Below are 46,826 nucleotides of genomic sequence, written 5' to 3'. Positions count from 1 at the left end.
CCCCCTTAGCTCAGTTGGTTAGAGCGACGGACTGTTAATCCGCAGGTCCCCCGTTCGAGTCGGGGAGGGGGAGCCAATCATAAGAATTTCATAGACATTTCAGTAATTTTCCACTACTCTTCTGCTTTATAACTAAAACATAATATCTATTATAATGTGTTGCTATTAGTTGAATGATCAAGGACCTGATTCCTTTCCTTTTGAACTATTAAAAGATTGATAACATGGCTGGCTTTAAAAAACTTATTTTTATACAAATCCTGTCTTGGCTTGTATGTGTTGCGGCTGGAAGCTACTTCATATCTGTAAGCTTTAATAATGCAGTAAGTGAAGCACAAACTTCAGCGCAAACCAGTGTAACACGTTACATTAACAGCTTAACAAGTGATGAGCTTTCGCCTGAAAGTATAAAAAAAGCGATTGGCGATGGTAAAACATTTTCAAACTTTATACTAAGAGATTACCAAGGGGCTGAGGTATTTTCAGTTAACTCCCCTACCCAGCTACCCATGTTTGCTGAATTTATTCAATCTAGCTTTAATTCGGTTCGCCCACAGTTTGCCGTTAACGACGCTGCAGATATAAAAGTAGAATTTACCCTCAACATTGAACGTTTAGCGCAGCAGCTACAAACCTCGTTATTTATAGTTATATTTATTTCTGCTTTTTTAGTGATTATTCCTATCATATTAATGAAGTCTATATTTCATAGCTTAAATAAAAATATCAGCATGACCGTTGCCGATGTAATAGACATTTATATTAACCAAAATCAAATTGGTGACGACTTAGACACCGCACTTGATGCAAGTAAAATGAAAAAGCTAGGTAAAGATTTAATCCCGAGCTTTAATCGCCTTTCGCATTTTTTAAAAAATAAAAATGATGATATTCAAAACGCTGCCCTAAGTATCAAGCAAGAAGCCTATAAAGATGTAATTACCGAATTAGGTAACCGTAATATGTTTGTTGAATATTACGAAAAACACATCGAAAACAGTGAGCGCAGTACGTTTGGTTCGTTAGCGCTTGTACGCTGTAGTGAGCTGCAAACTATAAATCAAAGCCGTGGCTACCAAAAAGGTGATGACTACGTTAAAGGTGTGGCGGATATAATTAAGCATATAAGCGGCACTTACACCGGCAGCCAAGTATTTAGGCTAAATAGCTCAGACTTTGCCGTTGTACTTCCTAATACCCCACTTAAAGAAGCAGAGCGTTTTGGTGAAAACCTGCAATCGCGCTTTACTCAATATCAACAAAATCAAGAGCTCAGCTCTGTGGCTAACACAGGTATTGTGGGCTACGAAAAAGGCAAACCGCTGGGTGAGCTATTATCGGTTGTCGATAACGCAATGAGCATGGCGCAATCTAAGCAAGTAAATGCATGGCATGTGCAGCGCGAAACCGATTTAGTTAATAATGTAAGTGCTGGGTTTGGTAACCAAAACTGGCGTAAAGTGATTAACGAAGTAATTGAATCAAAACGTGTTCACTTAGTAATGCAAAATATTATGCCGCTGGGTAAAAGCATTAAGGCGTATGCAGAGATACAAGTGCGCTTTAAAACCGAAGATAACCAAGTGCTTCCTACGGCCTCGTTTTTAGCCATGGCTGAAAAACTCGATATGGCCATAGAAATTGACCGCTTAATTATTGACTCATCACTTGAAAAAATTAAAAGCCGTAACCTCTCTGAAAAGTTTTTTGGCCTGAATGTGACCGCCTCAAGTGCACATAACGATCAATTTGTTATTTGGTTAGAGCGCCGCTTATTAAAAGATACGCATATAGCCTCTAAATTAGTATTTGAAGTAAGTGAGTTTGGCCTACAGCAAAATATTAAAGCCAGTAAACGCTTTATTGATATGGTGCATCGCGTAGGTGCCCGCGTAACGGTTGAACGCTTTGGTGTTGGACTAACGTCGTTTAAGTTTTTCCGTGATTTAAAACCAGACTTTATTAAAATGGATGCAAGTTACACCCGCGGCCTAGAAGATGATAAAAACAATCAATACTTTATGCGCCTAATGGTTGATTTAGCCCACCGCATTGGTGTGAGTGTGTTTGCTGAGGGCGTTGAAAGCCAAGAAGAAAAACACATAGTAGAAACGCTTTGCCTAGACGGCGTACAAGGTTATTACATAGAAAAACCTAAAGATATTTAGCACCTCTCCTTAATTAAAGTAAAAAAGAGCACATGTGCTCTTTTTTGCGTTTAACTGTTTAATTTTTCGCTTACTTTAAAATCACATAAATTTTACAGCTTTGTGATCGCTTAATTATTTTACTGTGTTTATTTAACTGATAACGACTCGCATATGTTGTTTATCGGGGCAGAAAAAAGGATAATACAAAGGATTTTAATAGCGCGAGGCACACATGACAGAATATGTCTTGTTATTGATTGGAACCGTTCTAGTTAATAACTTTGTATTAGTACAATTTTTAGGCTTATGTCCATTTATGGGTGTATCAGGCAAGCTTGATACCGCTATTGGTATGTCTTTAGCAACCACGTTTGTGCTTACTCTTGCCTCTGTTACAAGCTATTTAGTTAATCAATATATTTTAGCGCCGCTAGATATCGAATTTTTACGCACCATGAGCTTTATTTTAGTGATTGCCGTTGTGGTGCAATTTACCGAAATGGTTGTGCGTAAAACTAGCCCGACTTTATACCGTTTACTGGGTATATTTTTACCGCTGATCACTACTAACTGTGCGGTATTAGGTGTTGCGCTTCTTAACATAAAAGAAGATCACACATTTTTACAATCGGCCGTGTATGGTTTTGGCGCAGCCGTTGGCTTTTCATTAGTACTTGTATTATTTGCAGCGCTGCGCGAACGCCTTGCTGCTGCAGATGTTCCTACCCCGTTTAAAGGCGCCTCAATAGCCATGATCACCGCCGGCTTAATGTCGATGGCGTTTATGGGATTTACCGGATTAGTGAAGTTTTAATATGACCTTAATGTATGCCTTGATAGCGCTTGGCTCGCTAGCGCTTGTTTTTGGACTTATTTTAGGCTTTGCAGCTATTCGCTTTCGTGTAGAAGGCGACCCAATTGTTGAGCAAATAGATACCATTTTACCGCAAACCCAGTGTGGCCAGTGTGGCTATCCGGGCTGTCGCCCCTACGCTGAGGCAATTGCCAACGGGGATGAAATTAATAAATGCCCACCTGGTGGTGAAGCAACGGTTAAAAAGCTAGCCGATTTAATGGGCGTAGAGCCTAAACCGCTTGCCGGTGGCGAACAAGCAGAGCCGATAAAAACAGTGGCCTATATTCGCGAAGACGAGTGCATAGGCTGTACTAAGTGTATTCAGGCATGCCCTGTGGATGCCATTGTTGGTGCTACACGCCAAATGCACACTGTACTAATAGAAGAATGTACTGGCTGCGATTTATGTGTAGAGCCCTGCCCTGTAGATTGCATTGATATGCTGCCTGTAGCCGAAACAAAACAAAACTGGAAATGGCAACTTGATGCTATTCCTGTCACGCAAATAGATTAGAGGTTTGAGTGGAAAAGTTACTTGAACAAATTAAAAAAGGCACTGTTTGGGCATTCCCGGGCGGCGTGCATCCACCACAACAAAAAACACTCTCTAACAGTGCGCGTATTGCTAGGCTTCCTCTACCTGATAAGTTAGTTGTACCAATTAAACAGCACATTGGTGCTAACGGTAAATTAATTGTAGAAAAAGGCCAACAGGTATTAAAAGGCCAAGCACTTACCGTGCCCGTTGCAAATTGGTCTGTGCCTGTACATGCGCCCAGCTCTGGCACCATAACAGATATTACCTCTATGCCTTCGGCGCATCCATCGGCTTTACCTGAGCTAAGTATTATTATTGAGCCTGATGGCAAAGATCAATGGTGCGAACTAACCCCAACACCTAACCCAAGTGAGCTTAGCCACGATGAATTAGTCGATATAATTCATCAAGCAGGTATAAGTGGTATGGGTGGAGCAGGCTTTCCTACTTATGTAAAAGCCGATATAAAACAACCTATTGAGTTTTTAATTGTTAATGCTGTTGAGTGCGAACCATACATAACAGCCGACGATGTGTTAATGCGTGAACATGCCAAGCAAGTAGTGCAAGGCATTGAGCTAATGCAACAAATTTTAAACCCGACACTGTGTATTGTTGGCATTGAAGATAATAAGCCCGAAGCCATAGCGGCTATGAAAAGTGCCGCAGAGCACAACGCCAATATTGTTATTCAAACGGTGCCTACTGTTTATCCATCGGGTGGCGAAAAACAATTAATTAAATTACTTACAAACCGTGAAGTACCCAGTGGCGGTATTCCTGCCGATATTGGTATTTTAGTGCACAACACAGGAACTTTGTTTGCTGTGCAACAAGCGGTGTACGAAGGTAAACCGCTTATAGAGCGCGTTGTTACAGTAACAGGTAACACCATTCATAATGCAGGTAATGTATGGGCATTATTAGGCACCGAAGTTAAGCACCTGCTTGATTGCCAAGGTTTTTCACCCGTACCCCAGCAGCGCGTTGTTATGGGCGGGCCGATGATGGGCTTTACCTTACCGACTGTGCGTATTGGGGTAATTAAAACCACCAACTGTATTTTAGCCCCCGATCATAAAGAGCTCGCAGAGCCTGGGCCTGAAAAAGCCTGTATACGTTGTAGTGCCTGTGCAGATGCCTGCCCTGCTTCGTTATTACCACAGCAATTACAATGGTTTGCAAAATCAAAAGAATACGACAAATTACAAGAGCACAACTTATTTGATTGTATTGAATGTGGCGCGTGTGCGTATGTATGCCCAAGCGAAATTCCATTGGTGCAGTATTACCGCGTAGCAAAAGTAGAAATAAAAGAGCAGCAAGCCGAAAAAATTAAAGCCGATAGAGCAAAAGAGCGTTTTGACGCCCGTAAAGAGCGCCTAGAGCGCGAGCAACAAGAACGTCAAAACCGCCATAAACGTAAACCAACGGCAAAAACATCAGATGAAAAACAAAAAGTAGCGGATGCCCTTGCCCGCGTTAAGAGCAAATCATCGGATGGCGATGAAAAATCTGCTGTAGCCGCTGCAATTGCCCGCGCCAAAGCAAAAAAACAGCAAGGTGAAGAGCTAGAGCCAGACAACAGTGAAGTAGCTAAAGAGCGTGCACTTCGTAAAGAAAAAGCACGTAAATATAAAGAACAAAAAGCTGCCGAGGGCGAGTCATCACCAGCACCTGATGATAAAAAGTCAGCCGTAGCTGCTGCTATTGCCCGCGCCAAAGCGAAAAAAGCGGCGCAAGCTGAGCAAAGCGCTGATCCACAAAGCGATGAAGCCCCCGCTGATGATAAAAAAGCAGCGGTAGCTGCTGCTATTGCTCGCGCTAAAGCGAAAAAAGCGGCGCAAGCTGAGCAAAGCGCTGAGCCACAAAACGATGAAGCAACCGCCCCAGCTGATGATAAAAAAGCAGCGGTAGCTGCTGCTATTGCTCGTGCTAAAGCTAAAAAAGCGGCGAAAGCTGAGCAAAGTGCAGAGCCACAAAGCGATGAAGCGCCCGCCCCAGCTGATGACAAAAAAGCAGCAGTAGCTGCTGCTATTGCGCGTGCTAAAGCTAAAAAAGCGGCGCAAGCTGAGCAAGAAGCAGAGCCACAAAGCGATGAAGCCCCCGCGCCCGCAGATGATAAAAAAGCAGCGGTAGCTGCTGCTATCGCGCGTGCTAAAGCTAAAAAAGCCGCTAAAGCGGCTGCGCAAGCCCAGCAATCAGATGAAGCAAGTGCTGCTGAGCAAACAGGTGAAGTTGAGCCTGAAAACTCACAAACACGCTCTCCTGCTGATGACAAAAAAGCGGCCGTAGCTGCTGCTATTGCCCGCGCTAAAGCAAAAAAAGCCGCTAAAGAAGCAGAGCAACCAGAAGCAAGTGAACACAGCACACCTGAACAAAGCAATGAGCCACAAACCAGCAGCGGTTCAGACTCTGAGCAAACGGCCTCTGAGCAAACTGCAGCAGAGAAGAAAAAAGCCGCCGTGGCCGCCGCAATAGCGCGCGCCAAAGCTAAAAAGTTACAAAAAGAAGGAAATGATCAGTCATGAAATTAACCATGGCCAGTTCGCCGCACAACCATAGCCATAAGTCGTTAACGCGATTAATGCTAACCGTAATTGCTGCGTGTATTCCTGGGCTAATAGCGCAAATGGTATTTTTTGGGACTGGCGTACTTATTCAGTTAGTACTGGCACTTGTTGCTGTAAGCGTATTTGAAGCAGCCATTATGTTAATGCGTAAACGCCCTGTTTGGCCTGCATTGAGTGATGGTAGTGCTTGGCTTACTGGTGTGCTGTTAGCACTGAGTATTCCGCCGCTGGCGCCTTGGTGGGTCATTATTATTGGCTGTTTATTTGCCATTGTGATTGTAAAGCAACTTTATGGTGGGCTTGGCTTTAACTTATTTAACCCAGCAATGGCCGCATACGTACTACTTTTAGTCTCGTTTCCGGTGCAAATGACCGCTTGGTTACCCGTTACCGATTTACTTAACGCCCCAATTGGCTTTATTGACCAATTACGCCTTATATTTACCGATTTTACCGCTCTGGGCTTTAGTGTCGATCAAGTCCGTGCCGGCGTTGATGGCCTCACCATGGCCACCCCGCTTGATACAGTTAAAACCGATGTAGCACATGGTCTAACCGTTAGCGAAAGTATGCAAAAACCGATTTTTTCTCAATGGGCTGGGCTTGGTTGGCTATGGGTTAACCTAGGCTTTTTAGCCGGTGGTTTATACCTTTTAAAAGCTAACATTATAAACTGGCATATTCCAGTAAGCTTTATAGGCTCACTAGCGCTGTGCAGTGCCATTGGCTATATTGCCGCGCCGGGTACCGAGCCGGGTATGGTATTTCACCTATTAAGTGGCGCAACCATGATGGGCGCATTTTTTATCGCCACCGATCCTGTTTCGGCTGCAACTACCAATAAAGGGCGCTTAATTTATGGCGCGTTAATTGGCTTGTTGGTGTATTTAATTCGCACCTTTGGTGGCTTCCCTGATGCGGTAGCCTTTAGTGTATTATTAATTAATATTGCTGTACCGCTGATTGATTACTACACCCAACCACGCACTTATGGCCACGGAGCAGTAAAATGATTATTTCATCAATGGCTAAAAATGGCGCGATATTAACCGCCTTTGCACTGATAACAACAGGCTTAGTTGCCTCAATTGATGCCTTTACCGCCGATAAGATTGCCGAGCAAGAACGCTTGCAACTAACCTCACAATTACAAGAGGTATTAAACCCAAGCAGCTACGATAATCAGCTCAATACAAATTGCGTAATTATGAGCGATGAACAACTGGGTCCTTACCCCGAGCAAGTTATTTACCGCGCTTATAAAAATCAGCAACCTGTTGCACTTGTAATAAGACACATAACACCTAGTGGTTACAGTGGCGATATTAACTTATTAACCGCCGTACTTGCTGATGGCACTATTGCCGGCGTTCGCACTACTAAGCACGAAGAGACGCCCGGCTTAGGCGATAAAGTAGAAGTTAAAAAGTCGCTGTGGATCACTACATTTAACGATTTAACGGTTCAAAGTGAAGACGATGCCCGTTGGGCGGTAAAAAAGGATGGTGGCCAGTTTGACCAATTTACCGGCGCAACAATTACCCCTCGCGCCGTGGTAGGCTCGGTAAAAAATGCCGTATTATTTGCAAAAACTAACTTTGACGCCATTTTTAAACAGCCTAATGCTTGCCAAGAGGTAACACAATGAGTGAGTTAAAAACCTTATACAAAGAAGGCGTATGGGCTAATAACCCCGCGCTAGTGCAGCTACTCGGTTTATGCCCGCTTTTAGCTGTTACATCAACTGTAACCAACGCGCTCGGCCTAGGGTTAGCCACTTTATTAGTTTTAGTAGGCTCTAATATTACTGTTTCAGTTGTGCGTAATTGGGTGCCTAAAGACATTCGTATTCCGGTATTTGTAATGATTATTGCAGGCTTTGTGACCATAGTTCAGCTACTTATGAATGCGTACACCTTTGGCTTGTATCAATCATTAGGCATATTTATTCCACTAATAGTAACTAACTGCGCCATTATTGGCCGTGCAGAGGCATATGCCTCTAAAAACCCTGTCCACCTGTCCGCATTCGACGGCCTAATGATGGGCTTAGGTTTTATGGCCGTACTGTTAGTACTAGGTGCAATGCGCGAACTGATAGGCCAAGGTACATTATTTGATGGAGCCGATTTGCTTCTAGGGCCATGGGCACAAAGCCTACGCTTGGAAATATTTAGTTTCGATAGCCAGTTTTTACTCGCTATTTTACCACCCGGCGCCTTTTTAGGGCTTGGGCTGCTAATAGCAGCAAAAAATGTTATTGACGCACAAATAAAATCAAAACAAGTAACGCCGCCAGAAGCCGAAAAAGGCCCTCGCGCACGTGTTACTAGCTTAACTTAAGGGGAAAACGCATTAACGCTATTAGCTAATGCGTTTTAAGTTGCATGAATAAAGAAAAACGTCACCAAATACTCTCGCGCTTGCGCGAACAAAACCCGCACCCAGAAACCGAGCTTGAATACTCAAGCCCATTTGAGCTACTAGTAGCTGTTACGCTCTCTGCACAAGCCACCGATGTTGGTGTGAATAAAGCGACACGTAAATTATTTCCGGTTGCTAATACACCACAAGCCATATTAGATATTGGCCACGATGCGCTTCGCGATTATATAAAAACCATTGGCTTATTTAATTCAAAAGCCGCAAACGTGTACAAAATGTGCCAAATATTGGTTGACCAACATAACGGCATTGTTCCCGAGAACCGCGAAGCCCTCGAAGCCCTACCCGGTGTTGGCCGAAAAACCGCAAATGTAGTGCTCAACACAGCCTTCGGCTGGCCGACCATTGCCGTAGACACGCATATTTTTCGTGTTTCAAACCGCACCAAATTTGCTATGGGCAAAGATGTAGTCGCTGTAGAACAAAAGCTTGAAAAGGTTGTCCCTAAAGAATTTAAAGTAGACGTACACCACTGGTTAATACTACACGGACGCTACACCTGCGTAGCACGTAAACCTAAATGTGGCAGCTGTATTATTGAAGACTTGTGCGAGTTTAAGGATAAGACGGAATAGCTTTAATGCGCTTTGGGCAAGAAGCAGTCATTATCATCAGCAATTACTAATGACTTCAAATAGGCATTAGCTGACATCAGTTTTTTGGTTGATAAAATCAGCTAAATTCTCTAATAATGTATTCAGTATCACTAGGGCACTACAATAGACTTTTAGTACGCTTTATTTTAAGTAGCATTTCGAGATACACAATGTTCATCGTGTGTTCGCTTTCATTTTCGGTTTTAAACACCTATAAAGAACTAACACACCAAATAATTTAATTCTGTTGTAAAATCTCAACCATTTTCTGAGCGACAAGTGATGAGGATAGGTGATTTTGTCCTGTGACTATGCGCCCGTCGACTTCAACATGTGGTGTATTTCTGGCTGAATAGAAAAATTGACCTCCTCTGCTTTCAATGGTTTTTTGAATTAAGAATGGAAACTCTTTGAAGTAAGCGCGTGACTGATTTTCATAAGAATCAGGATAGCCTGATATCCGCTTGCCTGCCACTAGGTATTTACCCTCTTTCGTTTTTAAGTTAACAATCCCTGCGGTTCCATGGCAAACAGACGATACGATCCCTTGTTGCTCTTCATAAATAGTCATGGCGATTTTTTGTATGGCAACATTATCAGCAACCCCATACATCGCATTGCCTCCACCAACATAGTGAACGGCTAGGTAATTAGCTGGGTCAATCTGACTTGGCTGCTTAGTATTTTTGATCGCATACATAAAATCAGGTTCGTATAGATATTGCTTATGTATTTCCTCTGATGTATTTATATAGGCGAGTGGAATAGCTCCACCCTCTGGGCTAACAAAATCGACAGTGTAACCAGCCTTTTTAAAAGTGTCGTACGCTTTAACAATTTCTGAGAAACTAACACCCGTTGGTAATTTTGAATCGCCGTGAAAATGAGCATTGGAAACAATAAAAAGTATTCTTTTACCACTCTGTTCAGACGTTTCACTTGTCGCAGCCTTACTTACCACCTTCCAATTACCCGATATTTTTTTTAATAGGAATAAGTCAACATAACGTATAGATTTTTCGGGTATCAAAATTTCAACCTTAGCGGTAGCAATGTCACCTTCGAAATCAATGGATAGTATCTCTCCTATTCTGCCATTAAATTGTCTCTTATCTTTAAACCATGAAGCATATTTATTTGGGCTAACAGGCCATATTTCTTGGCCTTTTTTACTGAGTAATAATCGAGCCTCTTTTGCAAAAGCCCGCTTGATTAAGTCAGGTTCATTGTACGATGTCCCTGTAATATAGTTTTGTAATGTCTGTGTGATTTGAGCCTCATTATCTATTTGAAGTTTTGCTGTCAAATCAAAACTCAATAAGGTGATCAAAAGTAAGAGTGAATATTTCATTGTTTTTCTCCGTAAAGTAACTGTTTATTAGATTAAGGAAAAAACCAGAGAAAACATTAGCGTAGAATAATTCCGTAGTACGAAATTATAATTCCGAAGAGGTTATAAGGCTTTAAACTGCTTTCGGTATTGTGCAGGTGTTATATTTTCAAATTGTTTAAATGATGAATAAAAAGTAGATTGAGAGTTGTAACCGCAAGCTTCTGAAATTAACTCAATCGTCATGTATGAGTTTTCAACCAACAGCCTTTTCGCTTCTTCGATACGAAGCTCATTAACATACAGGGCAAAAGATTTATTCAAGTTATCGTTTAACAATTGCGATAACTGAGGCACAGATAATTGCAGTTTTTTCGCTAATATAGGTAAGGTTAAATTGGCATTTTTGTAAAGCTGTTCATTAATCATTAGCTCATTTAAACGTGTTATCAGCTGACTTGCTAATTCATGTGCAATTTTTTTATTAGCATAAGTCTGCTCTGAAGGTTTTCCCCCTTTATTAGATATATACCAAAGTGAGAGCGAAACATACAAAATAACTGAAAAAGACAAAGCTCCAGCGATATAAGAAGTATAAGACGCTGTAAAATATGCCAGCCAAATAAAAATCGTGCCGGCAAATACGTTGATACATAACAGTTCTTCTTTTGACAATCGAGTGTTGTCGCCAGCTAAAACAAATAGTTTGGGAAATAATTGAATAGCCGCAGCCATCATATATAAGCCCCAAGTTATATTGATTACTCTATATAACGATCCCCATAGTTCAACATTAGACTGATAAGGATACAAAACGCCAACACCAAAGATCAAACTAATAAGTAAAGCAAGATGTAACTTCCAATTAAACCTAAGCTTTTCTATATTAGCGGTTTGACTGACGACATAAAAATAAAGCAGTGGACCAATCAAAAAGCATGCAGACAACCCCAGTTGCAAAAACTGCTTGCCTAGCGTTGGATCAAAGTAAAACCAAATTGATTTAGAAATGCGTAAGCTAATAACTAACATGAGCAACGCTAGTAAACGGCGTTGAATTGACGCGGGATTAGAAAAAAGTAAATAGGCAGTCAACAACAGTCCATTAAAGGCACCTAACGCACTGAAGAAAAAAAGTAACTGACTATTCATTTCACGGTATGTTTATTAGTGGCTATATTGAAAGTAGTCTACGTTGCATAAAGAGGGATGTCTATATTCATAACCTTTTGCAAATTGATTTTAATATTTACCTACCTGCTTTTAACAGTGCTACGAACGGCTTAGACTTAAAGCTGCCTTTTTTAAATTCAGTAGTCAATCTCCTCTAATGACAAAAAACAGAAACCACTCTATGAACTCCCAATATCTACCATCCTTATATTTCGGCTGGCCGACAATTGCCGTAGACACGCATATTTTTCGTGTTTCAAACCGCACCAAATTTGCTATGGGTAAAGATGTAGTCGCTGTAGAACAAAAGCTTGAAAAGGTTGTCCCTAAAGAATTTAAAGTAGACGTACACCACTGGTTAATACTACACGGACGCTACACCTGCGTAGCACGCAAGCCTAAATGCGGCAGCTGTATTATTGAAGACTTGTGTGAGTTTAAAGACAAGACTGAATAGTTCTTCTGCTGTTCGTGAAATTCACATGTGAAGTTTTGACATAGAATCAAAACTTCAAACTGCACAGTAAGGTGGACTATTTAGTTCTAAAAGTTGCGCTTTAACCATTTAGAAATGCCAGTTGATTAAATAACTATTTCAAATTTTTTATAATAGCCATTCCAGTTTTTCTCATCAGCCCAGCTGCCTCAGGAAAACTACTGTTGGTCACAATCGATACAGCGATATTACGATCTGGAAAAATAATCATCCAATTTTGTGTGCCTTCCAATCCACCATGGTGAATGTAATAACATCCTAAGTTTTCATCCTCTGCAGCAATCCATGAATAAGCGATATGATCAGTACCACCTACATGAAACAGCCTTCTATGTGATTCTTTAATGGCTTTATTTTCTTCTTTTAGTTGCAACTTCATATATTTTACAATATCTGACATAGTAGTTTTTATATAACCACTGCCCCCCCATAGTATTTCAGGAGTAAGATGGGCTTTTGCTACCTCCCCTATCTCATTATAACCATATGCAACGTCCTTAAGCTGTTCTTGAGCAAGGTTCACTTTCGTATCTTTCATATTAGCTTCTGTTGACAATACTTGCTGTAATAAATTATCAAATGGCATTTGGTAAACAGTTTCTAAGATATATGATAAAAGCTCTATTCCCGCGCTTGAGTAATGGTATTTACCTTTGTTTTCTGAAGGGTTTACATTATTTAATGCCTTTAAAAACGATGTTTTGGATAATGTTTCAGCCCTTAAACCTAAATCTACATAACCTCTTGGTAATCCTGAACTATGAGTCAAAAGCTGTCGAACGGTCACAGGATTTTTTTCAGTACTTAATTTGTCTAGTTTATTATTAATATACTTATTGATGTTATCGTTCAAAGATAGCTTTCCATCTTTCACAGCATAAGCGGTAATCAACCCTGTCATGGTTTTACTTACAGACCCTATTTCATAAATTGTGTTATCTGTCGGGGTGTTTTTTTTATGCCTTGTGAGTTCACCAAAATGTAAAATAACTGAATCCGTTTCCGTAACGACCCCTATAGATGTAGAAACAAAACGAGAGTCCTGCAAGAGTTGATTAGCGTGCATTGTTATAATGTTTGAAATGTCTTTATTGGAGATTATATCGCTATTTTTAGCTTGCACCTGCCCAAAAAAAGTAAGAAATAAAATGAAAGCTAACGTAATTTTTTTATACATAAAACACCTATTATTTGATTCGCATTAATGTTTTTTATCAAAGCAGTTTTGATTTGATAATAGGGATATTAGTAAGGTTCAAGATTGATTTCGACCGACTATAAAAGTCGAACGTCTTATATTTAAAGGGTTGCGCTAGAAGAGATAAATTTAATCGTTTAAGCGTTCTTTCCTATATTGGGATGGAGTCACTGCAAAATGCTTTTTAAAAGCAGTGTTAAAAGACGATTTTGAATTAAAACCAACTTCTAACAATATCTCTAAAATCGCTTTTTGTTTATTGCTTTTTAAAGAAAGGATATTAGCAGCTTCATTAACTCGATAACTATTTATGAAATCGAAAAAGTGTTGCCCAAGGTGGTGATTGAGTACGATTGAAATTTTTAAGGCCGGTATATTTAATTGCTTTGCCAACGTGTCAATGTTTAGTGATGGATTCAGGTAAGGTTTATTTAGCGACATATGGCACTTAATTGTGGATAACACTCTTTGTGCTTCATTAACATCAACAACGTCACTTGGGTTCTGTGGAGGTTTTTTCGGTTCAAATGATTTAACCTTTGAGCTAATACCTTGAAATATGGAAGGGTTATGAAGTGCTTGCCATAATATCCAACAAACAAAAAATAGTGTGACTACCATCATTAGAGTAGTTAATAAGTTCAATAGTCCTTGTAGCTCGGTAAATTTAATAATATTACGCACCACAACAATGGTGAAATCAATTAAAAAAACCATCATAAAATTGTTTAGCCACTGCTTATTGAGTATTTCAATATCTGAATAGTTATTTAAAACAGTCAATTTATAGCGGTTTAACTTCTTAAAAATCAATGCAAGATAAATGAACATTTGTAAGTAGAGCACTACATGAACAAACAACACTTCAAACAAGGGTTCATGGTTGTTATAAAAGGCCATTTTTGCAATGTCATCTCCAAGATGGAAGCGCGGGATAAAGATTAAACATACAGTAATAAACGGGATAGCATGCAGAAGGTCTTTAGCTTTAAGTTTTAAATCACTATAAACAATTGATTTTACGTAAAAATAAAGTATTGGCGCTGTCAGAACCGAAAAGTTAGCACGAAACATATCTAAATTTAAATGCGCACCATAAAAACTAGTGAAAATAAAATTACTGATATCAAATGCAGTGACGGATAAAAACACAGCTAAAATTCTATTACTTAATTGATTACCGGAATGAATATTGAGCAGAAATACCGCAACTAATAAGTGGGTGAAAAAAACTAGTAATGCAATACTCTCGGTCATTTTAGTTATTTTAGTTATTTTAGTTAGTTGGTGAACCATACATCATAAATGACAACCAGGCTATGTTTCAAACTAAGTAATATCAGAGCTATAAATAGAGAGTAAAAATAGGCAGGGTTATGCGCTCACTCAATTTAATTAACAAGTTTGCTACTTTAGAAAACAATCAAATTTGCCTTATAAAGTTAATACTAAAACATACTATTTAAGAAATTTCGCTCTAAAATGAACACACCATCTAGTTTACTTATAATTTGGCTGGCCGACCATTGCCGTAGACACGCATATTTTTCGTGTTTCAAACCGCACCAAATTTGCGATGGGCACAGATGTAGTCGCCGTTGAGCAAAGCTTGAAAAGGTCGTCCCTAAAGAATTTAAAGTAGACGTACACCACTGGTTAATACTACACGGGCGCTACACTTGCGTTGCCCGTAAACCTAAATGCGGCAGCTGTGTATACCAATCGACTTAAGTATTTAGTCATTCTAGCGAGCTAAATAAAGCGCTTACGGCGTTATAAACTTCTCAAGTAGAACAACTACATGTAAAAATTTATGCCTTGTAACCGCTCTATTTATCTGTCGCTATAAGTGACGAATAACTTAACACGATTGGTATTATTGAAGACGTGTGTGAGTTTAAAGAAAAAACAGAATAACCTCGAATAACTCTATTTTAGGTATTTTGAAAGTAAGACAGCTAATTAATTAGCTGTCTTTCGAGTCTATATTATTTATAAATTGCGCCATATTTACTAAACGCTCACCGACAATAAATGCAGTGGTGCTTTTAACCCAAGGAGTTGCGATATTTGTGTAGTTTAGTTTAGCTAATACGCAGCTTGTAATTATTAAAAGTAGTAGCGATGACACGCTGTAAAACCAAACCATGTGTTGATCTAGGTGTGCATACAAGTCAATTTCAAATAGCACATCAAAGCCAATAAAAACATAAGCCATATAAAAAGGTGCAGACATAAGCAACAACTTAGTTAGTTGTAATTTATGTGAGCAAAGGCGGTAAACGTCTTTTTGAAGTTGGCTAATTGGCTTTGCATAATCAATGTTAGCAATATGCACTATTTGGCCAATATTACCTGCAAGGCCAGCAATGGAAAATACACTCAGTATCAACGCAGATATTGAAGGCGCTGAAACACTAAAGTTATTTGCAATATACTGCCCTAATAAAAAAATAATAAAAAAGAAGGCTGCGCTTTCAATAATACGTGCCCACTTCATAGCATTAAGCTCTTTCATTTGTTTATTCACTTTTGTTTCGCTCAGCAGTGATTGGTTTATTGTAATTGCCGATTCGTTAACACTATTTTGCTGCTGCCATGTGTTTTTAATGTTATCTAAATTCATTTTAAGCCCCCTGTTTTTCAAATTGATTTTTTAGTGTTTCTTTAATGCGGCCAATTCGCGTAGCGACGTTGGTTTTACTTATGCCTAAACTCGTCGCTATGCTTTGATGGGGTTCGCCTTCTAAATACAGCAATACTATGGCTTTATTTAACTTATCGAGCTTTGCTATAAACTCATAAAGCTGCTTAACCTCTTCGCTTTTATCATTGTGCGCTGATAGGTCGGCTATGTGCACAATGCACTGCTCACTTTCATTGGCTTTATCTTCTCGTTTACTGTCTTTGCGGTAATATGAAATCGCCACATTCAGTGCTATTCGGTACATCCACGTAGAAAACTTATAGTCTTTGTCATAATTATCATAAGCAAGCCACATGGTGGTGAGTATTTCTTGCGCTAGGTCTTGCCTGTCGTGTTGGTTTTGACAGTACGAGTTAACAATTTTATAAATAATGCCTTTATGCTGCTCCATTGTTTGAGCAAACAGTGCTTTTTTATTGATGTTCATTTACGCATAAATCCATCATTTAAATTAATCTCATCACGTAGTTGGCTCATCGCAGTTTTATTGTGTTTAAGTGCTAATGCATCTGTTTTAAAAGCAACAGGTGCGCCGTTATGGCTAATGCAACACAGTCTGTACACATATTTTAGCTGCACGATGATACTCACATAACCTTCTTATCTAGTTATTCGCAGTATCGCTAAAATAATCACAATTATTATTAAAATAAATTATAAACAAAAACTACGAAGTGATTCTTAATTACCTTCATTATCAACATCAATTAACTTTGTTATCTTCTCTTTCGTCAACTCAAGACAATGTAGATTAATTCGGAAGAAATGTATCTTCCTATACTGTGGAGAATATTATGTTTAAGAATTTTGGTTGGATCGTTGAGGCAAAACTTAAAGAAGGCGAATTAGAGAACTTTAAAGCGGTGATGAATTCGCAAGTTAACCGCGCATTGACTGAAGAAGGTACGCTTAATTACCAATACTATTTGTCTGATGATGGCGATGTTTTAGTTTACGAGCGATTTGCTGATGCACACGCTTCACACGAACACATTGAAAACTGGGATGCACATGCTGAACGCTGGATAGCCGCTGCTGAGCCAACTCGTATGCTTCATCTTGGCGATTTACCTGATGATGTACGAGAGCGTCACGCTGCGCTATCACCAACATGGCTAAAACCATTAGGTGGCTTTGCTCGAGAAGTAGATGAAACAAGCATGATTAACACTGACAATGGCACAACCTTCGAAAATTTTGGTTGGATTGTTGAAGCTAAACTAAACGAAGGCCAACTTGAAGCATTCAAGGCGGTAATGAATTCGCAAGTAGAAAGAGCTAAAACAGAGCCTGGCACTTTAAACTATCAATACTACCTATCTGATGAAGGTGACGTATTGGTTTATGAGCGCTTTCGTGATTTAGAGTCATCCTTCACTCATATTGAAAATTGGAACGACCATGCCGAGCAGTGGATTAAAGCAGCAACCCCAACACGTATGGTCCATCTAGGTGACTTACCTCAAGAGTTACGAGATATGCATGCTGCACTTTCGCCACTATTACTAAAACCATTGGGTGGTTTTGCTAAATAACTAGTAGCTCCAAATGCCGGTTTTTATATCGATTATGATTACCGGCCATGTTTTAAACATCCATTGCTATTTAAAGGGATACTATGAAAAGTTTAAATAAATACACAAAAATAGTAAGTTTACTGCTTATTTCAGGTGCTCTTTTTGCCTGTACGCAAACGCCACCTGCACAACAAACTTATTCACTACAAAATTTACCTGCGCATTTTAATTCTCCTGCCAGCTTTGCACTTGATGCTAATAACAATATTTTATTTACTTCACCAAATTTACATAATCAAACACTTATCGAAAAAGGGGTCATACAAAATGCCCAAGCGCCAACGATTGGCCTAATTGGTGAAAACGATCGCGTATCAGTATGGTATACATTTAAGCCCCGCGATCTTGAACCAACCAGCGGAGTAGTTACGCCTATGGGTATTGCTATGGGGCCAGATGGCAACATTTACGTAGTCGATATGCAATTATGGTTTGGTGGCGAATCGCGTTTATTACGCGTTAATGTACAAAACGGCAAAGCAACCACTGTTGATGTTGTTGCTAAAGGGTTTTCTTTTCCTAATGCCATAGCGTGGCACGGTAACGACTTATTCATCTCAGATACAGTGCTTGCAACTGAAGAAGGCAGCTCGACCAACAGCGGTGTGTACAAAGTAAGTTTAGAGGAATTAGACCCAAAAAATCCATTACAGATCGCTGCGTATAAAGGAAAAGATAATTTTGACGCACATTTATTTGAAGTCTTTTACTCAGATGGAAGCCTAGGTTTTGGTGCCAATGGTTTAGCTGTTGATGAGCTTGGTAACTTATATACCGGTATTATGGAAGAAGGGACGGTGTATAAAACCACCATTAGTAAAAATGGCACTAAACAATCAACCACGCTATTTATGAAGGCTTGATTGCAAGTGACGGTATTCAGTGGAGTGAAGACTCTCAAGCTTTATATATTACTGACTTATTTGACAATGCTGCTTATAGTATTGATGTAAATGGTAAAACAACTTTACTGACAAAAAATAAAGACAGCGACGGTACAAATAATGAGTTAGACGGACCTGGAGAAGCGATTGTTAGAGGCAACACCGTGTATATTACAAATTTTGATGCAGTGTTTGATGCACCAAACATGGCCAACACGCAAGCTGACGCACCGTTTACTATATCAACAGTGTCTTTAAAATAATGATGCACTCAAAACGGTCAGCGCTCACTGACCGTTTTGACTCTCCAATACTTTATCCCAATAAGGCGGGCTGCCATAGCTGGCTGAAAAAAAGTCGATAAATGCCCGCACCTTTGGGGCCACTAATTTTGAAGACGGGTAAACCGCCCATATAGAAGCATGAGACTCTAACGGGTAATCCCTTAGAATTTGTACTAATTGACCTGCTTTTAATTGCTCATAGGCAATCCAAGTAGAGCACATGATTATCCCCATGCCATTAATACCCGCATTGCGCACCGCCTCTCCATTATCTGAGGCAAAGCTCCCTTTGGTTTTAACCGTCTTTGACCCACTAGGCGTTTTAAAATGCCAATGCTCATTGCCTATTAAATTAATACAGTTATGTTGTAAAAGCGCTTCGGGATTGGTAGGTATACCATGCTTGTTAAGGTAATCTGGTGATGCACATATAATTCTGTTGTCAGTTGCGAGCTTCCTTGCGACTAATGTAGAGTCTTTAAGCTCTGCGTTACGAATAGCAATGTCAAACCCACCTTCAACCATATCTACTATTGTATCGCTAAGACGAAGCTCTACGGTTAAATCAGGGTAAAGATCCATAAACTTATTTAGCGCAGGAATGAGATGAATATGACCAAAAGAAACAGGGGCTGTTATTCTCAATTTGCCTGCTATTTTTGCTCTTTCGCTTTTTACAGACGTTAGTGCGATATCAGCAGTAACAAGCACATCCTTCGCGTGGGGCAGAAACTCTTTCCCTTCATCAGTAAGCGATACTTTTCGTGTAGTTCTGTGTATTAGCCGAACTCCAATACTCTCTTCTAATTTATTAAGGTGAGCACTTGCTACAGCCGATGACAAGCCAAGTTCAGCTCCAGCTTTTGATATATTATTAGTTGCAGCTACTCTGACAAATAAGTTTAGGTAATCGAGGTTCATCATTATTTAGTTCATAGGTAAAAGTAAACGACAGATTAGTTTCACTTTACCGCTCCTTTAAAAAACACAGAAACTAAAATTACTTTTAGTTTCTAAAATTAACAACCTTGATACTAGCTGCGTACTTTTAAATACCACCAAATTAATGGCGCGAGTATTACTAATTCAATACCCACATTCAGCCACTGTTTTGCTACCGAGCCATCTAACATAATGCCAATAAGCCTTGCAATTAATAGTCCTACGAGTAACGATGACAGTGTTGCCGCTATGCTAGCTTGCCAAGGTACAAGCTGATGATGAAATTGCAGCAATAAGCCAAAACCAATAAATAACCCCCACCAAATTCTGCGCTCTACGGCCTTAAAAATATCATTAGGAACTGGCTTATTGCTTATCAGCTCAGGGTTGGCAGCTAACACTATGCCAAAAATAATTAATACCGCACCAACAACCCTAAAAATGACTATATTATCCATGATCAATCCCTCAGGCTGGTTGTTTGATCAACTGTTTGAGCAATCGATTGCTCAACAAGCTCCTGAGGTAACTCCTTTGCTTGGCTCCACTGCTTTGGCGATTGCCCATACATACGTTTAAATTCTCGGCTAAATTGTGATGAGCTAACATAGCCTACCGACATGGCCGCCGAACTTACGTTCATACCCGCTGCGATTTTCATCGCAGCGGTATTTAAGCGCATAGATTTAACAAATTGAATCGGCGACATACTGGTCGCATCCTTAAATTTTCGATGCAAAACTGCCCTACTTACGCCAATTTTTGCTGCCATATCGTCTATGGTTATGCTCTCATCTAATCGAGATGCCAAATAATCAATTGAGCGTGCTATGTCGTTTCCTACGCCAAAGGCTTGGTGCACACTACTACCTGCCTGTCCGTTTAATATGGCGTAATATAATTCTCGCAGTCGCCCTTCACCTAAAACCGCAATATCTACAGGGTTGCCTACAAGTTGCAGCAATCGTAGTAATGAATCGGTAAATGAGTCATCCCATGCTGCGAGTGTAAGCCCTTGCGTTTTGGGGCCTGATGCGTGTTTTTTTACACCTTGTGCAGCCATGGTAATAGATAATTCGGTCATCACTTTTGTATCTAGCGATACAATAACGCCTAGCAAGGGGTTCTCAGGTGAAGCCGTGGGTGTACCCGCTTCTACCGGCATAGACATAGGGCAGCACATATAATTATTTTCATCGTATATAAAATGCTTACCATCGAGTATGGCTTCTTTAGCGCCACTGACTATAGCAACAATACACGGCTCGTATACCGCAGGTGCACAGCGCATAGCATGCGTTACTTTAAACAACTGAACACCTTTAATACCCGTTTCTATTAGCCCTTGGGTATAATTTTCATCGTTGTTTACATCGTTAAAAGACAGGCTATTTTGTATAAGTTGCTTAATGTGGTGTTTGCTCATTCACCCATACCTTTTAAATATAGAATAAATCCAATCTAGCACCGTAAATACACATTCTCAATGCAGCGATACAAATAGGCATATTTTAAAGAGGATATCGCCTAGTTACACCTGGTGGCGAGAGTTATATTACCTAACAAGCACTTTAGAGCAATATGCATAGCCCTGTACTGCATATTTATACTTAACTATTGATAGGAATTTAACTAATGAGCGCAACTAACCCATTTGGCCCTTCTGGCTGGACTCCCGACCAACTCAGTTCTTTAGTTGGTAAATGCTATCTAATAACGGGAGCAAATACAGGCGCAGGCTTTGAAGCAACCCGACTATTACTCGCTAAAGGCGCAAAAGTAGTTATGCTCAATCGTAACCCTTTAAAATCAGATGAAGCTATTGCTAAGTTAAAACAGGAGTTTGGCAATAGTACCGATGTGAGCTTTATAAAAATGGACCTAGCAGAGCTTGCATCAGTACGCCATGCAGCCAACGAGGTATTACAAGCTGTGCCACACATAGATGCACTTATTTGTAACGGCGCTATTGCGCAGGTCGCGACTCAGCAATTTACTAAAGACGGCTTTGAAAGTCAGTTAGGGGTTAACCACTATGGGCACTTTTTACTGTGTGGTTTGCTATTTAATAAAATAGAGCAATCTAGCGGGCGTATTGTTGTAGTGGCCAGTGAAGGCTACAAAATGGGGCTTAAAACGATTCAATTTGATGACATGAATTGGAATAAAAACTACCACCCAAATAAAACCTACTGCCACAGTAAGCTTGCACAAATGATGTTTGCTTATGAGCTGCAAAATAAAATAGCCGCCGCCAATAAAAATGTGCAGGTGTTTGTGTGTCACCCAGGTGCAGCTAATACCTCTCTTATTGGCGGTAATGTTAACTTTGCAACCCGATTTACCTGGTCATTAATAGTAAAAATGGGCTTAGCACAATCGGCAGAGCAAGGTGCATACCCTGAGGTTATGTGTGCCACCGAGCATAACCTAAAACAACGTGCGTATTATGGCCCATCAGGAAGATGGAATTGGAGCGGCCCCGTAGGAATATGCAAACTTGAGCCGTTTGCTTTAGATCAGCCTGTGCTAAGCAAATTATGGGTGGTTACTGAGCAGCACACTGCTTTTAAATGGACAATATAATTGCTAATAGCGAACGTGTGTAGGGTGTAAAAGTAATGAAAAAACCATTAGTAATCGGCCTAATATTTTTACTTTTCCTAACCGGTTGTAAAAGTACCAATAACCTCCCTGTGCAGTATAAACCTAATGATGAGCTGGTAGTACTTGCCCATGGGTTAGGCAGAAGCGATTGGGCAATGCGATATTTTGCCCAGCAGCTTAAACGTGCACATTATAAGGTATGCAGCCTAAATTACGCCTCTTTAGGGCAAAGTGTTGAGGCTGTGTTTACGCAAACAACCACACAAATTAATGCCTGTATTGCTAACGCGAGTAAAGTACATTTTGTAGGGCACTCCCTAGGTGGCTTAGTTATTAGAGCCTACTTGCAAAATAACCCTCGGGTATTTAATGGTAATACACTTGGAAATGTCGTGTTAATTGGCACGCCTAACAAAGGCAGTGAATTAGCTAATCATTTAAATGGTTCATGGCTAATGCATATAGCCGGCGGTGTAAGCCAATCTTTAATTACAGGCAGTAAGAGTTTGGGCAACACCATAAATGAGCTGGACATTGATTTAGGCGTAATAGCCGGTACTAAAGCATCCACCCTGACACAGCATTATTTTAAAGGTAAAAACGATGGCTTGGTGTCTGTAGCATCAACCAAACTGAGGGCGTGTTGATTTTTGCGGATTGAAATTTGTTCAATCTAGGGGCGATTAAATCGCGGCGCGAGGTTTGTAACCTAGTGGGCTCGATAACTGCTCCTGCGTTATTCTAATGACTTACATCCATGTAAGAATAAGTAAAAACCAAGTAAAGCTTCCGCGTCCTGCTCACGCCCCTTACCTACATCCATGTAGGCAACAAAGAGTTTATCGCCCCTAGGAGAACCCAAAGGGCAGCGCATGTTTGGCATTTATGCAGCGTTATCGCCTATTTATGGGGAATAACCACACTTCACAGGCTCTGCCTTGCCTAAAAACCAAACACACGGGAATGCGCTACAACCAACAAGTAATACAACACACACTTTATTTTTTGCAAACAGGTGCATTTTTACCCCCAACACAAAGAACCACGGCCCTTTATTAACCCCCTAACTGCGGCTAATTTTAGGTAAAAAAAAAGCAAGCCATGTGGCTTGCTTTTGAGTGCCCGTTCAAAGGCTACACACTCTCAACATACTTTTTAAAAACGGTAACTTGCACCCAGTGTAATACGACGGTCAGTTAAACCTTGGAAACACAATAGTGCGCTTTCGTTTACACATGATTGGCTAATTTCAGATTCAGTAATATTTACTGCCTCTAAACCAATATTAAGTTGCTCGTTCACATCGTAGCTAATACTTGCATTAAGCTGGCCACGGTCTTCCTGTACCACTGGGAAACCCCAAGGGAAGCTAGACGTACTACCAAAGTCATTTGAACGATACCCTTCACGCCACGTGTAACGCATACGTGCTGATAGGCCAAATTTTTCGTAGTACAGCGTAAAGTTATACGCGTTTTCAGAAAGGTTAAGTAAGCCTTGAATTTCACTTACTTCAATACCTGGCGTACCGGTGGTTGCTGCAAATACATTACTTGCTCTTGAGGTTGCTGAATTTTCGGTTTCACCACCTGAGAACTCTTGAATTGTATAGTTAGCTAGCACACCAAAACCAGATGCCCACCCTAGGTCTTTTTCAAAGCCTGATAGGTCATATTGAAAGGCAAACTCAATCCCTTTTTGGGTAGTTTCACCACTATCGTTTACTTTTGTTTCTGTACCAACACATACGCCACGGCCATTCTCAGGGCCAAATACGTTTATATCTGCAATGGGGTTAAATATACCGCCGCCTTCACATGGATCTGTTAAGTCGCGATACCCTGTTACAGGGTCTTCAACTGGCGAGGTTAACTGATTTACGTGTAAGTCTTTACGTGTTTTATGAAAAATACCTACGCTAAATACACTTGCCTCTGCAAAATACCACTCTGCCGATAAATCGTAAGACAGTACTTCTTCAGGTTTCAGTGCTGGGTTACCAAATTCAACTTCGTCATTTGGACTTGTGCTGTAAGTAATAGATGTTGATAGGTCGTTATAATCAGGGCGACGAATATCTTTACCAACACCAAAGCGTACAAGTACATCTTCTGATACATCAGCCACAAGGTTTAAACGAGGTAAAATAAAGTCATAGTCTGATTCATTGGTAATACGCGTTACCAGTTCATTACCACTACCATCTTGAGTAACTGAGTTACCCGTAGACTCTACGTCTGTTTGAATGTAACGCACACCAATGTTACCGCGCACCATTTCGTACTCAAAGTTAGCTTGTGCATATAGCGCATGGGTGGTTTCTTCTATATCAAAAAAACCTGCAGAACTTGAAGTAGGTGCATTTAATGTTTTGCTTGAACCGTGCGCAGTCATCGCTGCTTGTAATGTGGCAAGTACCGCATCAGGGTCTGAGGCCACAAGCTCTGGATCAATAAGTAAAAAGTCGCCTATGTATAACGAGCGGCCATCAGCTTCGTTAAAGTTATCTGGGCCTGCCACTAATAAGTCGGCAAATAAATCACCCGACGGGCTATCAGCCATGGTTCTTAAACCAATGCTTGAGGTAATTTCGTTTTGTTTGCTTTGTGATTTACTGTAGCGGTAACCAAAATCAATAGAGGTTACAATTGAGTCTGTGTAATAGGTTGAATCAATACGGAACGCATCTTCAGAGTTTTCAACGGTATCTTGACCAATATTTACATCACGTAGCACTACATTTGCAGGGTCTAGTAGTTGTTCAACCGTTGGCGCGTACTCTGCCCCCTCTGCAATACCAAATGCCAATGCGCCACCTGATAAGTCATACTCAAACGGCACACTATTATCATTACCGCCACCAGCATCTAACGGCACATTAGGGTTAATAAAGTTAAGCGTTGTATTAAAGCTAGGCGTAGTTGTATCTGAAGATGATGATGCAATTTCAGCACTAACAAACCACTTATCGCCTTGCCATTCGCCACCGAGTCTAAAAATATTACTGTCGGTAACACGCGAGTTTGTATCACTTGAAAAACGAAGGTTAGGATCGTCATCATCGTTTTCTAAATTAACCGGAATGACACCGCGTAAGGCCGCTTGAATAGACCCAAGGTTGGTACCGCCAAGTGAGCCTAAGTTTACGGTTTCAAATTCATCAGGAACCGAAATATCATTAAGCGCACTTACACCAGAGGCCTGTACACGAGAACTTTCTTGGCGACGTTCTTGATCGTTAACCACAGCATCAAAATAAAACTTTGTGTTGTCGTTTGGCGCCCATTCAATGGTACCTACAAAGTTTTTAGTTTCGTATTCGTAGTTATCGTAATCTTGTACAAAAAATTGAATCGGTAAAAAGTCAAAAGACTGAGCGCTGGCTACACCACTATCTGCAGTGATAATGTTATCTCTATCAGCACGTGGGCGAAACGCCGTTACATCTTGCTCTGCGTAGCTGCCGCTCACTAACACACCAAATTTACCGTAATCACCTTCCCAGTTATCAGCAAAAGTTCCCGAAAAACGTGGTTGCAAACCGCTATCAGTGCTTAAGCTACTGTGCTCACCTTGCACTCTAATAGTGGCTAGCTGCTCACCTAAATGCAGTGGGCGAATCGTTTTAAGGTTAATAGTACCGCCTACAGAGCCCTCTATTGTTTTCGCTTCAGGCGACTTTATTACCTCTAAACTTGAAATAATTGACGCTGATACATCTTCAAAGCTAATACCACTTCGACCAGAGCCTGAGCCCACCGTTGATACACCGTTAATTTCGGTACGGTTAGCATCGGTACCACGAATTTGTACACCTGTGCCTACACCCGCTTGACGTGTAATTTGAATACCCGTTACGTTTTCTAATACTTCAGCGAGGTTTTGATCGGGTAATTTACCAATATCTTCTGACTGAATAATTTCAACTAGGCTATCTGCAGAGCGTTTTTCAGCAAGTGCATTAGTAAGTGATTGACGAATGCCAGATACTTCGATGATCTCTACATCATCTTCTGCAATTGGCTTGGCTTCCTGTGCGTGTGTGGACATAGAAAGGTTTAATGCTGTGGCAGATATAACTGCTAGCGTAATTTTTGATAACTTGTGATTCATAGTTTTTCCTGTGTGTGTCAGTGCTATGTGTAACTCGCTATATATTTTTTATTAAACGCCTTACCATTTATCTAAATGGTTAACTTAATATTTACAGCAAAAGCACCAAAGGTCAACCTATTGGTAAACCATTTTTGTAAAAAAAGCAAAAACCGTCATTACCAATAAAAGCCAATTCGGCATGACAAAAATACTTTTGTTACTGACCATAATATAACCACTTGTATTTAATGTGCTTTTAAATCTAAATTAAGGTTAAATAACACACAAAAATAGATTAAAACCTCCTCAACCTGACTGATATATTTTTTTTATATATACAGCGTTATTTTAATATTTAGCCGTTTTTACCGAATTAATTGGTCAACCAAGATAAAGATAGTAGACTTTTGGCTAACTAATTCGCTGCCAATAACGCAGCGTTACTAACACTGAGTTTAGTAATGCTGCGCTTTAGGTAAAAAGGTTTAACCAAGATTTAGTTAAGAGAGTACGCCGCAATTCAAAAAGCTTAGGGTTAATAGCCCACACGCACATACAAAAAAACCCAATTAGCGGCATACGCTAATTGGGTTTTAAAGTGGGGATCACTGGTTATTGTGTTATAGCTTAAAGCTCATTCCTAAGAATAAACGTGGGCCGTAATCGTTTACTTCACCTAGGTTATCTTCCACAAAGAAGTCTTGTGACTTAGGTGCGCTAAACAAGTTAATGGCTTCAGCTTTAACTCTAAAGTGCTCGTTAATTTTATACGATGCACGCATTTCCCATACACCTACGGCATCAACATAACGTAAGCGGGTACCATTACTGGTATATGGTTGGAAGTATTCACTACGGTATTTATAAATAATGGCCGTATCAAAGTCACCAATTTGGTAATACAGTTGGCTGCTAAATACATGCTCTGAGAACCCCGGCACCGAACCAGGTTCAATAATACCGGCAGTTAATTGAGTAGTATTGCCATCTAGGTCGGTAACGTATGTATCGCCATATAAGCTATCTTCAAACTCAAAGTCAGTATCTGCAAAGTTATAGCCAAATTTTACACCAATACCATTATCCCAACGGTACGAGAACGATGCTTCTAAACCCAGTATATCGCTATCATTATCGGTTGTTACTGAATTTGTCACTGGTAGTGATACTGTTTCACCGCCAACCACATAGTCTTCAATCACAGTTTGTTGCTGGAAGCCACCTTGGAACTGTTTGTAGTATAGGCTTAGCGCTAAAATAGAATCTTCATTAGGGTACCATTCAAAGGCTAAGTCGTAGTTCCATGACATTAATGGTTGAGTATCAGGGTTACCTGAACCATCTACGGTTAATAAGTCAGAAAGCGATAGCGCAACAGATTGATCGTCTGTTACAAAGTCGCGATCATAGCCTAAATCAGATGGGTCAGCACGTGACATACCACGGTAAATACCCGCACGTAGTAAAATATCTTCACTGTAATCAACTACTAAGTTAAAGCTTGGTAAATATTTAGTATAACCACCGCCGCTTTCGGTTCTTTCTAGTGAATCCCCTACATCGAGGGTTACAGCGCCTGTAGTTTCATCTACATCTACAGTGTAATTTGTTCTAAAGCCTACCGAGGTTACATCAGTATCAACTATACGTAGGCCGAAGTTACCACGAATAAACTTACCAAATACTTCGGTGTCGTAGTTTGCCATTAAGTACACTGAGGTGGTTTTTTCAGTAACATCTATGGTACCGGCATTTTCGTACTCAACATCAGGGTAACCAAATTCACCTGTATAGTCAGCGTCTGTAGCCGCTACAGCTTGAGAGAAACACACGTTATCGTAGGTCGCCCACGAAGAACCTGTTCCAGAGCTTATTACATTACCGCTACTATCTACATTTGTTACTAAGTTGCCATCCGATACGCTAGATAAAAAATCAGATTCTGGGAAGTCAATTTGACAGCCTTGAAGTATCTCTAATGCTGAGTCATCGCCTATCGTGTACTCAGTACGAGACCCATTACCTTGGCTACCACCAAACTGTATAAAGCTTAGCTCTGAGGCTCTAATACCCCCTTCAATACTGGTAAATATATCGCCCTCTAACGCGTAGTCAAAATCAATACGCGCCGATTTAACTACGTTTTCGCGAACATTTTCACGGTCTAAACGTGTACGTAAGCTATCTGTAAAGTTAGAAATATCAGTTACATCAAAGTCCGTTAAGGTGAAGTGAGGAATTTCATCGCCCATATCCCAGCTAAACAAATTACGGTCTGCGGTTCTACCACGGTTAGAAATTTGTAGCTCTTCACGCTCAGTTTTTGAATACGCTAAATCAAGATTTACAGTAAGGCGGTCGGTTACCGTGTGCTCAATATTAATACCATAACCTTGGTAGTTTTCTTCACGTGAGAATTGCTCGCCCGCCGATTCAATACGTTCTTCACCTTCCCAATGTAAAATTCCGCCTACATCGTTAGTTACAAGCGTTGGGCCTGTTAGACCAGGTGTTGCGCGTTTTTGTAAAAAAATTAAATCGTGGCGTGCTTCTCTTTGTGTTCTGTCAGAGATTTGTGCATCAAAGTTAACATCCCACTCAGACGACGGCTGGTATTGCATTGCAATAAATACAGCATCACGCTCATCTGAGGTTTCATTTTGACGATAGCTGCGGCTACTACCTGTCCATGCGTATGGAGTGCCATCGCTTTCGGCTTTGCCTGTTTCTGGGTCGATGTTTGTTTGATAACCTTGATTGTTACTACCACTTACTTGGTCTTCACAATCACCTGCGCTGCTTCTGTAAAAGCCTTCATTCGTATTAGTTGGGTCATTTAAACATGCCCAAAGTGAAGAGCCCGATGGGCTTGAGCTTCTGTACTCGGCCTCTGGTTGGCTAATATCTTGACGCTGCACACCAAAAGACACACCTACTGCTTGGCCATCGGCAAACTCAAACTGGTCAACATAACTAAACGTACCACGATAGCCTGTATCACTTTGCAGTGAGTTTTCTACATTACTTTCATCTGGGTTATAATTTAGTTTAACTTCGCCTTGTACGCGTTGCTTGCCGTAATCTAGCGGGGCAATCGTTTCAAGTGCAATCACACCGGCTACGCCACCTTCAATCATTGAAGCATCTTGGGTTTTGTAAATAGCGACCTTTTTTACAAGCTCTGATGGAAACTGTGAAAAGTTAACCGAGCGGTCACCACTACCATTGGTAGCTTCACGGCCATTAATATGGGTTGCGCTTAAAAATGGGCCTAAACCACGAATGGTGATTTCGGTAGCGCCCCCGTTTTCACGGTGAGATGCGGCACCGGTAATCGACTCAAGCGCTTCACCAATTGACAGCGCGGGTAAATCACCAATATCTTCTGCAGATAAACCATCGACAACCGTTGTTGCCTCACGCTTAATTGCAATTTGATCTTGTATGGTTCTACGAGTACCTGTAACGCTGATGATTTCTACATCTTGCTCTACTTCAGTCACTTTTTCTTGGGCTTCTTGCTGAGCAAAAGCATTAAATGACAATGAGCCTGCCATACCTGCAAGTAAACTTGCTCTAATTAACTTAGCAGCAGGTGAAAGTGCAAAATGATTACAAACAGAGCTGTTTGTAAAATGTTGACGTCTTCGATCCATTTTTAACGACATGCCGCGTTCTCCTTTATCATTGTGTGTGTTGTGCGTAGTTTGCTATTTTTATAAGTATTAATAATGTGCAGTGTGGGCTTATTCATCTTGTGCCACCCACGTAGAGCCTGCACCTACATCAGTGCTTTGGATGTAGTATAAGTTTCTTGCACCTGCTAAGGCTTGTGCTCCATTTGAGTCAGTCTCAAGCAGCGTACTTGTAGCAGTGACAAACTCTGGGATTTCTTTACCATTTGCTTCTGGGTTTTGGTCAATAGCGCCATCGGTGTCGTATTCACCATTGCCATTTAAGTTTCTAATATCAACCCATAGGTCGCTCGCATCGCCCGACTCATAACTGTCACTAAAGCCAAAGCTGTTAGAGAACAGTGATTCAGTATGGTTAATTAGGTCACAGTCGTATTCAAAAGAGTGATCGCTCGACAGCTCGTTAGGGTAAAAGAAACCATAAACAAGCGCGCTGCTTTCAATGGTGTCTTCATCAGTTTGATCGCCCACCCCATTAGCATTTAAATTACCGTTGAAGTTAATTTCAAACGCATTTTTAGTTAAACCATACAGTACAGGGGCATTTTCTGCGGTAAGCTCATCACAATCTCCAACAGGTGCCTTTGAACCTATTTCTGTACTAAATAAAAATGGTTGCTGTGAGTTAAGTACCGTATTGTTAGTAACATTAAGGGTAAAGTCGCCTGCGCCATCAAGCACAGCTTGGTTACCTCCATTTGGCACCCCGCCATCAGCTTGTGAAAATGGGTTAGCGGTAAATACAATACCACCGGCTTCTTTATTACCTGAGCGAATACCAGCGATGTAGTTATTGCTTACAGTGTGACCTAAAGGCGTAACTAGCACGCCAGCAGGACGATCGCTTGAACTTGCAATATCAGTGGTACGAATAATAATGTTGTCTGATACCGTATTAAATCCACCATCTTCAAGCGAAATACCGCCATTAGGATTTAAAATGGTATTGCCTTTAATCGTCGCGCCAGAGGTTTGTACGCGCATTAAACGTCGGCCTGTAACAAAGTTTTCTACTCGGTTATATTGAATAGTAAAGTTTGCATCATCAGCAGAGCCTGTACCTGTTGTACTACCTGCGTTAATTAAGTGCAGGCTAGAATTACCAAAATTTGGGTTGCTGCTGGTACCTGTGAAAAGGTTATATTGAATAACGTGGTTAGTGCTCGATGAAGACATTTTGATCACCGAACCATTTTCTGCTTTATCGCGGTTGGCAAAGGTATTACGCTCAACCATTGCGGCGTCGCCTTTAAGCATTAACCAATGGTAGGTAGAATTATTTAACGTCTCTGCTTCACCATCGATAGTATTTTGTGTAAATGTGAAGTTGTCACCCTCAGAATAAATAACGGCATCTTCTTCGGTTTCACAAAAGCCACCCGATTTAGTATCAATATTTTTAAATGTAAGCCCTTCAATACCCGCGCCATCAACCCCACTGGCTACATGAATACAAAGCTCGCCACTAATTACCGGGCTTTGTCCTTCAACAGCTTTAAGTGTTGCTGCGCTGGTTAGCATAATGGCATCAAGATCGGCATATACACCGGTATTTAAACCAAGCACATCGCCATCACCGAGCCCTGCATTAATAGCACCTAATAGCGCATCCGCATCGCTTATCACTTGCGTGTACACTACTGTATCGGCGGCGCCCGTAATTGTGCTTGAAAAGCCATCGTTATCGGTATAGCTCGCAGTGACCGATATAATCGCGCCAGCTTGATTAGTTGGCGTAAATGTTTTGCTGTTGGTATCTGCAATTGCAACGCCATCAGCAAGCCAAGTGTAAGTAACGTTTTGCTCATCTACCCCGTTGTTATCGCTAATTTCAGCGGTTAATTCGCTAGTCACTAAATAAGGCGTAGCCCCTGAGATGGTGATACTACCCGCTTCATCTACAGCCTCTGCAGAAACAGCAATGGTTGCCTCAGAAAGGTTGTCTTCGGTAAAACCGTGATCGTCCGTGTAGGTAACCTGTACGGTAATAAATTGCCCTAATAATGACTCATCTACAACGTAAGTGCTTTGCGTGGCACCACTAATTGCAACCTCATCAGCAAACCACTGGTAAGTAATTGTGCCGCTTGCGCCATCTTCATCTGTTATTTCGGCTGTAAGTGTATTACCCACCGTAGGTGTGCCAACAATAGCCACCGACCCTTCTGAATTTGCACGCTCTACTGGCGCTGTGGCATTTGATGTAGCTGACTCTGCAAAGCCTCTGTTATCTTCAAATGCTGCATTTACGGTTATAACTTTACCTAGTTGCGATTCGGTAATAGTGTAGGTTGCTAGGGTTTCATCGGCAATTTCAACATCATCTGCAAACCATGTATATGCTACAAGCGCCGGATCAAAACCATTTTCATCCGCTACATTAGCACTTAGTTCATTACCTATAATTGCATCACCGTTAATTTCTACCGTGGCCGCAAAAGGAATAGCTGACACTTCATCGGTGGGCTCACTTAAATGTGACTCATTAACACCGCTGTCATCTGTATAAAGTGCTTGTGCTGTAATTGCAAAACCAATTTGCTCATCTGTTAATGTAAAAGTTGCGTCATTAGCGCCACTTATAACTTGTCCGTCGGCGTACCAGTAGTAGCTTACTTCGCCAGAAATACCATCGGCATCATTCACGCTGGTCGACAATGTTTCGCCCGTTAACGCTGTGCCTGATAGAGCAATAGAGCCCAATGTGTTGTTATTATTATTTGAATCCGTGTCACAACCTATAATGGCAGCTGCAACAGCACATAATGCAAAATGTTTTAATTTCATCATGGCTCTATTCTCCTTAATTGTGTGGTTTAGTATTTAGCAGGTGTTATGTGTGATTTACCAAATACCCAGTGTGTTATTACCAAATTATTTTGTTTTTACGCTTCATTGTTAACCAACTTGGTAATATAAGCATAATAAAAACACTTTTACCACTATATTCGTTCAAAATTCATCATATCTTATTAACTGAAAGTTAACTTACGTCTATATCTAATAACGCAGCGTTATTACCAATATTAATTTCACGAATAGATAAACAAGCAACCTTTATGAACAATTGGTTTTACCGAAAGAATTACTCTTAATTGTTACGTAGCGCGATAAGCACATAAAGAATGGAGGGGTGGAAAATACAGGCGTAAAGCTTTAACTGTAATAGCCTATAGATATGAATTTTTGGTGTGTATATAAAATAACGTAGCCACTGTGTTTAACTCACTATTAGTCAGCAGTGGCTTACGTTTTATTTAAAAGGCGTAAGGGCACAATAACCGCCCTTTTGTACTGGGGCCTTAGTCAGATTTAATAAACCGTAGAATTAAAGTAAGTCACAGGTTCACTAGAGCCTAAAATAACAGGCACACGCTGATGCAGCTCATCGGGCTGAATATCTAAAATACGCATGCCTTTAGAGGTGGCTATACCGCCTGCGTTTTCAGTAAGCATTGCCAGTGGGTTAGCTTCGTAAAGTAAGCGTATTTTACCGTTTTCATTACCCGCGCGCGTATCTTGCGGGTACATAAATACCCCGCCACGGCATAAAATTCGGTGCACATCGCCAACCATGGCTGCATTATAGCGAATTGAGCTTTTAGCAAATTCTTCTGATGTATACAGTAATTTATCAAAGTAAACTTGTGTTGCTTCATCCCAGTATCGGTAATTTGCCATATTAACCGAGAACTCACGGCTTTTACTCGGTACTGCAAGCTCTGGTTTTGTCAGCAAAAAGCCACCGTGGGTTAAATCGTGTGTATAACAGCGGGTTGGCCCACCTGTACTCATTACTAGTAACGACGATGGCCCATACAGCACGTAGCCTGCACAAACCTGGTTAGTACCGGGTTGATTAAATTGCTCATCACTATCGTAGGGCACATCTGCTTTTGCTGGGTAAATGGTAAAAATAGTGCCTATTTGCCCGTTAACATCAATGTTTGATGACCCATCAAGGGGATCAAATGCCACAATATATTTACCATCAGGGTGGGCGCCTACTGCATTATCTTCTTCTTCAGATGCCACTGTTTTTACAAGATCATCATCAATTAAGGTATCTTTTAACAGTTGATTGGCAATGACATCTAACTTTTTTTGCACCTCGCCCTGGATATTTTCGTTAAGGGTAGAGCCTAAAACACCCGCAAGCTCACCTTGGCTTACTCTAAACGCTATTTCTTTTGTGGTTGCTAATAGCGTGCGAATTAACATAATAAGGTCGGTTTCAACCCCATCTTGCTTTAATACTTTATTCAGTCTTTTCATGCGCTATACCTGTTCACACAATTAAGGTCGTCAAAACATTGGATCAGGCGAGCCACCATATGCTGCTCCGACTGACGTAACCACACACGTGGATCATAGTATTTTTTATTGGGTTTATCTTCGCCATCAGGGTTACCAATTTGGCCTTGCAAGTAGTCTTGTTTTTCTTGGTAGTAGTTTAATACCCCGTTCCAACTCGCCCATTGGGTGTCGGTATCAATGTTCATTTTTACCACCCCGTAGGTTAGCGACTCCGCAATTTTACTGTGCTCAGAGCCACTCCCACCGTGAAATACAAAATTAATAGCGTTATGCTCTAAATTAAATTTTTCAGCTACATAGGCTTGCGAGTCGCGTAATATGGTAGGTGTTAATACCACATTGCCAGGCTTGTATACGCCGTGGACGTTACCAAAAGAAGCAGCAATGATAAAATTAGGGCTTATTTTACTAAGTCGCTCATAGGCGTAGGCTACATCTTCTGGTTGAGTGTAAAGCGCAGAGATGTCTAGGTGCGAGTTATCAACCCCGTCTTCTTCTCCGCCGGTACACCCGAGCTCTATTTCAAGTGTCATGCCTATTTTTGCCATCCGCGCTAAATAACGCTCACAAATTTCTATATTTTCTTCCAGTGGCTCTTCTGACAGGTCTATCATGTGCGATGAAAAAAGCGGCTTGCCTGTTTGTGCAAAATACTTTTCGCCTTCATCTAATAAACCATCAATCCAAGGCAGTAGTTTTTTTGCTGCGTGATCTGTGTGCAGCATGACAGCAACGCCATAGTGCTTCGCCACGTTATGCACATACTGTGCAGCACTTATTGCCCCAACAACGGCAGATTGCTGGCCCTCTAGTGCTAAACCTTTACCACAAAAAAACTGCGCTCCCCCATTAGATAGTTGAATAATGACCGGCGACTTCATTTTTTTTGCGGCCTCTAAGGTGGCATTAATTGACGATGTGCTCACCACGTTTACAGCAGGCAATGCATACTGATGCGTTCGTGCGTGTTTATACACTTCGCTTACTTCATCGCCAACAACAACGCCTGGTGCAATGGTTGGGGCTAAATAATTCATTTTTTGCTCCTTGCTATTTTAAAGCCTCGATACAAGAGTCTGTAATGGCTTGCCAATTACCCTGCGTTACCCATTCTTTTTTAGCAACCCAGGTACCGCCTACTGCAAATACATTGTTTAACGACAAGTAATCCATTTTATTTTTTTCGCTTACACCGCCGGTCGGGCAAAAGCTCACTGCACGAAATACAGATGAGACAGCAGAGACAAACGGCGCACCACCAGCCAGTGAAGCAGGAAAGAGTTTTTGCTCTTCAAAACCATACTCAAGCGCCATTAATATATCGCCGGTATTTGATACACCTGGCAATACTGGCACGTTACACTTAACCAGCTCACTTAATAGTGTAGGCGATACAGCGGGAGTAACTATAAAATCTGAGCCTGCTTCTAGCGCTTGCTTTAAAATTGTTTCGTTAATAACGGTGCCTGCGCCCACTTTTAGCTGTGGAACCTGTTCTTTTATGGCTTTAAGCGCATCAATTGATGCATCTGTTCTAAGAACAACTTCTACCAAAGTTAGGCCTGCCTCTGCCATTGCTTTAGCAATGTTTACACCTTGCTCTGGCGTGTCTGCTTGAATTATAGGTAGCAGAGTTTGCCCTGCCATTAGTTCAGAAAAGCGAGTCATGCGTTATTTCCCTTATTTTAAGTAATCGTGCTACTTAGTGTTATAAATTGAGTAAATTAGCCAGTTAGAGACCTGATTTGGCCATGGCTTGTTGAAAAACATCTTTTGGTGCAATAGCACCGGGTTGCTGAATAACAGCGCCGGCAGCCTGCGCGCCCAGCTTAACCGCTTCGCTAATTGGGCGCCCATCTAAGCGCGCTCCTAAATACACGCCGTTAAAGGCATCGCCTGCGGAGGTTGTATCAACAACGTTTTTAACCGGCGTAATACTGTGGCTTTGCACTGTATTAGCCTCTTTTGTAATGACTGAATCGGGGCCGTTTTTTACTATAATTTCGTTAATGTTGTACGGAGCCAAATAATCAATTACCGCTTCTACACTTTGCACGTTGTAAAGCGTTTCTAAGTCTTCAACGCCGGGTAACGTAATATCGGCTAGGCTAAATGCACTATGGTATTGCGCTTTAGTTTGCTCAACGTTATCCCAAAGTCGCGCACGGTAATTTGGGTCAAATACTATTTTTACACCCGCGGCTTTAAGTTGCTTCACTATGTCCCAAAACTGCGCTCTTGCTTGCTCTTCTATTACGGCTAAAGAAATACCCGAAAAGAAAAACATATCACCCGATGACAGCTGCTTAACAAGCCCAGGGCTGATAAATTCAACCACCTTTTTGGCTGCTGAATCATCACGCCAATAAATAAAACTGCGCTCGCCTTGCTCGTCCGTTTCTATGTAATACATACCTGGCACTTTACTGTTATGAGCAAATACATAGTCTGTATTTAATTGCTCACTTGCAAAACGCTCACGCATTTTTTTACTTAAGTTATCCTCCCCTAAAGCGGTAATAACTGAGGTGCTGATTTGTGGGAAACAACGCTTTAAGTAAACAGCCGAATTGTATACGTCACCTGCAAATGACTGATGCAATGTAGAGGGAACAGTCGCTCTTAACTCAATCATGCACTCGCCAATAAAGTAAATATTTTTCATTATTATCACTTACCTTAGGTAGTAAATGGCTGTGAGAAACACAGCCATTGCCAACAAATTAGTTAGGCTTTTTCAATGGTTCAATTTTTGGAATTAAAATCCATACTGCTGCCATTGCAATAATCGCTAAAGACGCGCCTATCACAAACGCCGGTGTATAATTACCGTCCGCTGTTAAAATAGGTACCAATGACGTAAGGCCTACAGCACCTAATTTAGCGGCCATGCCAGAGAAGCCCGACAACGTACCTACCGCTTTTTTACCCAGTAAGTCGCTTGGTAAGGTTTGCACGTTACCAATGGCGGTTTGAAAACCAAATAAAATAACAGCCATAATAAGTACCGCAATTACCGGCTCGCCTGGGTTTGCCATTGCAAGCAGCGCCGGCAACATAATTAAACACCCTAATGTGATGGTCAGCTTACGCGTTTTATCGGTATTCCAGCCTGCTTTAAGGCGGTTTTGGGCAAGTAAGCCACCAAACCAAGCACCAAACATAGCGCCTACATACGGAACCCAGCCATAAATACCAATCGATTTAACATCCATGCCATACACTTCGTTTAAGTAAATTGGTATCCAAAAAACAAATAACCACCAAATAGGGTCGATAGCTGCAGAGGCTATAATTACGCCCCAGCTTTGCTTACGAGAGAGTAACTCGCCTGTAGACGGGTTATATTCTTCTTCGTCATCGCTTGTTACATCGCCGTTATCATCAACGCGTCTTTGTCCGGTAAGAATGTACTCACGCTCTTCTTCACTTATCCAAGGGTGAGAGCCTGGAGGCGCTTTTACCAATATAATCCAAGGAACTAACCATAAAAAACCTAAGGCACCAACAAATACAAACACCATTTGCCAGCTAAAATACACGGTTAAATAAGCAATAAGCGGGATAGCAATAATGCCACCAATGGCTGCGCCAGAATTAAATATACCTTGCGCTAAAGCACGCTCTTTTGTTGGAAACCACTCGGCATTACCTTTAGCTGCACCGGGCCAGTTACCAGCTTCGGCTACACCTAAAATTGCACGGAAAATACTTAAGCTAAGCACCCCTTGTGCAAAAGCATGGGCAACAGTGGCTAATGACCACACACCAATTGAAAGCACAAAACCTAAACGCGTGCCAACCCAGTCAAAAATTTTGCCAAAAATAGCCTGGCCAAATGCATAAGCAAATACGAATACTATAGAAATATTAGCGTAAATTTGTTTACGCTCTAACGCAGATTCATCAGGGAACATCTCTTCCACAATGTCTGGCCATAAAACGCTAAGCGCTTGACGGTCGATGTAGTTAATAATGGTAGCAAGTGCAATTAGCACTATAACCCACCAGCGTAAGCCTTGAATTTTCATAGGTTATTCCTCAAGAAAGTCTTCGCGAGCTGGGCTAAAGGTATCAATCAGTATACCGCCAGTTGGGCACGTTGCACCGTGATCAGCAAAAGGAGGAATAAAACAGCTATCACCCGCTTTTAAGATTTTAGTTACGCCATCAATGTTAAAGTGAAACTCACCCTCAACCACATACGTTACTTGCGAGTGCCTGTGTGCATGGTTATAACCAATTGCCCCTTCTGAGAACCAAATTTTCACGGCCATTAGCTCTTCGTTATAGCCAAGCATTTGGCGTTTTAAGCCATTACCTAAATCTTCAATCTCGGTTTCGTTACCAAATGAAAAGTGTGCACTTTGCTTTTGCATCCTGTTTACTCCTGATTATTCTTCATCGCATAAACGCCAAGGCGGCCATTTAAGGTGAATGCTTTATTTTGATATGTGAATGTGTGTTTAGCTGCTTTATCGGCTTTGTTGATAGCAACCAAATAGGTATTATTTTTTACTTTAACTTCAATTAGGTCTAAGTGCTCTTGCGCGTCATACTTAAGTGACGATACACGGCTAACAGCCTCTAGGGTATATTCTTTACTTGGGTTGTATTCACCGTGAGGCTCAAGTACTGAAATAAATTTATGCTGTTTTTTACCTTCTACACGGCGAATGTAGCCATTTTCGTTACGAAGGTTAAAGTGTGGATCGTTTGCCCCTATTTGCGTAAATAAGAAAGACTCATCCCCTTTTACTAGGCTAGTTTGTGTATAAAAACGGCCGTTGTCGTTTAACCACGTTACCTTTGCTAGGCCTTCATCTGGTTGCGCCTGTGCTTTTAACCATAAATGTTGATAACCATTTTTATCACCCAGCGCAGCTAAGCTTTTGGTGTTACCAAGTAACTCAAAGCTGGTATCAATTAATTGGCCTTTGTAATGCAGTGGTAAATCAATTTTATGGGAGGAATCTGCAGTCACATTAAAAATATCAACTGCAAGCGTGCTTTCAAGCATAGGTAAATTAATTAACGCTAACGTGCGTTCAAGCTCAACACCTTTGTAAGCGGTGCTTATTTGCCCACTTGACACCGTTCCGTATTGGTTTGTTTCAAAGAAATTAAGCGTAGGATGATTGTTATTACCCACTTTAACATTTGCATTAAAATGCGAGGTTTCATCAATCACAACCGTATTGTGTGCCACGGTATGTTTTGCGTAAGTTTCGTTTTCTGGTAGGTAACGGCCGCCGTATTTAGCCTCAACATTTAAAAAACGTGCAGCGCCATAATCAGACACAATTTCATTGCCATGATCGTAAAACTGCCAAGTTAATTTATCAAAATGTCCATGCCCTAAACCCTGTGCGGCAGGTTTAAATAAAAGTGCTTGGTCGCCACCAGTTTGCGTACGCATTACTACCAAAGCCCCTTGCTCGCCATCGTTACCATCGCCAAATGCTACCGATTTAAATACATAAGGAGTTTGCTTATTTTTATCCAGTGCTTGAGCCACTTTTAGGCCATCGCCAGAGAGTATTATTTGATTTTGCTTTTTAGCTATATCTAAGTAACCAGTATCGTGTGTTAAACCATAAGCGGCTGTTACACCGTGTACCAGCTCTATTGTGTCTATACCTTTACTTTTAATTGCATCGTTTATCGGGAAAAACAAACCGTTATAGCTTAGCTGAATAGTGGTATCAATGGCTTTAAGTAATATGCCATCGCGATATTCAAAAATGTCTCGCTGCGGTTCGTTGTTTTCAATTGCTTTAGCAAAGGTAACAAACGGAAGTAGTGCAAAGCGTTGATAATAAGGACCTTCGTTGTAATAGCCTTGTGGCGAAAACAGCATGTCTAGCTGCTTAATAAAGCCACCCTCGCCCGATTTATCTAAATCGTAAAGAGACTTTTCGACCCACTCAGATTCATCTAACACATACCCTGCCATGCCTACACCGGCTGTAGCCCACGTACCATGGTTATGTACCTTGTTAAAGGTTGATGGCTGGCCTTGTGATAAAAATAACGATACTGGACGCAGTAAGTCATTTTCAATGGTTTTAATATTAGCGGCGCTTAACGCATCATGCACTAAATCGTATGCTTGAATGGTATAAACAAGCCACATGGCCTCATTAAGGCTTTGCCAAAATAGTTTACCTGGGTTTTGCGACTTAACTTTGCGCTTAGGATGTACATCAAGTGTTGGGTATAATTTGGCGTACTCAAGCAACATATCACGTACGTAATGAGCGTATTTATCATCTTGGCTTAGCTGATAAATAACACCGGCGTTATACATAAGCTGATAATTTTTTTTGTGTCGTTCGTGGGTATACCCTCCCCCACCGTCTTTTGGTACAGGCACTGTTATAGGGCTTTTAATTTGCTCATCCACTTGTGCCTTAAGCGCTGCAAATGCGTTGGCAAACTTGCCCTGTTCGTTGTTGCTAATTGCTTGGCGCATTTGCTGTACATCATCATTGGTTATTACCAAATTTGGATGCGCTGCGTAAGCGTTTATCGATAAAACTAAGGCACTTACAGTAACACCCAGCGTTTTAAATAATGACTTATTTGGGGTTAAATTCATCATTGTTAGTTCACCTTATTTAAAACGTTGTTATTTTTAAGCGTTGCCGTGTGCGGGCCCGCTACACGTAACTCTTTTACGCTTGGCGCTTGAGTTGCATCAAAGGTGTTATCTGTAATGGCTGTTATTGGCTCACCAACCGTGTGCTCAATTGTAATCGGTGCCGATTTTTCAAATACGTTGCTTGCAATATTTGTGACTTGTACACCGTGCGCATACACACTCGCTTGCGCCTTGTTGCGCTTACCTAAACCTACTTTAGTTAGGGTGTTATTGGTCATTAATAAATGCGGACCAAAGGTGCTTTCATCACTTCCACCTCGATATAACTTAACGACTCCACCGGCTACCTCATTAAAGGTATTGCTTTTAAGTGTTACATACTCTGCGTTATAAATACCTAAGTCTTCTATTTCGGTATTGAGACGTAAAATATCGCCAGTCACATTTTTAAAGGTGTTATTTACTAACGTGATTTCATCTGCCATCGCCCCTTTATCCGTTACAAAAAAGTGAAATGAGTGATTAATATTAAGATTAGTTAATTGTGAGTTGTGTATTTCAAAGCGGTAGTTATCAACCATGCCCCACTTTTTAGTACGTACCACACTATTATTAATGGCATCAGGTGCGTTTTCACCCGAGATAACTAAACCATCTAGCTTTAAGCTACCGCCGTCATGAATTTCGAATAAGGTGGAGCGTTGGTAGGTCAGCTTAGCTTTGCCAGTATGTTTAGCCTTAAGGGTAAGCACTTTTGTTATTTTAACGAGTTTAGAAACATCGTATTGACCATCTGCAAGCTCTAATACATCACCCGTTTGGGCTGCATTGATTGCGTTAAGTAAGGCATCTGCAGTTGCTATAACCTGGTGAGTTTTCCCCGTATCAAATGCTACAACTTGCTCTGTTTTTGGATACCAACTAACGCCGGTATCGGCCTTTTTTAGCACTTTTAAACCGCGTTTAGCACCTGCACTAATTTTGCTTGATTCAGGATACAGTAAACCGTTACTAGCTCTGGTTAGTGTTACATTTTGCTGTTTAACACCGTAATTTAACTCTTTTAATACCTGGGTATTAGCTACATTTTTACTAAATTTAATACCGCTTACATCATCAAAGGTTGTAAAAGGCTGCTCGCCATCTTGATTAATAATAAGGTTATTTTTCATTACGCTATTAATTGGTGCAGCGCTACGCTCGCTATCGCTACCTGCGCCAAGTTGTATATGACGCACATTTACATAGGTATTGTTTTCAATTGTCGCGTTTTCTACTTGATGGTAGCGATTTATTGGTGAGTTAGGTACGCCGTTCATAATCGTAAAACCACTTCCAAAGCGGTAGCCTGTTAAACCTTCTAAGTAGTTATTTTTTACTGTTTGGTTTTTATTAATGATGCGAATGCCACCTGTGTGATCTACACCGTTACCAAAAAAAACGTTCTCTTCTATAATATTGCCATTACCATGGCGCAGCGTTAGTGTGCCGCGAGATTCAAAAAACACATTATTGCGGATTTGGTTTTTCCCTGATTTAACCGAGATTATTTCTACTTCGCCGTTAGTACGTTCAAAGTAGTTGTTTTCAACTAAGGTCAATGAATCACTTAATGAATAGTGGCTAGTACCAATGCGCAGTGTTTCACCGCCGTTAGATCCAAAAGTAGGACGATAGCCAAAGAAGTTATGATCAATTTGATGGTGGTTTTGTTGGCTTTGCTCACTATTAAGCCTTACTGCAACCGTAACGCCTTTGTTACGTTTACCTACTAAGTGGCTGTGATCAAAACGATTGTGTTTACCATATAGAGCCACCCAATAGTCTGATTCTCGTTTATCGGGGTTATTGTAGTTATCGATAACAACTTGTGTTACGCGGGAGTGAGTAGCAAGCTCATCTTTATTTTTACGAAATTCAATAACGGCTGAGCTAGGCGTATAACCATTTTTAAATACAAGCCCTGACACTTCTAAATATGAACCCGCCAGTCTTAAATTAGATTGCCCTGATAAAATAACGTTACCCTTGGTTTGCGCTGTAAGCTTTATAGGGGCGTTTTTGGATCCTTGGCCTTGTAATAAAATTTCGAAATTAGACCACGTACCGTCTTTGAGAGTTACTTTATCGCCGGCAACGAGTTTGTCAGAGATTTCTTGAAAAGCTTGTTTAGTGTCTACAAAATAATCTTTGGCTGCCAATTGTGTGGATGTGCACCCAATAAGAACTAGGCTAAGCTTTATTATATTAATTAAACGCATAGATAACTCTTTTTCAGTGTGACCGGAAGTAATGCCTTATCAATAGTAATGCTGCACTCATTGCACAAAGCAGGTTAAATCTAGCCAATTGATGTTGTGTGTGTTTTGGTGCTTTAACTACGTTAAAGCACCCAATGTTATTGGTATTACTTTTCTAGAGTTTTAAAGTAATCAAAAATTTCTGGTACGTTGCCTTGCCCCATACCTGCATCAAATGCCGCTTGTAAGTTAGCAGATGACCCTTCAGCAATTTTTGATTCAGTCCCAAGGTCTGAAACCATTTGTAGGAAGTAGCCTAAATCTTTGTTTGCATTGGCAATTGAAAAACCAAGGTCGCTCACATTGTCTACCGCGTAGTTTTTACAAAATTGCATAAATGGAGAGCTAGAAGGCCCTGTCGACATAATGTCAAATAGTTGCTGGCGGTCTACACCGGCTTTGTCTGCTACAGCAAACGCTTGTGACATAGCACATACTGTGGTCATACCCATAAAGTTATTGATTAACTTAGTTGTATGCCCTGCGCCTAGCTCACCTAGGTGAAATACGTTTTCGCCTTGATCTTCAAGTACAGGTTTAACTTTATTGAAGGTGTCAATATCGCCCGCTGCCATAATATTTAATAGGCCGTCTTTAGCATGGGCTGGAGTACGCCCTAGTGGTGCGTCAATCATGCCTGCGCCTTTAGCGGCTAGATCAGCACCAATTTTTTTAGTAGACGAAGGAATTGATGTACCAAAATCAATTAATACCGCGCCTTCTTTAATACCCGCTAAAATGCCATCTTCTGCGTACACAATTTTTTCAACAACTGCTGATGTTGTTAAACAAAACATAATTATGTCTGCACCTTGTGCAAGCTCTTTTGCAGTGCTTGCTGTTTTTGCGCCTCTGCTAACGCATGCAGCAACCGCATCTTTGTTTAAATCCATAACAATAAGCTCATAGCCTTTGTTCTGTAAGTTTTCGGCCATATTGCCGCCCATTAAGCCAAGGCCGATAAAACCGATTACTGGTTTAGACATGAATAACTCCTAAATATGATGGCGCGTGCTTTTATGAGTACGAGTAATGATTTACCCCATAAATAGGTACGCTGTGTCGTTTAATTCAATTTGCTAAAGTAACCCTGAGCATGTTCGTTTGAATAGGTAACCCGCCGCGTTATTACCATTTGAGCGAATAAAAACAGAGTGATTACACGCTGTATATTGTTGACCGGTTACGTATTTATTTCGTTATGCTTAGCATTGCTTTGATTATTTATTAATACCTTGGAGAAGCTAAAACCAAGCAACTTACCAATTGGTATGTAAAAACTGTATTACCATACACCAATCTTGTCAACCAATAAGTTAACTTTGTAAACCAAGGTAATTTACAATTCATTTCAAGTTAACAAAATAACAATAATAAACAACTAGTTATAGGTAGTATGGAAATCAAATTAATTCAACGCACTTTTCCCTTCTTTGGTTAGAGCTTAATAAAAAATAGGTTGACCAATAAGTGCAACAACTTTATAAACTCGTATAAATAGCGTGGCTATAATTACATTGTGCACTAACCCATTGTTGGTAATACCACTAATTTAGTGTGCTAATATTATGGCAATGCGTGGTTGTAAATGCCGAGCCTTGCCCACATTTAGCTTAAATTGCCCGAACTCAGGTTAAGAAGTTTACTTACATATTAAATAGTACTGATATTTTAATTTATTTTACAAGCCGAGGTTTTCAGTGAAGGCAAAGCCACTTGCGCGGCAATAGCTGGGCTTATTGCAAATAAATTTGACGCAATGAGTGCGCAAATAGCTGGTTAATTTAAACTTATTGGTCACAGTTGAGGTAAAATAAGCCTCTAGGTATATAGCAGGCTCTGGCCTTTGCAATGCGGTTATGAATACTCCATTAAGACGCTATGCTCCACACCTATTTAAATTTAAACTCACAGAGGTAACCTAAATGCGTTTATTACACACAATGTTGCGTGTAGCCGACTTAGAAAAGTCACTTTCTTTTTATACACAGATTTTAGGAATGAAAGAATTACGCCGTTCTGACAACGAAGAGTACCGTTATACATTAGCTTTTGTAGGGTATGGTGAAGAGGATAGTAATACTGTATTAGAGCTTACTTATAATTGGGATGAAAATAGCTACGATCTTGGTAATGCATATGGCCATATAGCTATTGAATTTGACGATATATACAAGGCATGTGACGACATAAAGGCAGCAGGTGGAAACGTCAGTCGAGAACCGGGGCCAGTAAAAGGCGGCACAACAGAAATTGCTTTTGTGAAAGACCCTGATGGCTATTCAATTGAGCTTATTCAGAAAAAGAAAAACAAAGCTCACTAGGCAATAAAATTTATCAAAAAGGTGTCTAGTCGCACCTTTACCTTAGTTGGCTATCTTTACTTGCTCGGCGGTTTACGCCAGCAACGCCTTTGCCTTTAGCCTCAAGCTCGCTTTGACACGCCACACAGTGCCTAACACCTGGCAGCGCTAACCTGCGTGCCTGTGGTATTTCACAATCACACTCATCACAGAATTCAGCACTCGCGCCTGAGATTAAATTTTGCCTTGCATATTGCACTGCGTCATTAACACTTGCATCGATTTGATCTTGAATTGCGCCATCACGCGCCCAACCACTTGCCATAATTAACTCCTAATAATAAGAAATTAAACTAAAAGGCTAGCAGCACAGCGCTTTATAAATGCTGAATATTTTGTACAGGCTTTATTGATTGAGCTATTTAAAGGATGAATAAATATGGTTAAGAGTAATTTGTAATTTAGTTGTGCTATCCATTTTATCTACACATGCAGTTATAAGTATGTATTTTTAACGCAGCTAGCAAAAAATTTATCACTGTAAATGAATAATTATTATTGCGGATCGGTCTTGAAAGCCTAAGAAGTTATACGAAGGTGATTATTAATTAAATAGATAGGTTTTTAGATATTGAAGAAAATTAAAAGTGTAAAACTAAAATTTTAACAGATAACCGGTAGAAATTAATGCGCTGGATAGCGCTGAGGAAGTTATAGCTTTATACACTACTAAAATAGTAAGTGGCTTCTCAATAGATTAGTACTCTTGATAACGTCGTGCATAGAGAGTGCGGTGTCACACTGCTTTATACATCACCTAAAATAGTAAGTGGCGTCCCCAAGGGGATTCGAACCCCTGTTACCGCCGTGAAAGGGCGGTGTCCTAGGCCTCTAGACGATGGGGACGCAGAAATTGCTTTGCAAATCACTGATTTGCTATTTCTAAGTAAGATGAGACCGAGCCTGCGAGGCGAATGGCATTATCTTCTCAAAAACGTTTTCTGTGTCACTAGGACAACTGAATGGTTTGACTCGTTTCAGGCGAGTTTTTAATAACACTACCTTACTATAAATAGTAAGTGGCGTCCCCAAGGGGATTCGAACCCCTGTTACCGCCGTGAAAGGGCGGTGTCCTAGGCCTCTAGACGATGGGGAC

The 46,826-nt window shown here is 40.7% G+C and carries 37 protein-coding genes, 3 tRNA genes and 2 pseudogenes; 17 read left to right on the top strand and 25 right to left on the bottom strand.

Annotated elements, in window-relative coordinates; translation table 11 throughout:
• From MTF68_RS14130 to nth, 9 genes are all read left to right on the top strand, one after another.
• A tRNA-Asn gene (locus MTF68_RS14130) sits at positions 1–76 on the top strand.
• Between the two features lie 148 nt (positions 77–224).
• Positions 225–2,168, top strand: coding sequence for a GGDEF domain-containing protein (locus MTF68_RS14125; RefSeq protein WP_248462842.1), 1,944 nt, complete (start codon positions 225–227; stop codon positions 2,166–2,168).
• Between the two features lie 214 nt (positions 2,169–2,382).
• Positions 2,383–2,964: an electron transport complex subunit RsxA gene (gene rsxA / locus MTF68_RS14120; protein WP_004589478.1), complete on the top strand. Its 582-nt coding sequence runs from the start codon at positions 2,383–2,385 to the stop codon at positions 2,962–2,964.
• A 1-nt stretch (position 2,965) separates the two neighbouring features.
• Positions 2,966–3,520, top strand: coding sequence for an electron transport complex subunit RsxB (rsxB, locus tag MTF68_RS14115; RefSeq protein ID WP_004589479.1), 555 nt, complete (start codon positions 2,966–2,968; stop codon positions 3,518–3,520).
• Positions 3,521–3,528: 8 nt separating this feature from the next.
• Complete coding sequence (rsxC, locus tag MTF68_RS14110) at positions 3,529–6,075, top strand: electron transport complex subunit RsxC (RefSeq protein WP_248462840.1); 2,547 nt, start codon at positions 3,529–3,531, stop codon at positions 6,073–6,075.
• Positions 6,072–7,130: an electron transport complex subunit RsxD gene (gene rsxD / locus MTF68_RS14105; RefSeq protein ID WP_248462838.1), complete on the top strand. Its 1,059-nt coding sequence runs from the start codon at positions 6,072–6,074 to the stop codon at positions 7,128–7,130. Before rsxC ends, rsxD begins: the two co-directional genes overlap by 4 nt.
• On the top strand, positions 7,127–7,765 hold the full coding sequence (gene rsxG, locus MTF68_RS14100; RefSeq protein WP_004589482.1) for an electron transport complex subunit RsxG: 639 nt from the start codon (positions 7,127–7,129) through the stop codon (positions 7,763–7,765). The genes rsxD and rsxG overlap by 4 nt, the downstream gene beginning before the upstream one ends.
• Positions 7,762–8,460 (top strand): electron transport complex subunit E, encoded by a 699-nt coding sequence (locus MTF68_RS14095; protein WP_004589483.1) that lies wholly within the window; start codon positions 7,762–7,764, stop codon positions 8,458–8,460. Before rsxG ends, MTF68_RS14095 begins: the two co-directional genes overlap by 4 nt.
• 44 nt (positions 8,461–8,504) lie before the next feature.
• Positions 8,505–9,137, top strand: a complete 633-nt coding sequence (gene nth, locus MTF68_RS14090; RefSeq protein WP_096739366.1) for an endonuclease III — start codon at positions 8,505–8,507, stop codon at positions 9,135–9,137.
• 259 nt (positions 9,138–9,396) lie between these two features.
• On the opposite strand, the gene MTF68_RS14085 is transcribed toward nth, so the two are convergent.
• Entirely contained in the window at positions 9,397–10,509 is a 1,113-nt protein-coding gene (locus tag MTF68_RS14085; protein ID WP_248462836.1) for a nuclear transport factor 2 family protein, read from the bottom strand.
• Between the two features lie 102 nt (positions 10,510–10,611).
• A complete protein-coding gene (locus MTF68_RS14080; protein WP_248444034.1) occupies positions 10,612–11,640 on the bottom strand; it encodes a helix-turn-helix domain-containing protein in 1,029 nt (342 codons plus the stop codon).
• 232 nt (positions 11,641–11,872) lie between these two features.
• On the opposite strand from MTF68_RS14080, the pseudogene MTF68_RS14075 reads away from it, so the two are divergent.
• Positions 11,873–12,118, top strand: a pseudogene (locus MTF68_RS14075) (endonuclease III); the annotation flags it as partial.
• Between the two features lie 133 nt (positions 12,119–12,251).
• Here the strand turns inward: MTF68_RS14075 and MTF68_RS14070 are convergent.
• Together MTF68_RS14070 and MTF68_RS14065 are read right to left on the bottom strand one after the other, a co-directional pair.
• Positions 12,252–13,334 carry a serine hydrolase domain-containing protein gene (locus tag MTF68_RS14070; protein ID WP_248462834.1) on the bottom strand — a complete coding sequence of 361 codons (1,083 nt, stop codon included), beginning with the start codon at positions 13,332–13,334 and terminating at the stop codon, positions 12,252–12,254.
• A 150-nt stretch (positions 13,335–13,484) separates the two neighbouring features.
• A complete protein-coding gene (locus MTF68_RS14065) occupies positions 13,485–14,612 on the bottom strand; it encodes a helix-turn-helix domain-containing protein (protein WP_248462833.1) in 1,128 nt (375 codons plus the stop codon).
• A gap of 253 nt (positions 14,613–14,865) precedes the next feature.
• Between MTF68_RS14065 and MTF68_RS14060 the strand changes: the two are divergent.
• Positions 14,866–15,086, top strand: a pseudogene (locus MTF68_RS14060) (endonuclease III); the annotation flags it as partial.
• Between the two features lie 235 nt (positions 15,087–15,321).
• Here MTF68_RS14060 and MTF68_RS14055 read toward each other — a convergent pair.
• Genes MTF68_RS14055 through MTF68_RS14045 form a run of 3 tightly spaced genes read right to left on the bottom strand, consistent with a single transcriptional unit; the run spans position 15,322 to position 16,653 of the window.
• A complete protein-coding gene (locus tag MTF68_RS14055; RefSeq protein WP_248462832.1) occupies positions 15,322–15,981 on the bottom strand; it encodes a hypothetical protein in 660 nt (219 codons plus the stop codon).
• Position 15,982: 1 nt separating this feature from the next.
• Positions 15,983–16,489 (bottom strand): sigma-70 family RNA polymerase sigma factor, encoded by a 507-nt coding sequence (locus MTF68_RS14050; protein WP_248462831.1) that lies wholly within the window; start codon positions 16,487–16,489, stop codon positions 15,983–15,985.
• Positions 16,486–16,653 (bottom strand): hypothetical protein, encoded by a 168-nt coding sequence (locus MTF68_RS14045; protein ID WP_248462830.1) that lies wholly within the window; start codon positions 16,651–16,653, stop codon positions 16,486–16,488. Before MTF68_RS14045 ends, MTF68_RS14050 begins: the two co-directional genes overlap by 4 nt.
• A gap of 203 nt (positions 16,654–16,856) precedes the next feature.
• On the opposite strand from MTF68_RS14045, the gene MTF68_RS14040 reads away from it, so the two are divergent.
• From MTF68_RS14040 to MTF68_RS14030, 3 genes are all read left to right on the top strand, one after another.
• Positions 16,857–17,597, top strand: a complete 741-nt coding sequence (locus MTF68_RS14040; RefSeq protein WP_248462829.1) for an antibiotic biosynthesis monooxygenase — start codon at positions 16,857–16,859, stop codon at positions 17,595–17,597.
• Between the two features lie 83 nt (positions 17,598–17,680).
• Positions 17,681–18,502: a hypothetical protein gene (locus MTF68_RS14035; protein ID WP_248462828.1), complete on the top strand. Its 822-nt coding sequence runs from the start codon at positions 17,681–17,683 to the stop codon at positions 18,500–18,502.
• Entirely contained in the window at positions 18,499–18,786 is a 288-nt protein-coding gene (locus tag MTF68_RS14030) for a hypothetical protein (RefSeq protein WP_248462827.1), read from the top strand. The genes MTF68_RS14035 and MTF68_RS14030 overlap by 4 nt, the downstream gene beginning before the upstream one ends.
• 24 nt (positions 18,787–18,810) lie before the next feature.
• Here the strand turns inward: MTF68_RS14030 and MTF68_RS14025 are convergent, their stop codons facing one another.
• The 3 genes from MTF68_RS14025 to MTF68_RS14015 form a co-directional block, all read right to left on the bottom strand.
• Positions 18,811–19,731: a LysR family transcriptional regulator gene (locus tag MTF68_RS14025; RefSeq protein ID WP_248462825.1), complete on the bottom strand. Its 921-nt coding sequence runs from the start codon at positions 19,729–19,731 to the stop codon at positions 18,811–18,813.
• A gap of 110 nt (positions 19,732–19,841) precedes the next feature.
• Positions 19,842–20,207, bottom strand: coding sequence for a DUF4345 family protein (locus tag MTF68_RS14020; RefSeq protein WP_248462823.1), 366 nt, complete (start codon positions 20,205–20,207; stop codon positions 19,842–19,844).
• Positions 20,208–20,209: 2 nt separating this feature from the next.
• Complete coding sequence (locus MTF68_RS14015) at positions 20,210–21,175, bottom strand: AraC family transcriptional regulator (protein WP_248462821.1); 966 nt, start codon at positions 21,173–21,175, stop codon at positions 20,210–20,212.
• 209 nt (positions 21,176–21,384) lie between these two features.
• Here MTF68_RS14015 and MTF68_RS14010 point away from each other — a divergent pair, with 209 nt between their 5' ends.
• Together MTF68_RS14010 and MTF68_RS14005 are read left to right on the top strand one after the other, a co-directional pair.
• The gene (locus MTF68_RS14010; protein ID WP_248462819.1) at positions 21,385–22,335 is read left to right on the top strand and encodes an SDR family oxidoreductase; all 951 of its coding nucleotides are present in this window, start codon (positions 21,385–21,387) and stop codon (positions 22,333–22,335) included.
• 35 nt (positions 22,336–22,370) lie between these two features.
• Positions 22,371–23,003 carry an alpha/beta fold hydrolase gene (locus MTF68_RS14005; protein WP_248462818.1) on the top strand — a complete coding sequence of 211 codons (633 nt, stop codon included), beginning with the start codon at positions 22,371–22,373 and terminating at the stop codon, positions 23,001–23,003.
• A gap of 508 nt (positions 23,004–23,511) precedes the next feature.
• Here the strand turns inward: MTF68_RS14005 and MTF68_RS14000 are convergent.
• From MTF68_RS14000 to MTF68_RS13945, 12 genes are all read right to left on the bottom strand, one after another.
• A complete protein-coding gene (locus tag MTF68_RS14000; protein WP_055253067.1) occupies positions 23,512–26,469 on the bottom strand; it encodes a TonB-dependent receptor in 2,958 nt (985 codons plus the stop codon).
• Positions 26,470–27,071: 602 nt separating this feature from the next.
• Positions 27,072–30,119, bottom strand: coding sequence for a TonB-dependent receptor (locus tag MTF68_RS13995; RefSeq protein WP_248462816.1), 3,048 nt, complete (start codon positions 30,117–30,119; stop codon positions 27,072–27,074).
• Positions 30,120–30,197: 78 nt separating this feature from the next.
• Complete coding sequence (locus MTF68_RS13990; protein WP_248462875.1) at positions 30,198–32,933, bottom strand: poly(beta-D-mannuronate) lyase; 2,736 nt, start codon at positions 32,931–32,933, stop codon at positions 30,198–30,200.
• Positions 32,934–33,458: 525 nt separating this feature from the next.
• Positions 33,459–34,421 carry a class 1 fructose-bisphosphatase gene (locus tag MTF68_RS13985; protein ID WP_029772406.1) on the bottom strand — a complete coding sequence of 321 codons (963 nt, stop codon included), beginning with the start codon at positions 34,419–34,421 and terminating at the stop codon, positions 33,459–33,461.
• The gene (gene fbaA, locus MTF68_RS13980) at positions 34,418–35,500 is read right to left on the bottom strand and encodes a class II fructose-bisphosphate aldolase (protein ID WP_248462814.1); all 1,083 of its coding nucleotides are present in this window, start codon (positions 35,498–35,500) and stop codon (positions 34,418–34,420) included. The genes MTF68_RS13985 and fbaA overlap by 4 nt, the downstream gene beginning before the upstream one ends.
• A 13-nt stretch (positions 35,501–35,513) precedes the next feature.
• A complete protein-coding gene (gene eda, locus MTF68_RS13975; protein ID WP_024034155.1) occupies positions 35,514–36,131 on the bottom strand; it encodes a bifunctional 4-hydroxy-2-oxoglutarate aldolase/2-dehydro-3-deoxy-phosphogluconate aldolase in 618 nt (205 codons plus the stop codon).
• A gap of 64 nt (positions 36,132–36,195) precedes the next feature.
• The gene (locus MTF68_RS13970; protein WP_029772407.1) at positions 36,196–37,128 is read right to left on the bottom strand and encodes a sugar kinase; all 933 of its coding nucleotides are present in this window, start codon (positions 37,126–37,128) and stop codon (positions 36,196–36,198) included.
• 58 nt (positions 37,129–37,186) lie between these two features.
• Entirely contained in the window at positions 37,187–38,494 is a 1,308-nt protein-coding gene (locus MTF68_RS13965; RefSeq protein WP_055020381.1) for an MFS transporter, read from the bottom strand.
• 3 nt (positions 38,495–38,497) lie between these two features.
• Positions 38,498–38,842 carry a cupin domain-containing protein gene (locus MTF68_RS13960; RefSeq protein WP_004589273.1) on the bottom strand — a complete coding sequence of 115 codons (345 nt, stop codon included), beginning with the start codon at positions 38,840–38,842 and terminating at the stop codon, positions 38,498–38,500.
• A gap of 5 nt (positions 38,843–38,847) precedes the next feature.
• Complete coding sequence (locus MTF68_RS13955) at positions 38,848–41,064, bottom strand: heparinase II/III family protein (RefSeq protein WP_248462874.1); 2,217 nt, start codon at positions 41,062–41,064, stop codon at positions 38,848–38,850.
• Between the two features lie 5 nt (positions 41,065–41,069).
• Positions 41,070–43,328: a chondroitinase-B domain-containing protein gene (locus tag MTF68_RS13950; RefSeq protein ID WP_248462813.1), complete on the bottom strand. Its 2,259-nt coding sequence runs from the start codon at positions 43,326–43,328 to the stop codon at positions 41,070–41,072.
• A gap of 146 nt (positions 43,329–43,474) precedes the next feature.
• Entirely contained in the window at positions 43,475–44,353 is an 879-nt protein-coding gene (locus MTF68_RS13945; protein WP_024034160.1) for an NAD(P)-dependent oxidoreductase, read from the bottom strand.
• A 939-nt stretch (positions 44,354–45,292) separates the two neighbouring features.
• On the opposite strand from MTF68_RS13945, the gene gloA reads away from it, so the two are divergent.
• Positions 45,293–45,691 (top strand): lactoylglutathione lyase, encoded by a 399-nt coding sequence (gloA, locus tag MTF68_RS13940; RefSeq protein ID WP_004589277.1) that lies wholly within the window; start codon positions 45,293–45,295, stop codon positions 45,689–45,691.
• Positions 45,692–45,728: 37 nt separating this feature from the next.
• Here the strand turns inward: gloA and MTF68_RS13935 are convergent, their stop codons facing one another.
• The 3 genes from MTF68_RS13935 to MTF68_RS13925 form a co-directional block, all read right to left on the bottom strand.
• A complete protein-coding gene (locus MTF68_RS13935) occupies positions 45,729–45,995 on the bottom strand; it encodes a DksA/TraR family C4-type zinc finger protein (RefSeq protein ID WP_024034161.1) in 267 nt (88 codons plus the stop codon).
• A 505-nt stretch (positions 45,996–46,500) separates the two neighbouring features.
• Positions 46,501–46,576, bottom strand: a tRNA-Glu gene (locus MTF68_RS13930).
• A gap of 174 nt (positions 46,577–46,750) precedes the next feature.
• A tRNA-Glu gene (locus MTF68_RS13925) sits at positions 46,751–46,826 on the bottom strand.

This window comes from Pseudoalteromonas sp. 2CM37A (genome assembly GCF_023161885.1).
GTDB classification, from domain to species: Bacteria; Pseudomonadota; Gammaproteobacteria; order Enterobacterales; family Alteromonadaceae; genus Pseudoalteromonas; species Pseudoalteromonas atlantica.
Note: the sequence above shows the minus strand (reverse complement) of the source record. Positions and strands in the feature narration are given on the sequence as shown.

Coding starts and splice junctions, on each gene's coding strand:
- MTF68_RS14125 (WP_248462842.1), top strand. CDS start 225: ATGGCTGGCTTTAAAAAACTTATTTTTATACAAATCCTGTCTTGGCTT.
- rsxA (WP_004589478.1), top strand. CDS start 2,383: ATGACAGAATATGTCTTGTTATTGATTGGAACCGTTCTAGTTAATAAC.
- rsxB (WP_004589479.1), top strand. CDS start 2,966: ATGACCTTAATGTATGCCTTGATAGCGCTTGGCTCGCTAGCGCTTGTT.
- rsxD (WP_248462838.1), top strand. CDS start 6,072: ATGAAATTAACCATGGCCAGTTCGCCGCACAACCATAGCCATAAGTCG.
- rsxG (WP_004589482.1), top strand. CDS start 7,127: ATGATTATTTCATCAATGGCTAAAAATGGCGCGATATTAACCGCCTTT.
- MTF68_RS14095 (WP_004589483.1), top strand. CDS start 7,762: ATGAGTGAGTTAAAAACCTTATACAAAGAAGGCGTATGGGCTAATAAC.
- nth (WP_096739366.1), top strand. CDS start 8,505: ATGAATAAAGAAAAACGTCACCAAATACTCTCGCGCTTGCGCGAACAA.
- MTF68_RS14085 (WP_248462836.1), bottom strand. CDS start 10,509: ATGAAATATTCACTCTTACTTTTGATCACCTTATTGAGTTTTGATTTG.
- MTF68_RS14080 (WP_248444034.1), bottom strand. CDS start 11,640: ATGAATAGTCAGTTACTTTTTTTCTTCAGTGCGTTAGGTGCCTTTAAT.
- MTF68_RS14070 (WP_248462834.1), bottom strand. CDS start 13,334: ATGTATAAAAAAATTACGTTAGCTTTCATTTTATTTCTTACTTTTTTT.
- MTF68_RS14065 (WP_248462833.1), bottom strand. CDS start 14,612: ATGACCGAGAGTATTGCATTACTAGTTTTTTTCACCCACTTATTAGTT.
- MTF68_RS14055 (WP_248462832.1), bottom strand. CDS start 15,981: ATGAATTTAGATAACATTAAAAACACATGGCAGCAGCAAAATAGTGTT.
- MTF68_RS14050 (WP_248462831.1), bottom strand. CDS start 16,489: ATGAACATCAATAAAAAAGCACTGTTTGCTCAAACAATGGAGCAGCAT.
- MTF68_RS14040 (WP_248462829.1), top strand. CDS start 16,857: ATGTTTAAGAATTTTGGTTGGATCGTTGAGGCAAAACTTAAAGAAGGC.
- MTF68_RS14035 (WP_248462828.1), top strand. CDS start 17,681: ATGAAAAGTTTAAATAAATACACAAAAATAGTAAGTTTACTGCTTATT.
- MTF68_RS14025 (WP_248462825.1), bottom strand. CDS start 19,731: ATGATGAACCTCGATTACCTAAACTTATTTGTCAGAGTAGCTGCAACT.
- MTF68_RS14020 (WP_248462823.1), bottom strand. CDS start 20,207: ATGGATAATATAGTCATTTTTAGGGTTGTTGGTGCGGTATTAATTATT.
- MTF68_RS14015 (WP_248462821.1), bottom strand. CDS start 21,175: ATGAGCAAACACCACATTAAGCAACTTATACAAAATAGCCTGTCTTTT.
- MTF68_RS14010 (WP_248462819.1), top strand. CDS start 21,385: ATGAGCGCAACTAACCCATTTGGCCCTTCTGGCTGGACTCCCGACCAA.
- MTF68_RS14005 (WP_248462818.1), top strand. CDS start 22,371: ATGAAAAAACCATTAGTAATCGGCCTAATATTTTTACTTTTCCTAACC.
- MTF68_RS14000 (WP_055253067.1), bottom strand. CDS start 26,469: ATGAATCACAAGTTATCAAAAATTACGCTAGCAGTTATATCTGCCACA.
- MTF68_RS13995 (WP_248462816.1), bottom strand. CDS start 30,119: ATGTCGTTAAAAATGGATCGAAGACGTCAACATTTTACAAACAGCTCT.
- MTF68_RS13990 (WP_248462875.1), bottom strand. CDS start 32,933: ATGAAATTAAAACATTTTGCATTATGTGCTGTTGCAGCTGCCATTATA.
- MTF68_RS13985 (WP_029772406.1), bottom strand. CDS start 34,421: ATGAAAAGACTGAATAAAGTATTAAAGCAAGATGGGGTTGAAACCGAC.
- fbaA (WP_248462814.1), bottom strand. CDS start 35,500: ATGAATTATTTAGCCCCAACCATTGCACCAGGCGTTGTTGTTGGCGAT.
- eda (WP_024034155.1), bottom strand. CDS start 36,131: ATGACTCGCTTTTCTGAACTAATGGCAGGGCAAACTCTGCTACCTATA.
- MTF68_RS13970 (WP_029772407.1), bottom strand. CDS start 37,128: ATGAAAAATATTTACTTTATTGGCGAGTGCATGATTGAGTTAAGAGCG.
- MTF68_RS13965 (WP_055020381.1), bottom strand. CDS start 38,494: ATGAAAATTCAAGGCTTACGCTGGTGGGTTATAGTGCTAATTGCACTT.
- MTF68_RS13960 (WP_004589273.1), bottom strand. CDS start 38,842: ATGCAAAAGCAAAGTGCACACTTTTCATTTGGTAACGAAACCGAGATT.
- MTF68_RS13955 (WP_248462874.1), bottom strand. CDS start 41,064: ATGAATTTAACCCCAAATAAGTCATTATTTAAAACGCTGGGTGTTACT.
- MTF68_RS13950 (WP_248462813.1), bottom strand. CDS start 43,328: ATGCGTTTAATTAATATAATAAAGCTTAGCCTAGTTCTTATTGGGTGC.
- MTF68_RS13945 (WP_024034160.1), bottom strand. CDS start 44,353: ATGTCTAAACCAGTAATCGGTTTTATCGGCCTTGGCTTAATGGGCGGC.
- gloA (WP_004589277.1), top strand. CDS start 45,293: ATGCGTTTATTACACACAATGTTGCGTGTAGCCGACTTAGAAAAGTCA.
- MTF68_RS13935 (WP_024034161.1), bottom strand. CDS start 45,995: ATGGCAAGTGGTTGGGCGCGTGATGGCGCAATTCAAGATCAAATCGAT.